This window comes from Tenacibaculum sp. SDUM215027, assembly GCF_050566205.1.
GTDB lineage: Bacteria > Bacteroidota > Bacteroidia > Flavobacteriales > Flavobacteriaceae > Polaribacter.
On record NZ_JBNXUE010000002.1, the window covers coordinates 173,015 to 230,685 of the forward strand.

Here is a 57,671-nt window from a genome sequence, read left to right on the forward strand (position 1 = left end):
ATTCCAATTATCTCGGAACAAGATTTTATTGATATGATTAGTTAATTTTTTTAAAAAAAATTTTAGATTGTTTCAAATAAGATTAAGTAATCTTTTAAATTAATAGAAAAACATGACCAAACAAACTAAAGTAACCGTAGCATCCATCGTGTTTTTATTGGTTGCTATTGCTGATGTGTATGCAGTAATTGTACAAAATAAAACTGTAGAAATGATTTTTAAACCCTTACTAATGACATCACTAGCGGTAGTGTATTTAGCATCTGTAAAAAAGCCTAGTTTTTGGTTGTTATCAGCGTTGTTTTTCTCATTTTGGGGAGATGTTTTTCTATTAGATAAAACAAACTTTTTTGTGTTTGGTTTAGCCTCATTCTTGGTTGCTCATGTTGTTTACATAAAAATAACTACCAATTTCTTGTATAAAGATTCAGCGATAAAAACACTAACATCATCCATTCCTTTTGTATTGTTATTTGTTGGATTGTTAGGTTTAATTTATAATAATTTAGGAGACATGTTGCTCCCTGTATTGGTGTATGGAATAGCTATTTCAACATTTGGAACAGCGGCATTACTAAATTATCGTCAGCAAAAAAACACAGCGAATTCATGGTTGTTATTAGGAGCTATTTTATTTATTACATCTGATAGCCTAATAGCATTAAATAACTTTTATACACCTAAAAGGTTGTTTGATATTGCTATAATCATCTTGTATATTGTTTCTCAATACTTAATTGTTAAAGCAATCATAGCTAAAGAAAAATAATTTTCTAATGGAAAAGCCGAGGTTAACAAGGTTAACTCAAATTGTAACTTTACTACAATCAAAAAGGTTAGTTACAGCTACCGAATTATCAAGAAAGTTTCAAGTAAGTGTTCGTACAATTTACAGAGATATTAGAACGCTTGAAGACTCAGGAATTCCGGTAGTTACCGAAGAAGGAAAAGGGTACTTTTTACAAGAAGGATATCAGTTGCCGCCAATTATGTTTTCAGAAGAAGAAGCCAATGCACTGATAACAGCAGAGCAGTTGATTTTGAAAAACAAAGATACTTCATTAGTTGAAAACTACAGGGAAGCTATAACTAAAATTAAAGCAGTTTTAAGATATTCGCAAAAAGATAAGGTAGATTTACTTTCCCAGAGAATTGTTTTTAGAGCAAATACAGAAAAAGAACAATCAAGTAATTACTTAATTCAAATTCAGTCAGCAATTACAAATTTTCATTTACTAGAGTTAGATTATTTATCACTTGAAAACAACTTTACAAAGAGAACAGTAGAACCTTTTGCTTTATATAGCACCAACGAAAACTGGTTGTTAATAGCGTATTGCCAATTGAGAAGTGAATTTCGGGTATTTAGGTTAGATTGTATTCAGAATATGAGGGTTTTAAATGATGTATTCACTCCTCATGAAATAACCTTGGAAGAATATTTTAAAATATGTCAAGAAAAGTATGGTGTACCCCTGACACAGGGTTGACATAGTGGGGTTTTACTTTTGTTGAAAATTAAAAAACAAAAGATGAGTACAGAACAAAAAAAAACGTTTTACGTAGTAGGAGTTTCAGTAAGAACTACTAACGAGAATCAGCAAGCAGCAAAAGATATCCCTGCTTTATGGCAACGATTTATGTCTGAAAACATAACCGAACAAATCCCGAATAAATCTTCCAATGAAATCTATGCTGTGTATACGGATTATGAATCAGACCATACCAAGCCATATACAACAATCATTGGTTGTAAAGTAAAAGATATAGCTACTGTTCCAGAAGGTATGACGTATAAGAGAATAGAAGCTCCAGACTATAAGAAATATATAGCACAAGGTAATTTAACTGAGGGTGTGGTTTATGATAAATGGCTAGAGATTTGGAAAGAGGATATTAACAGAGCTTATACTTCCGATTATGAAGTATATGGTGCAAAAGCATCGGATTCAACAAATGCTGAAGTAGAAATATTTATAGGAGTAAATTAATTAAAAAAAGGACAGTTCTAAAGCTGTCCTTTTTTGTATTGTAAAGTTATAGTTTGTATCCAACTATCGGGATGTTTTTTCTATAGAAAATCAATAAAATTATTCCTGAGATAAAAGTTACGGTTGCGCTTATAAACAAAGTGCCGCCATCTCCATTATGTTCGATACCTAAAATGGTTAAATGACTCATAATTGCTCCTGCCATTAAACCTATAGTTAACAAAGCACCCAACCAGGTTCTGTTAGGGGTAAATAAAAGTATAGAAGCAATTAGTTCAAAAACACCAGTGCCTATTCGCATGTAAGCTTCATTATTTCCAGCTATTTTAGTAAATAAAGCAATACTTTCTTGAGCTCCAGTAAATTTAAAAAATAACGTTTGAAGCATTATAATCGCAGCTATCAATTTTAAAATTAAAAGAATATATTTTTTCATAATTAACTAAATCTATTGAATTAGACGTTGCATTTTTTAATGCTTACATAAACTAAAAACAATACTTTTGTAGGTATGAAAAAAATAGTACTTGCCCTGTCGGTTTTTGGTTTGTTAGCTTGTAAACAACAAAAAATATCACTTAAGTTTTTAGATGAATATGTGATAAATGATTCTTTAGTTATTAATAATACTGTAATTGGTGGGATTTCAGGGATTGATTTTTACAATAATAATTACTACATGGTAGTTGACGATGCTACTAATCCAAGAATTTTAATAGGTAATATTTCTGTTGAAAATGATTCGATTCAATCTGTAGACTTTGAAAAAGTTATCGTAGTTGATACAACAAGTCAGTTTACTAAAAATCATGTATTAGATTTAGAATCTATTTTTGTTGATAAAGGAACAATTAATTTAACGAGTGAAGGTTCTATTCAATATAAAAAAGACCCAAGTATATTTGAAATACATACAGATGGAAGTTTTAAAAGAGAGGTGAAAATACCTAATTATTTTAAAGCAACATCAGAAGCAAAACCAAAACATAATGGAATTTTTGAAGGCTCTTCAAAAAGTTTTGATGGAAAAGGTTTTTGGGTAGCAATGGAAGCTCCTTTAGAAGTAGATGGGGAAGAACCAACATTTCATGAAACAGAATCACCTGTTAGAATAACGTATTTTGATAACGAATCAAAAAAAGCAACTAAACAGTTTGCCTATCAATTAGAGAAGATTGATAAACCAGCTAAAGGAAAAATAAACTTGAATGGAAGCACTGCTATCTTAGAATATAAGAAAAACCATTTTTTTATAATTGAGAGAGCATATCAAAGTGGTTATGGAAGCCATGGAAATGTCGTTAGAATATTTAAAGCAACTATTGATGAAACTTCAACAAATACTTTGGAAATACAATCTTTAAAAAACGAAAAATATACACTGTTAAAAAAAGAACTATTACTAGATTTTAGTACTGTTGAGAATCAATTAACCGATGGAATTATCGATAATATTGAAGCGATTGCTTTTGGGCCAAAACTAGCAAACGGAAACAAATCGTTAATCTTAGCAGCTGATGATAATTTTCAATTGTATGGAAAGCAGTTAAATCAATTTATATTACTAGAAATTGAAGAGAAATAACATAAATTAGCTATTCGTAATTTTTACAAATGATAAGTACTTTAAAGAAAAAATCTATTCAGAAAGCATACGACAAACTAGTTGTAAAAAAAGAAAACACTCCGCATAAAGAAACCAAAGTTAAAAGCGTGGCTATATTACTAGATAATGAAGCTTTAGTAAATGTAGTTATAGCCAATTTGACAAACAATTTTCCTTTTGAAAAAATAGATATAAGAGTACTAGTTTACAAAGAGTACTCAAAAAAAGAAGAACCCTCTCCTCATTTTTTCACTGAAAAAGACTTAGGTTTTAATGGGAGTTTAAAATCCGACAATTTAAAAAATTTCGTTAAAAACAAATATGACTTACTCATAAACTATACAAAAACGTCAAACTTATTAACGAATGTGGTAACTTTGTTATCACAAGCAGATATTAAAGCTAGTTTTGCAGAAATTGATGACAGATTGTACGATATAGTAGTGTCTGATGATAGTTTTAACGAAGCAGTTTTAAATCAAGAATTAAAAAAATACCTAACGATTTTAAATAAAATATAATGCAAAAGTTTGTAGGAACTGGGGTAGCTTTAGTAACTCCTTTCAATGAAGATTTAAGTGTAGATTTTGAAGCGCTTAAAAAGTTAGTAAATTATAATATTGAAAACGGTACAAACTATTTAGTAATAAATGGAACTACTGGAGAAAGTGCTACAATTACTAAGGAAGAAAAAATTGAAATAATTAAAGTAATTGCTACTGAAAATAAAGGACGTTTACCGTTAGTTTTAGGAGTTGGAAGTAATAATACACAAACAGTTGTTGAAGAATTACAATCTTTAGATCTATCTGAAATAGACGGAATTTTATCCGTTGCTCCTTATTATAGTAAACCAACGCAAGAAGGATTTTATCAGCATTACAAGGCAATTTCTTTAGCGAGTCCTAAACCAATTATTATGTATAATGTTCCTGGTAGGACAGCAAAAAATATGGAACCCGCAACCACGTTACGATTGGCAAGAGATTTTGAAAATATTGTTGCAGTAAAAGAGGCAGGAAATAATCAACAACAATACTATGAGTTGTTAAAAGACAAACCAGAAGACTTTTTAATAATTTCAGGTGATGATGATTTAGCTGTTGGAGTGGCTTTAGCAGGTGGAGCAGGAGTTATTTCAGTAATAGGACAAGCGCTGCCAAAAGAGTTTTCAAAAATGATTCAGTTAGGGTTAGAAGGAAAGGCAAAAGAAGCTTATGAACTTCACTATAAGCTTATGGATGTAGTAGGTCTTATTTTTGAAGAGAATAATCCAGCAGGAATTAAAGCTGTATTACAAAAACTAGGAATCTGTTTAGATGAGGTACGCTTACCGTTGGTAAAAGCATCAGAAGAATTACAAACGAAAATATCAGATTTTATAGATAATCTATAAGCTGTCTAAACAAAAATAAAGAATACAAAAGACTACAATTTCGTTATTGTAGTCTTTTTTTAGCATCTTTGTATAAAGAGTAACTTTTTAAATAGAAAATATGTTATCAGAAGTAATAGAAAAGGCACTAAACGATCAGATAAGAGTAGAAGCAGAGTCTTCACAAGTATATTTAGCAATGGCATGTTGGGCAGAAATTCAAGGGTTTGAAGGGGTAGCACAATTTATGTATGCTCATTCAGATGAAGAGCGTATGCACATGTTAAAATTAGTAAAATTCGTAAACGAACGTGGTGGACATGCACGTATTTCTGACTTAAAAGAACCACCTGCAAAGTTTGGGTCTTTTAAAGATATGTTCCAAACATTGTTTGATCACGAGGTAATGGTATCTAAATCAATAAACGATTTAGTACATATTACACTACAAGAAAAAGACTATGCAACACATAACTTTTTACAATGGTACGTATCTGAACAAATAGAAGAAGAAGCATTAGCTCGTAACATTTTAGATAAAATTAACCTAATTGGAGATGATAAAGGAGGGTTGTATTTATTTGATAATGATGTAAAGCAAATAGTAGCCCAATCTGCTTCGGGAGCACAGGGATAAGATTAACAAACATTTAGGAGTTCTTTGGAAAAAATATAACAGATTTTGTAGTTTCTTGTAAATCTTATTTACGAGATAAAAAATCGTTTTAATAATCCATAATTAATCACTAATTTTGCCAGATGCAAAAAATGAAAAATCTAGCGTATATTGCTGTAATGCTTTTAGTACTTTCTTCATGCGGAGAATATCAAAAAGTATTGAATAAAGGAACTGTAGAAGACCAATACAAAATGGCTGTGAAAATGTACGAAGCTCAAAAGTACAGTAAAGCCTTACGTTTGTTTGAAAAAATAACACCTTCATACAGAGGTAAACCTCAAATGGAGCGTATTCAATTTATGGTTTCTCAATCTAACTTTAATGAGAAAAATTACGGGTTAGCAGGATATTACTTTAATAGATTTACAGGAAATTATCCGAAAAGTTCTAAAAGAGAAGAAGCAGCTTTTTTATCAGCGTTAAGCTATTACAAAGCAGCTCCAAGTTTTAGTTTAGATCCAACCGATACAAACAAAGCGTTAGAGGCCTTTCAGAAATTTATAGATAACTATCCAGATTCAAATAAATTAGAAGAAGCTAACAAGTATCATGCAGAGTTAAGAGCAAAACTTGAAAAGAAGTCTTTTGAAATAGCAAAAACATATTATAAAACTGCAGAATATGACCCTAGAAATTACAAAGCGGCAATCGTTGCCTTTGATAACTTATTAGAAGATTATTTAGGAACGAAGTATAAAGAAGAAGCATTATACTATCGTTTAAAAGCAGCTCATGATTTTGCAATTAAAAGTACGCAACGTAGAAAATCAGAAAGAATTAAAGAAGCAGTTAAAGCGTACGATAAATTAAAAAGGAATTTTCCAGAATCAAAATTCATGGAAGAATCAAACGAAATGCTAGCAGCATTAAACAAAGAACAAGAACAATTAGCTAAAAGTTAAAAAATGGATTATAAAGAAACGAAAGCGCCGTTAAGTACTATAACTTATAACAAAGAAGCTATCGAAGCTCCAACGCATAATATTTATGAAGCTATTTCTATCATAGCAAAGAGAGCTACACAAATTAATTCTGATTTAAAAAAGGAATTAGTTGATAAGTTAGATGAGTTTGCTACTTATAACGATAGTTTAGAAGAAGTTTTTGAAAACAAAGAGCAAATCGAAGTTTCTAAATTTTATGAGCGTTTACCTAAACCACACGCTATTGCTGTAGAAGAGTGGTTAGAAGGCAAGGTATATTATAGAACTCCAGAGATAAAATAATATGTCTGTACTAAGCGGTAAAAAAGTTTTACTTGGTGTTACCGCCGGTATAGCGGCATACAAAACTGCGAACTTAGTTCGCTTATTTATAAAATCGGGCGCAGAAGTCAAAGTAATTATGACTCCTGCGTCTAAAGATTTTATAACACCTCTTACACTTTCCACCTTATCAAAAAATCCAGTTCATTCTACTTTTTATGATAAAGAAGATGAAAATGAATTGTGGAATAATCATGTAGATTTAGGTTTGTGGGCAGATATAATGATAATTGCCCCAGCTACAGCAAATACTTTGTCTAAAATGACCAGTGGTACTTGCGATAACTTATTATTAGCAACCTATTTATCAGCAAAATGCTCTGTGTATTTTGCGCCTGCGATGGATTTAGACATGTATCAACATCCATCAACAAAAAACAGTTTAGAAAGCTTACAAAGTTTTGGGAATATCTTAATCCCTGCTACTTCTGGTGAATTAGCAAGCGGATTGGTTGGTGAAGGTCGTATGGCAGAACCAGAAGATATTGTTGATTTTATAGAAAAAGATATCGTATCTAAATTACCACTGCGAGGGAAAAAGATGCTAATTACAGCAGGGCCAACCTATGAAGCAATAGACCCTGTACGGTTTATTGGAAATCACTCTTCAGGTAAAATGGGATTTGAAATAGCAAGAACAGCAGCTAATTTAGGAGCTGAGGTGTTTTTAGTAGCAGGTCCATCACATCAGCAGGTAAATCATTCATTTATTCATAGAGTAGATGTAAAGTCAGCGCAAGATATGTATGAGGCGTGTCATCAATATTTTGCAGATGTTGATATTGCTGTGTTATCAGCAGCAGTTTCTGACTATCGACCAAAAAATGTAGCTACCCAAAAAATAAAAAAGAAAGAATCAGCGTTAAGTATTGAGTTAGAACCTACTAAAGACATCTTAAAATCTCTAGGAGAAATTAAGAAAAATCAGTTGTTAGTTGGGTTTGCATTAGAAACGAACGATGAGGTACAAAACGCAAAAAGTAAGCTTACACGCAAAAATTTAGATTTTATTGTATTAAATTCGTTACGTGATAAAGGTGCTGGTTTTGCAACCGACACTAATAAAATTACAATTATTGATGCTGATTTTAACGAAAAATCGTTCGATTTAAAATCGAAAAAAGCAGTATCAAAAGATATCGTTAACGAAATAATACAAAAATTAGATGCGTAAGTTTTTCTTTATAGTTTTTCTTCTTTCAGTTACTTTTTCTTCTTATTCACAAGAGTTGAATGCTACTGTAATTATCAATTCAGATAAGATACAGAGTAGTAATAAGCAAGTTTATCAAACGTTACAAAAGGCATTAACGGAGTTTATTAATGATAAACAATGGACAAATAGAAACTTTAAGCAGCAAGAACGAATTAATTGTGCATTTAATATTATTATAAACGAGCAAAACGGAAGTAATTTTTCAGCAAGCTTACAAGTGCAATCAACGAGGCCTGTGTATAATTCAACCTATGCTACACCTGTACTAAATATTAACGATACAAATTTTAACTTTCGTTATAATGAGTTCGATCCGTTAATTTATAATCCAACTGTTTATGAATCGAACTTAATTTCGGCTATTGCTTTTTATGTATATGCAATTTTAGGAGTTGATGCAGATACTTTTGCTTTAAAAGGAGGAGAAAACTATTTGAAACAAGCAGAAAATATTATGTTGTTAGCACAATCTAATGGAGAATCTGGTTGGCAAAACCAAGTAGGAAAACAAAATCGCTTTGCTTTGATAGATAATTTGCTGTCTTCAAAGTTTAGTACTTTACGTAGTATTTATTACAATTATCACCGTAACGGTTTCGATAATTTTGCAGATAACAAGAATTCAGCAAAAGAAGCAATTGAAAAAAGTGTTTTAGATTTAGATAAGCTACACAATATTACTATTGGTAATTATATGATTCGTGTTTTTTTAGATGCCAAAGGAGACGAAATTGTGAATGTGTTTTCTGATGGAACACCTTCAAGAGGCCAATCGCAAATGATAACGGTTTTAAATAAAATTGCTCCTACCTATAAAGACAAGTGGAAGAATCTTCAGTAAAATAAGATTTGTTATAAAGGCCTTAAATGTGACGTTTATAGGTTGTTGAAAAATCAATAGACTTCCTTTGTTTTAGCTTGACTTAATTCATTCAAAATCCTTACTTTTATTCACTCTAAAGAATAGAATTTGCTTACACATTTATCTATACATAATTACGCATTAATCAATCAGTTAACGATTGATTTTACGAACGGTTTATCTATTATTACTGGTGAGACTGGAGCTGGAAAATCCATTTTATTAGGAGCTTTGGGACTAGTAATGGGTAATCGTGCAGATTTATCTTCTTTAAAAGACACTGAAAAAAAGTGTATTATTGAAGCTCAATTTTCTGTTGAAGGATATGCTTTACAGGAGCTGTTTGAAGAGTTGGATGTTGATTACGAAAAAAACACCATCATCCGAAGAGAAATTTTACCTTCCGGAAAATCACGTGCTTTTGTAAACGATACACCAGTTACGTTATCGGTATTAAACGCTTTAAAAACAAAGTTGATTGATATTCATTCGCAACACCAAACGGTGCAATTGTCAGATGTATCTTTTCAATTTTCTGTTATTGATGCCTTAGCAAAAAATCAAGCAAAAATAGCCTCTTACAAGAGGGGGGTACGTACATATAATAACTTACGGAAAGAGTTAAAAAATCTTCAAGAAGAAACTGAAAAATCAAAAGAACAGTACGAATATAACTTACACTTGTTTAATGAATTTGAAGAAACTAATTTACAAGAAGGAGAGCAAGAAGTTTTAGAAGAAAAGTTAGATAAATTAAATAATATTGAAGAAATAAAGCTGAACTTATCAGAAGCTTTAGGAGTTTCAGTAAATGAAGAAATAGGGCTTCAAAATCTATTGAATTCATTAGAAACTAAGCTACAAAAAATCAGTTCGTATTCAAAACAGTACGAAGAGTTATCAAATCGTGTAACAAGTATAAAAATAGAGTTAGACGATATTGTTTCTGAGTTAGAAAGTGCGAATGATGAAGTAGAGTTTAATCCGAATGAAATACAAGAATTAAATGATAGGTTACAGCTAATTTATAATCTTCAAAAGAAACACTCTGTGTCAAGTATAACAGAATTACAGAAAATTCATGAAGAGTTAGCAGAAAAAGTAGCACAAGTTGAAGATGCAGGTGGAGTAGTGGCTCAAAAAGAAGCAGAAATTAAAGATGTATCTAAGAAGTTAGATGAAGTAGCGAAGATGATTACTGCATCGAGAAACAAAGTGATTCCAAAGTTAAAGAAAGAGTTAGAATACCTTTTATCAGAGTTAGGAATGCCAAATGCTCGTTTTACTATTGAATTACTACCGTCAGGAGAATACTTATCAAACGGGAAAGATAATTTACAGTTCTTATTTTCAGCAAATAAAGGAGGTAATTTTGGGGAATTAAAGAAAGTTGCTTCAGGAGGAGAGTTATCTCGAATCATGTTATCTATCAAGAAAATATTATCAGAAAATATACAATTACCAACTATTATTTTTGATGAGATTGATACTGGAGTTTCAGGAGAAGTATCTAATAAAATTGCAAAAATAATGCAAGATATGAGTGCTCATATGCAGGTAATAACCATTACGCATTTACCTCAAATAGCTTCAAAAGGAATACAACACTATAAAGTATTCAAAGGTGAAGAAAAAGGAGTAACAACTTCTAATTTAAAGTTACTGTCAGACGACGAACGTATTAGAGAAATAGCAGAAATGTTAAGTGGAAAAGATGTTTCTGAAAGTGCTTTAACTCACGCAAAAGAATTATTAAATTAAGAGTATATTTGCTTTTAGAACAAACAACGATAGACTAAAATATTTTAAATATGTATAATTTATTAAAAGGAAAAAAAGGAATTATTTTTGGAGCATTAGATGAGAATTCTATTGCATGGAAAGTTGCTGAACGTGCTCACGAAGAAGGAGCAGAATTTGTATTAACCAACGCGCCTATTGCAATGCGTATGGGAGGTATTAAAGACTTAGCAGCGAAGACAGGATCAGAAATTATTCCAGCTGACGCGACTTCTATGGATGACTTAAACAATTTGGTTGAAAAGTCTATGGAAATCTTAGGAGGAAAAATCGATTTCGTTTTACACTCTATTGGTATGTCAGTAAATGTACGTAAAGGGCGTCATTATACAGATTCTAAATACGATTTCACAACTAAAGGATGGGATGTTTCTGCAGTGTCTTTTCATAAAGTAATGAACGTTTTATATAACAAACAAGCCATGAACGAATGGGGTAGTGTTGTTGCATTAACCTATATGGCAGCACAACGTGTATTCCCAGATTATAACGATATGGCTGATAATAAAGCGTATTTAGAAAGCATTGCACGTAGTTTTGGGTACTTCTTTGGAAGAGATCATAAAGTACGTGTAAACACAATTTCTCAATCACCAACTCCAACGACTGCAGGTCAAGGAGTAAAAGGATTTGATGGATTTATTTCGTATGCTGAAAAAATGTCTCCATTAGGAAATGCAACAGCATTAGAGTGCGCAGATTACACGATTTCATTATTCTCAGATTTAACAAAGAAAGTAACATTACAAAACTTATTCCATGATGGAGGTTTCTCTAATATGGGAGTAAGTGATGCAGTAATGGAAAGGTTTACTGAAGAATAAGATCTTTATAGAAATAGAATATAGATAAAAAGCAAATCGTTAGATTTGCTTTTTTTATTGATAGTTACAAATGAGCAACATTTTACACATAGAAAAGGAGCTAGCTCCGTTAAGAAAGCAACTAAAAGAACACGAGTTATACAGTTCGTTAAAGGATATTAGCGATGTGAAAATTTTTATGGAATCACATGTATTTGCTGTGTGGGATTTTATGTCATTATTAAAAGCGTTGCAACGAGAACTTACTTGTGTGAGTTTACCTTGGTTACCTGCTGTAAATACCAAAACGGCACGTTTTATCAATGAAATTGTATTAGGAGAGGAAACCGATGTTAATGAATTAGGAGAACCAAAAAGTCACTTTGAAATGTATATTGATGCGATGCGTCAAGCAGGTGCAAGTATCGATGAAATTTCAAGTTTTATTTCGGGTATTATTGACAGAAAACCAGTTGAGGAGGCAATGCAAAATTGTTCAATTATTGAAGAAGTAAAAGACTTTGTAAACTTTTCTTTTGAAGTAATTAGAACAAGTCAACCACATATTATAGCATCGAGTTTTACTTTTGGAAGAGAAGATGTAATACCAGATATGTTTTTAGAAATTGTAAAAAATACTGAAGAAAAAGAAGGAAGTTCTTACAGTAAACTTATCTATTATTTAAACAGACATATTGAACTAGATGGTGAGGAACACGGACCATTATCGTTACAAATGATAGAAGAATTATGTGGTAATGATCAACAAAAATGGGATGATGTATTGTTTTATGCTAAAGAGTCTTTGCAAAAAAGAATACAACTTTGGGATGGTATAGCTAAACAAATTAAACAAAGATTTTAGGTTTAATGGACTTGAAGTTTTCAGTAATAGTACCCGTTTATAATCGACCACAAGAGGTTGATGAGTTATTGGAGAGCTTAACAAAACAAGGTTTTCAAGAAAATTTTGAGGTATTAATTGTTGAAGATGGTTCTGAAAATTCATCTGAAGAAATTGTAAAAAAGTATACTTCACAACTCAATCTAAACTATTTTTATAAAGAGAATAGTGGGGCAGGAGCAAGTCGTAATTATGGAATGCAAAGAGCCTCAGGAAGCTATTTTATTATTTTAGATTCAGATGTTATTATTCCTTCGAAATATCTTTCCGAAGTAAAAAAAGCATTACACGAAAGTTATACTGATGCTTTTGGAGGTCCAGACGCTGCACATCCTAATTTCACTGCTTTACAAAAAGCCATTAATTATTCGATGACCTCGGTACTAACAACTGGAGGAATTAGAGGGAAAAAGAAATCGGTAGGTAAATTTCAACCTAGAAGTTTTAACCTTGGGTTATCAAAAACTGCTTTTGAAAAAACAAATGGTTTTTCAAAGATGAAAGCCGGAGAAGATATTGATTTAACTTTTCGTTTATGGGAAAATGGTTTTGAAACACAGTTGATAGAAAACGCTTTTGTGTATCATAAACGAAGAAGTACAATTAAGCAGTTTTTTAAGCAAACTTTTGCTTTTGGTACTGCAAGACCTGTATTAAATAAAAAATATCCTGAAACTGCCAAACTAACCTATTGGTTTCCGAGTTTATTTATAATTGGGGTTGATATTGCTATTATCGCAACGTTCTTTGGGTATTGGCAACTGTTAGCTTTTTATGGAGTTTATTTTTTCTTTATTTTTTTAGATTCTTTTATTCAAAATAAAAACCTAAAAGTAGCTTTGTTGAGTATAGTTACGACTATTACTCAGTTTTATGGTTATGGATTAGGTTTCCTCGAATCTAGATTTCTAAAAAAATAAAAGCTCCCAATTTCTTGAGAGCTTTTGTAAGTTATAATTTTATTGAGAATTATTTCTCAGGATTTAAAACACCTAAAATATATCCATTAGTTAAATATTTCTTAGCTACTTTTTGAATATCCTTTTTAGTTAAAGAGTTCACTCTATCTTCAAAAGAAGCTATATCTGAAACATCATTATTTTGATAGTCTATATTTTTAATGGTTCTTAACCAAAAACGATTCTTTTTAAGATCTTCTTTGTAGTCAGCAATCATTCCTTTTTGAGCTTTCATTAAATCTTCTTCAGTAGGCCCATTTTTAACAACCGAAGCAACTTCAGCAACAGAAATGTTTTTTAATTTTTCAACATTTTCAGGCGCACAAGGGTATGAAATCGTAAAGTTATACCAACCATAAGGCATTTTTGAAATACTACCTCGGGTTCTTGAAGAATACACTCCACCTTCTTGTTCACGTAACTTTTCAGTTAATTTAATTCCAACAACTTCACCTAAAATTTTAAAAGCTAAGGCATCTTCTTTGTTGTATTTAGCTTTCCCTTGATATGTTATACGTACATTACTTTTAGGGTCTTTACCTTTAGTAACTGTTTTAGTATGAGAACCAGATAAAGGTCTAAAACCTGACACTTTATATGCCTCATTAGAATTTTTTCCTGGTAATCCAGCAATATATTTAGCTGCATATTCAGCAAGTTTCTTTTCATCAACATTACCAACAAAATAGAAATTAAAATCACCAGCATCAGCAAAACGCTCTTGATACTTTTTATATGCTAAGTTGTAATCAGCCTTTTCATATTTTTCTGGAGAAGGGAAGCCTGTATAGCGAGGATCTTTTCCATAAACAAACTCACTCATTTCTTTTTGGAAAAAGAAATTAGGACTAGCTAATAAGTTACCTAAGAAGCTCTTTTGCTTGTTAACATACGAATTAAAAGCTTTTTCATCTTTGTTTAAAGAAGTGAAGTATAAATGCACCATTTGGAATAACTCTTCTAAGTCTTTAGGAGTTGCTGAACCACTAAAACCCTCACTTAAGCTACTAATGAATGGAGAAACACGAACAATTTTACCAGACATCATTTTTGATAAATCTGTTTTTGAGAAGCCATTAATTCCTGCTTCAGAAAGTCCTCTATTAGCAAATGAGGTTGCTTTTAATTCTTTATCAGAATATAAAGAAGTTCCACCAAAACTAAAGGCATCAAATAACACTTCATCATTTTTAAAATCGGTTTTCTTATAGGTAATTTTAGCTCCGTTACTTAAGGTCATAGTTTTTGTACCTAAACTTTTGTTTTCAGTAACGTTTACTATAGAACCAGGAGTTGGTTGTTTTGTAATTAATGAAGCAGCAACAGCTTTGTCTTCATAAGGCTTTAACTCTTTTGTTTTAACATCGTTTAAAGCGTCGATAACCTGTTGTTCAGTAACTACTTTTTTAGGTCCGGTAATTACAACCACTCTATTGTCGTCGTGTAAATAGTTTTCAATAAGTTTATTGATCTCTTCTAATTTTACTGAAGGGAGTAGCATTTGTTGTGTCTTGAACTCCCATTCAATACTCGGAATTGGCTCTTGCGCTAAGAAGTTGTTTACATACTCGCCAACAATTCTTTTAGACTCTCTTTTGTCTTTGTCTTTAAAAGCTTTTTCCATTCGAGCAGAAATATTCATTTTTGCTCTATCTAACTCACCTTGTTGGAAACCGTATCTTTTAACACGCTCACTCTCATCTAATAAGGCTTGTAACCCTTTTAATTGTCCGTCAGCACTAACACCTGCTCGAGATTGGTATGCTTCTTTACCACGAGCCCAAGTTCCACCGTGGTAACTAAACCCATATACAAAAGGAGGATTTTCACTGTTACGTAACTCATTTAAGCGGTTGTTTATCATTTGGGTAAATAAAGACTTCACGATTGAATTTCTGTAATCTGTAATTGTTACATCTGGTGTAGCTTTGTCGTAATCTTTATACATTAGTTGTACACTAGAAAAAGGTGCTTCTTTATCAGCTTCAATAGCGATAAAAGTCTCTTTGTGATTTTTTAAAGGAGCAACCTCTCTTTTACGAGGGTTTTTAACCGCTTGAACTTTATCAAAGTGCGATTTTATTTTTTCTTCTAAAATATCAACACTTACATCGCCCACAGCTACCACAGCCATTAAATCAGGACGATACCAATCTTTATGAAAACGACGAATACTTTCATGTTTAAAGTTTTCTAAGTTTTCTTTAGTACCAATAGGAAGTCTTTCAGCATACTTAGAACCGTGCATTACCTTTGGTAAATACTTTTCTAACATACGACTATCTGCACCTCTACGAGAACGATATTCTTCTAAAACAACGCCACGTTCTTCATCAATATCTTTTCCTTTTAATAAAGCACCGTGTGCCCAATCTTCAAGAATTTGAAATCCTTTTTCGAGTTTTTCTTTGTCATCACTAGGGATTGGTAAAATATACACAGTTTCATCAAAACCTGTGTAGGCATTTAAGTGAGCTCCAAACTTTACTCCGATAGATTGAAGGTAATCAACCAACTCGTTCTTTTTAAAGTTTTTGGTACCGTTAAAATTCATGTGCTCCATGAAGTGAGCTAACCCTAATTGGTCATCATCTTCTAAAATAGAACCTGCATTTACGACTAATCGTAATTCTACTTTGTTAGCTGGTTTTGGGTTTTGCTTGATGTAGTAGGTCATCCCATTAGATAGTTTACCTATCTTAACCGAAGAATCGGTTGGGATTTTCATAGCACTTACTTTTCCTTTTTTTGACAGCTTTTGTTGTGTTTCTTTTAAAGCTTGACTATACCCTGTAGATATAAAGAAGGCCAGGGATAGTCCTAATAACGTTTTTTTCATAGTATATGAATTTTAATTTGGTATGCAATTTACATTGAATTATTAAAAAACTAAAAAATTAGTTTTTTAAATTGTGTTAAAATAAAAAAGCTCCCAATTTCTTGAGAGCTTTTAAAAGTTAAATAATTTCTTTTATGGTTTCGGGTGGTCGACCAATAACAGCTTTGTTGCCACTAATAACAATTGGTCGTTCTATTAATTTAGGGTTTTTAACCATTGCTTTAACAACTTCAGTATCTGATAGCTCTTTTCCTTTATATTCCTCTTTCCAAACTTTTTCGTTTTTACGTACCAAATCAATTGGAAAGATATTTAAAAAATTAATAATTTTTTTTAATTCTTCTTCAGTAGGAACAGTATCTAGATATTTTACAATCTCAAACTCTTTTCCAGAGTTTTCTAAAATTTCTAAACCTTGTCTTGATTTAGAACAACGTGGATTGTGATATATTTTTATCATTTTATTGTTAGTTTATAGGTTTATTTGTAAAGTTTTTATGTAGGTAAATTGAAAAACAAATTCTTCTAATTCCTAATCTTCTTTTTGTCCCATCATCATTAAATAAGCTTTTAAAAAAGGATTGATATTTCCGTCCATAACAGCATCTACATTTCCTGTTTCGTACGCTGTACGAACATCTTTTACTAATTTATATGGGTGCATTACATAGTTTCGAATTTGGCTTCCCCATTCATTTTTCATTTTATTAGCTTCTATTTCTTCACGAGCAGCTAGTCGTTTTTGTAATTCAATTTCGTATAACTGCGATTTTAACATTTGCATTGCTGTAGCTCTGTTATCGTGCTGAGAACGTGAGTTTGAACATTGAATTTGAATTCCTGTTGGTTTGTGTAACAGTTGAACTTTTGTTTCAACCTTATTTACATTTTGTCCCCCGGCACCACTAGAACGAGCTGTGGTAATTTCAATATCAGCAGGATTTACTTCAATTTCAATAGAATCATCAGCTACAGGGTACACATATACCGAAGCGAAAGAAGTATGGCGTTTAGCATTGCTATCAAAAGGAGAAATACGTACTAAACGATGTACACCATTTTCACCTTTTAACCATCCAAAGGCATAATCACCATCAAATTCTAAAGTAACTGTTTTTATTCCTGCTACGTCTCCTTCCTGATAGTTGAGTGTTTTAATTTTAAAACCTTGTTTTTCTGCCCACATTGTATACATACGAGTTAACATTTCTGCCCAGTCGCAGCTTTCAGTTCCGCCAGCACCTGCGGTAATTTGTATGGTAGCACTTAAACTATCTCCTTCCTCAGAAAGCATGTTTTTAAATTCAATATCTTCTAAAAAAGATGTGGTTTTGTCAAATTGCTCGGCAACTTCATTTTCATCAAGATCACCTTCTTTGTAAAAATCGTAGAGTACAGCTAAATCATCATTTAAAGAAACTACAGTATTATAATCTTCTACCCATTTTTTTTTAAAACGAAGTGATTTCATTACAGATTCAGCTTCTTTTGGGTTATTCCAAAAATTAGGGTTAGCTGTTTTTTCTTCTTCATTCGAAATTTCAATTAACTTCTTGTCAATTTCTAAATATCCTTTTAACTTGCCAATTCGTTCAGCGATATTTTTAAGCTGTTCGTGTGTAATCATAGTGCAAAAATACATTTTAAAAATCGTAGTTAGAAATGGAAATAAACTTAATAAGTGATACCGTAACAAAACCAACCCAAGGAATGTTAGAAGCGATGATGAGTGCTAAGGTGGGTGATGATGTTTTTAAAGCAGATCCGACAGTAAATTTGTTGCAAGAAAAAGTAGCAGCTATGTTTGGAATGGAAGATGCGTTGTTTTTTCCATCGGGAACAATGGCAAATCAAACAGCAATAAAAATTCATACACAACCAGGAGACAGGATGTTTTGTGATAAATGGGCACATGTATACAATTATGAAGGTGGTGGAGCAGCATTTAACGCAGGAGTAACTTCTTGTTTAATAGATGGTGATAGAGGTATGTTTACAGCAGAACAATTGGAGAATTTAGTAGGAGGTAGGAATGATATTCATACTCCCTATAGTAGATTGGTTTGTGTTGAAAATACCACTAATAAAGGAGGTGGTGCTTGTTGGGATTTTGAGGAATTACAGAAAATTCAAAAAGTAGCAAAAGCAAATGATTTAACATATCATCTTGATGGAGCTCGTTTATTTAATGCGCTAGTAGCTAAAAATGAAACTCAGATACAATATGGAGAGTTATTTGATACTATTTCTATTTGTTTGTCAAAAGGGTTGGGAGCTCCAGTAGGTTCTGTTTTGATAGGTAGTAAAGAACATATTGAAAAAGCACTACGCGTACGAAAGCTATTTGGTGGCGGAATGCGACAAGCGGGTTTTTTAGCAGCAGCAGGAATTTATGCCTTAGATAATCAAGTGGAACGTTTAGCAACAGATCATCAAAAAGCAAAAGAAATAGGAGAGGTTTTAAAAAAATGTTCTTATGTAACAAAAGTGGAATCTATAGAAACCAATATTGTTATTTTTTATGTAGATGATTCGATAAATCCAGATGATTTTATGAAAAAAATGGCAGATAAAGGAGTGTTGCTAATTTCCATGGGAGAAGGTAAAATTCGTATAGTAACACATTTAGATTATACGAATGAAATGCATGAAAAGTTGTTGCAAGAATTGAAATCGTTTTAAAAATAAAAAGAGAACTTGATATCAAGTTCTCTTTTTATTTTTAGTTTAACTCATCAATTTTTGCCAGTTCTTTATAATTTTTATTAAGTTTTCTTAGTAAGATACCATATAATAGTTGGTAGAATAACCAATAAAGCCCTGTAAGAATTACTATAAGGAAAATAGAAATAATAATAACAACTAAGTAAAAGGTAAAAGTATGTGCATGCTCTCCATTCAAAAGCATATGGATTATAGTAATAAGAGATACAATAAAAACAAAACTTAAATTAATAAAAACATAAGCTTTAACCGTTTTACGAGTTTTTAAAATTTTGGACATTAAAGTTTTAGTATCATCAGAAGTAGAAATGCTTTTATAATTTTTGTAAAATCGTATTAAAAAATAGATAATAATTAAATAAGAAAGGATCTCAATTTCTAGCATATATGTTCCAATAGGGCTACCTTTTAATTCCTCGTATTCATTAGGGTTAACTCTAAAAAGAAAGTTTATAGAGGCGACAAAAACAAATTCTAAAAGTCCAATAATAAAAATCCATTTTACTATTGATGAAGACTTGGAGTGCGCTATTTTATAGATGTCAACCTTAGAAACTTTGTTAGTCTCCTCTGGTTGATTACCCCATGCTTTTTTATATTTATCTAAATCCATTTATAATTATGGGTTTAATATTTTTTTTAATTTATCTTTTGCTCGGTTCATTTTTACGCGAGCATTTACTTCGCTAATACCTAGAGTTTCAGAGATTTCTTTGTAAGGTTTATCTTCTAGGTATAAAAAAATTAATGCTTTATCAATATCATTTAATTTACGGATAGCACCATACAGAGCTTTTAACTGTACTTCTTCAGTATCATCATATTCTTCTGCTTTAATTTTAAAGGAATAATCTGTAAAATCTTGTGTTTTTATACTTCTTGTCGACTTCCTATATAAAGAAATAGCAGTATTCAATGCTACTCGATACATCCAAGTGCTAAATTTAGCATCTCCTCTAAATTTACTATAGTTTTTCCATAACTGAATTGTGATTTCTTGAAACAAATCGTTATGTGCATTTTGGTTAGTAGTGTAAATCCTACATACCTTATGCACAATGTTTTGATTGGCTTCGAAATCAGTTAAAAATTTATTTTCTAATTCTTTTTTCACTAAGTTCAGTAGAGTTGATATGTTATAAGTAGCTCAAAAATACAAATTGTTACAACTCATCCTAAAAATAATACAATTCAGTTTGTTTTTATTTTAGAAATAGAGTTTCCGATGAATATTTGTGTCATAATTAATCATAAAAAATAAACACAATGAAATTCTTAATACACATTTTTGTTATAGCAGTTTTATTTACAGTTGAAATGGTTTCAGCTCAAAGCAAAACAATCACAGCCACAGTTGTAAATGTTACTTCCGATAAAGGAAAAATAAAATTTGCTTTATATACAAAAGAGAACTTTAGAAAAGAACCATTACAGGCGAAAGAATCAATAATAAAAAAGGGAAAAAGTACTGTGATTTTTGAAAAAGTACCAGATGGAGAGTATGCTATTATTTGTTTTCATGATGTAAATGATAACAATAGAATGGATTTTGAACCTAATGGAATGCCTTTGGAAGATTACGGAGCATCAAACAATAATTTATCACGTTTTGGTCCTCCACAATATGAAGCTGCTAAATTCTTGGTTAAAGATAAAAATGTATCTTTCGATATAAAATTTTAATAGTATAAGATTTACTATTGTCAAGAATAAATAAAAGTAAATACATGAAAACTCCATCAAAAAAAACATTTAAGGGCTTAAAAAATGATATCTGGGTTTGTACAAAGCTTACAATTATTTTCGGAATAGTTTTTACCTTAATAAACAAGGCGTTTACTTTAAAAGAAGCTGGATTAGTGTTTTTGTTTTCTGCAATGTATTCTTTTGTTTTAGGGTTAGGTAATGGAGTTATTAATGGTTATCTAAGTAAAAAATGGAACTGGGTTTCACAAACCAACCAAAGAGTTTGGGCGGGCATTATAGCAACAATAAGCTATACAGTAGTAGCTGTTCTACTAATTCATTATATACAATACTTTGTTATTTATAATAACAACATAGATAACTTTTTTAAAGGACAGTTTTTATGGATGCATTTATTTGCAATTATACTTTCATTAGCCATCGCTGTATTTTTTCATGCGAAAGATTTTATGGTAAACTGGAAGGCATCTGTAAAACAAGAAACTACACAACATGAAATAGTAGCCAAAACAGAAACTGCAAAATTTGAAACTTTAAAAAATCAGATAGATCCACATTTTTTGTTTAATAGTTTAAATGTGTTAACCTCTTTAATTAGTGAAAACCCAAAGCAAGCTGAAAGGTTTACAACAAAACTATCTAAAGTATATAGGTATGTATTAGAACAACGAAATAAAGAGTTGGTTCCAATTCAAGAGGAATTACAATTTGCTAAGACATATATGGAACTATTACAAATGCGTTTTGAAGAAGCAGTACAATTTACAATTCCTGAAGAAGTGAGTAACCCCGAGTTAAAAATAGTTCCGCTATCACTTCAATTATTATTAGAGAATGCAGTGAAACATAATGTAGTTTCATCAACGAAACCTCTAGAGATAAAAATCTTTGAAGAAGGAGGGTTTTTAAAAATTCAAAATAATGTTAATCCAAAAGAAGCTATAGGTAAAAGTACTAAAGTTGGGTTGAGAAATATTGCTGATCGCTACGGTTTAATAACTGATAGAAACGTTCAAATAATTAATAACAATAAAACATTTACAGTGTGTTTACCGCTGTTAATGAATATAAAAAATATAACAATGGATACAAATAATTTAGAAAATAGTAATTACGTAAAAGCAGTAGAGAGGGTAGAAAAACTAAAAGAATTTTATCAAAACTTAGTGTCGTACTGTATAGTTATACCTTTTTTAATATTTATAAACCTTAAAACATATTCAAAATTTCAATGGTTTTGGTTTCCGATGATAGGTTGGGGAATGGGGTTGGTTTTTCATTATTTAGAAGTAAATAATTATAATTTATTTTTAGGAAAAAACTGGGAAGAACGCAAGATTAAAGAATTAATGGATAATGATAAGAAGTACAAATAAGATGGAAGAAGAGTATACACTAAATTACAAATACGCTAAAGCAAAAAAGAAAGTAGAAAAAATTAAAGGGTTTTATATTCATCTCATAGTAACTATATTAATTATACCTGTTTTGATTTTTATAAACCTAAAGTTTGTGCCTAGCTATTATTGGTTTTATTACCCAGTAGCAGGAATGTTAATCAGTGTGTTTTTTCATTGGTTAGGAATTTTTGGGATTGAGAAAATAGGACTAGGAAAAGATTGGGAAGAACGAAAAATTAAAGAATTTTTAGAAAAGAATCATCATGGAAAATAACTACACAGAAGAAAAAAAATATTTAGAAGCCAAAAAGAAAGTAAAGCAAGTAAAAGGGTTTTATGCACATGTTTTGGTAAATATAGTTTCAATAGTCATTATTGTTTTAGTAAACTTGAAATTTTCACCTTATTATCATTGGTTTTGGTTTCCTGTGATTGGGATAGTACTAGTTACTTTTATTCATTGGATGATAGTCTTTGGTGTTGATGTATTAGGTTTTGGAAAAGATTGGGAGGAAAAAGAAATAAACAAATATTTAAACAAAAAGAATTAGTATGGAAAGAGATTATACAGAAGAGCATAAATATTTATTAGCCAAAAAAAGAGTAGAAAAAATAAAAGGGTTTTACTGGCATTTGGCGGCGTATGTAATTGTGAATATATTCATTTCTGTCGTAATCATTATAGGATTGATGAATGAAGATAAATTAACTTTTACTAAAGCAATAAGTAGTTTTGAAGTATATGCTACTTGGATTTTTTGGGGGATTGGAATGTTTTTCCACTGGTTAGGAGTATTTGGAACCAAAACATTTTTTAATAAAGATTGGGAGCAGCGTAAAATACAAGAATACTTAGATGAGCTAAAAAAGAAAGAAAATGGAAATTTTTAATAAGGAAGAACAATACATAAGAGCTCAGAAAAGAGTGGAAGAAATCAAAAAATTCTATAAGCATTTAGTAGTTTATATACTGATAAATTTAGTATTTATTGGAAGAAGAATATACAAGGATATTGTTTATAGAGGTGAATCAATCTTTGATGCTTTTTTAGATCTCCATAATTATCGTTTCTTTTTTTGGTGGGGAGTTATTGTATTTTTACATGGATTTAGTGTTTTTGCAAAAGGAAAGTTGTTTTCAAAAAAATGGGAAGAACGTAAAATTAAAGAATACATGAATGAATAATAAATTACTAAAACAAACTATGAATATTATAATTATAGAAGATGAAAAGCCAGCTGCAAGAAGATTAAGTAGAATGTTGGCTGAGTTAGGTTTAGAAGTCCAGCAAATGCTACACTCGGTAGAAGAATCTATTAATTGGTTTCAAAATAACGAACATCCCGATTTAATATTTTTAGATATTCAACTTTCAGACGGGTTATCATTCGAAATTTTTGAAGAAGTAACTGTAAAATCAGCCATTATTTTTACCACTGCTTATGACGAATATGCATTAAAAGCATTCAAGTTGAATTCAATAGACTATCTATTAAAGCCAATAGACGAAGATGAATTAAAAATAGCAGTAGATAAGTTTAAAGAACATCAACCTTTACAGAGTAATATACAAGTAAATATTAATGATATTCGTAAACTATTAATTAACCCTGTAGACAGAAAATACAAAAAACGATTTACTATAAAAGTGGGGCAGCACTTAAAAATAATTAATACAGAAGATATTGAATGCTTTTATTCGGAAAATAAAGCAACTTATATACATACATCTTCTAATAGAAATTATTTAATAGATAACTCTTTAGAATATTGGCAAGAAGAGTTAGACCCAGAACAGTTTTTTAGAGTAAGTAGAACTTTTATTGTGTATATAAATGCTATAAAAGATATAGTATCTTATACTAACTCACGCCTACAACTAAAATTACAATCTTATGATAATACAGAAATAATTGTAAGCAGAGAGCGAGTAAAAGATTTTAAACACTTTATTGAGTAAGTAATTGTCTAAATTTATCAACTCTTAGTTCAGCTTCAGGATGTAAATTGTTTCCATCTTCAGTAAACCAAGCATGCGTGCTACCTAGGTAATTCATGCCTAGATATTTGGTACTTTCAATAAAAGGCATTTCAAAACCATTTCTAAGGTCATCAGCACCAGAATTACTAATTAGAGCCATGTTTTTACCTCGTAGTTGTCTTCCTAAATCTTTTTTGTAGTGTAATAAATCTGATAAACGATCAAAAAAAGTTTTTAGCGTTGCACTCATAGTATACCAATATACAGGAGTAGCAAAGACTAATGTATCATACTTGTTAATAATTTCTTCCATTAGAGGAATAAAATCATCATCAGCATTACTAAAATCATATTCAAACACACCAATTTTTTTTGTTTTTAAGTCAACAAAATCAAAAGATTCATTGTTGTTGAGGTAGTTAATCACTTTATTAGTGTTTCCTGTACTTTTAGAACTAGCTTGTATAATAATTGTTTTATTCATCTGTTGTTTATTTGGAAGTAAAGCTCAAAAAAATAAATAAAAAAATATTTCAGATTTAATTGTAATAATTGATAATAACCAAGAAAAAATCAATAGAAGAAGTCTATATTTTTGTACTTTTATGCTATAAAAAAAGCGGATGAACACAAATACTTATAAATTTTCTAAAAAAAGGGAGTTAAAAGAGTTTTCTACCCAAGAAGTTGTCGATAATGCTAAGAAAAAATTAAAAAAAGCAAGAAAAAAAATTAGCGACTTGCAAGACACTATGTATGCAGAAGGTAAGTATAGTGTTTTATTGTGTTTACAAGGTATGGATACTGCAGGTAAAGACAGTTTAATCCGCGAAGTTTTTAAAGATGTAAACGCCCGTGGAGTCATGGTACATAGTTTTAAAGTACCAACAGACTTGGAGTTAAAACACGATTTTTTATGGCGTCATTATATAGCATTACCTGCCAAAGGGAAAATAGGTGTTTTTAATAGAACACATTACGAAAATGTTTTGGTAACAAGAGTACATCCAGAATATGTATTTGCTGAAAATATTCCAACAGTAAATAGTCTCGATGATTTAAACGATGCTTTTTATCATAGTAGAATGGAGCGTATTAATCAGTTTGAGAAACATATATCAGAAAATGGAACCATAATATTAAAGTTCTTTTTAAATGTATCAAAAGAAGAACAGAAAAATAGGTTGTTGCGTAGGTTAAACATTCCAGAAAAAAACTGGAAGTTTTCTGCTGGAGATCTTGAAGAACGAAAGTTATGGAAAAAATATCAAGAATGTTATGAAGATATGTTACAGAGAACATCAACAGATTATGCACCTTGGTATGCCGTTCCTGCTGATGATAAACCAACAGCACGTTATATTGTAGCGAAAATTTTAGAAGAAGAATTAGAAAAATATAATTTTAAAGAGCCTACATTACAACAGAAAGTGTTAGAGCAAATAGATGAATTTAAAAAAGAATTAAATAACGAATAAGAGTTGGAAAGTATAAAGTTGGAACGTTTTGAAGAGACACCAACTTATTAAATATTAGAAACTTTCAAACTATATGAAACAATATACATGAAACTAAACTTAACAAAACCAATCGTATTTTTTGATTTAGAAACCACAGGAGTAAACATAGCTAAAGATAGAGTAGTTGAAATATCTATTTTAAAAGTGTTTCCTAATGGTAATAAAGAAAGTAAAACATGGTTGGTAAATCCAGAAATAGAAATACCAAAAGAATCTTCAGAAATTCATGGAATTACTAATGAAAAAGTAGTTACAGAACCAACCTTTAAAGAATTAGCACCACAAATAAATGAGCTAATTGGAGATGCTGATTTAGCTGGGTTTAATTCAAACCGATTTGATATTCCTTTATTAGCAGAAGAACTATTACGATCAGGAATTGATTTTAACATGAATAATCGTAAAGCAGTAGACGTACAAACTATTTTTCATAAAAAAGAGCAAAGAACATTAAGTGCGGGTTACCAATTTTACTGTGGAAAAGAGCTAGTAGGAGCACATGGTGCTGAAGCGGATACAAATGCAACTTATGAAATCTTATTGGCACAGGTTGAAAAATATGAAGATTTAGAAAACTCAGTAGAAGTATTGAGTGAATTTTCAACTCATGGAAAAAGAGCAGATTTTGCAGGATTTATCTTGTTTAATGATGAGGATCAAGAAATCTTTTCTTTTGGAAAGTATAAAGGAAGAACTGTTGAAGAAGTGTTAAAAGAAAACCCAGGATATAATGCTTGGATTCAAAACGCCGATTTTCCGTTGTATACAAAAAAGGTGTTAAAAGAAATAAAGGAACGAATGTCAGCACCAAAAAGCACAATGACAGATGAAGAAAAGCTACAAGCTTTACAACAGAAGTTTAATTTAAGGTAATCTTTAACATTTATTTTTAGTAATTATCTCAGTTGTTCTTTAATTTAGATATTACGAAAACAAACACAATAAAAATGTTTACAGAATATAAAAAACTACCCTTAAACTCTAGAGTTTGGGTGTATCAGTCAAATAGAGAGTTTACACAAGAAGAAATAGAATTTATCAGTGCAAAAGCACTGCTTTTTATTGATAATTGGACACGTCATGGAGACGATTTAAAAGGGTCATTTACTATTAAATATAATCAGTTTTTAGTATTAGCAGTAGATGAGAACTTCAACAATGTTTCTGGTTGTTCAATTGATGCTTCTGTGCGTTTTGTACAGGAATTAGAAAAAGAGCTAGAATTAGATTTAATGAACAAAATGAATGTTTCTTTTAAGGATGGAGATAATATTAATATTGTTAAACTTCCAGAGTTCCAAAATTTTGCCAAAGAACAAAGAATAACTGCAGAAACAGTCGTGTTTAATAACATGGTGAATACTAAAGAGGATTTTGAAACAAAATGGGAAGTACCAGCAAATAAGAGTTGGCATGCACGATTTTTGGTATAACTATTGATTTTTAAAAAAAAGAACATATTAAAACTTTACAGACTCTTGTAAAGTTTATAAAGAAGTAAGATATATGAAGGGAAAAGCATTTACGATACTAACGTTTGTTTTTATACAAATAATTCAAGCTCAACAAGTAGATCCTTTGTTGGCTAAAGATTCTATAGCGCAAAATGTTTGGGTAGATAGTATCATGAAAAACATGTCTGTTGATGAAAGAATAGGACAATTGTTTATGATACAAGCATATTCAAATAAAGATAAAAAGCATGAAAATTTTATTTCAAACATGGTAACGAAATATCATGTAGGGAATATTATTTTTATGCAAGGAACACCAGATAAACAAGTAGTTTTAAATAATAAATATCAAGAATTAGCAAAAGTACCCTTAATGGTTGGTTTTGATGGTGAATGGGGCTTAGATATGCGTTTAAAAAACACGTACCGTTTTCCATGGAACATGACTTTAGGAGCTATTCAAGACACAATTTTACTAGAAGAAGTAGGTAAAAGAATAGGAGAACATTGTAAACGTGTAGGAATTCATATGAATTTCGCTCCAGTAGTAGATGTAAATACTAACGCTAAGAATCCCATTATAGGAAATCGTTCTTTCGGAGAAAGTAAAGAAAATGTTGCTGAAAAAGCGATAGCATTTACCAAAGGAATGCAAGGAGCAGGTGTATTAGCAAATGCAAAACACTTTCCAGGGCATGGAGATACCGAAGCAGATTCACATCACACATTACCAACAATTAACTTTGGTGAACAACGATTAGATTCGATAGAGTTATACCCTTTTAAAAAAATATTTGAAGCTGGAGTAGGTAGTGTAATGACAGCACATTTAAGCATACCAGCTTTAGAAACCAATCCAAAATTACCATCATCATTATCAAAAAATGTAGTAACTAATTTGTTGCAAAATAAGTTAGGTTATAAAGGATTGGTTGTTACAGATGGTTTGAATATGAAAGGAGCTGCAAACTATTCAACACCAGCAGAAATAGATTTGGCAGCAATTTTAGCTGGAAATGATATATTATTGATTCCTCAAGATGTTCCAGGTTCAATAAGTTTGATAAAGAAAGCAATTGTAGACGGAAAGTTATCTGAAGCACGTTTAAATAATTCAGTAAAAAAAATTTTAAAAGCAAAATACTTAGTTGGATTAAATAAGTACAAACCTATTGCTACAGAAAATGTTTCCAAAGATATAAATAGTCCTTATGATGAGGTTTTACATCGTAAATTGATAAAAAACTCTATCACAATCTTAAAAAATAAAGAAGCTATTTTACCGATTAAAAACCTTAAAGAAAAAAAAGTGGCTTATGTTTCTTTAGGGAGTGATAGTGGAGTAGACTTTTATGAAATGCTTAAAAACTATACAAAAGTAGATAAAGTTTCTGATAAGAATTTAAGTGTGTTAATGAAGAAGCTAGAAAAATATAACCTTGTAATTGTAGGGTTTCATAAATCTAATAAGAACCCATGGAAAAGCTACAAGTTTTCTAATAAAGACCTTGTATGGTTGCAAGAAATAGCTAGAAATAATAAAGTTATTTTAGATGTTTTTGCTAGCCCATATAGTTTACTTCAAGTATCTTCTTTTACTAACATAGAAGGATTAGTAATGTCGTATCAAAATAGTAAGTTAGCTCAAGAGCTTTCTGCACAGGCTCTTTTTGGTGCTTTCGATTTAAAAGGGAAATTACCAGTATCTATAAAAAATGAGTTTAAAGCAGGTAATGGATTGTCTATAGACGGATTGGATGTATTGCAATATACAATTCCAGAAGAAGCAGGAGTCTCATCGGAAAAACTTTCAATTATAGATAAAAGAATTGATACAATTTTACAAGAGAAGATGTCTCCAGGAGGACAAATCTTAGTAGCTAAAGATGGAAAAGTAATTTACAATAAAAGCTTTGGTTATCATACTTTAGCAAAAAAACACTCTGTTAAGAACTCAGATATTTATGATTTAGCTTCTTTAACTAAAATTTTAGCTTCATTACCTATGATAATGAAAGCTGAAGAAGAGAGGAAAATTAGCCTATTCTCAAATTTAGGAGATGTGTTACCGAGGTATAGTAAGTCGAATAAAGACACTTTATTACTTAAAGAAGTATTATCTCATTATGGGCGATTACGTTCTTGGATTCCATTTTACTTACATACTAAAGACAGTATAACAGGGAAGAACTCTACAAAATTTTATAGAAAAAAACGTACACCAAAGTTTAGTGTAAAAGTTGCGAACAATTTATATCTAGCTAAAGAGTACAAAGATTCAATTTATAAACAGATAGTAGATTCAGAACAACGAAAAAGAATAGGTTATAAGTATAGTGATTTAGGGTACTATATTTTTAAAGAAATTATAGAAAAAAAATATAAAGAACCTTTAAATAAGCTAGTAGATGAGCAATTTTATCAATCTATTGGAGCAAATAGAATGACTTATTTACCTTTAAATAAATTTACAAAAGATGAAATTGTTCCTACTGAAAGAGATAACTATTACAGACATCAGTTAGTGCATGGTTATGTTCATGACATGGGGGCAGCAATGCTTGGAGGAGTAGGAGGACATGCAGGCTTATTTGCAAATGCTAATGATGTAGCTAAAATTATGCAAATGTTTTTACAAGACGGTTCTTACGGAGGAAAGAAGTATTTAGAACCTGAAACAGTGCATAAGTTTAATAAACGCTATTATGAAAATAAAAGAGTACGTAGAGGTTTAGGTTTTGATAAACCACAATTAAACCCTAAAGTGAAGGCTACTTGTGGTTGTGTGTCAGATGTAAGTTTTGGACATAGTGGCTTTACAGGAACTTATACTTGGGCAGACCCAGCAACAGGCGTTGTGTATGTGTTTTTATCAAACAGGATTTATCCAACAATGAGGAATTATGGTTTAGTTAAAAGTAATATACGTACCAAAATTCAACAAGATATTCAAGATGCTATTTTGATGGTGGAGTAGGTGATAGTTTAGTATATAAAAGAATAAGAAAAAGAGAAGCTAAAAAGTATAATAAAGCTAATTTCCAACCAAAAAATAAACTTATAATCCAGCTTTGGATGCAATAAAAGAAAGGAAACAAAATAGCATTTACACCGAATCTAAAAGTATCAATAAACTCTATTTCATCCACTTTTTTACTTAAAATTTTCCAAACTGAATACGGAACTAAGCTATTTAAAATAATTAATAAAAAGAGAGGAAGAGCGTAGTTTATACTGCGTTTTTTTTGTGTAAGCGTTTTTTTATCTCGTATAAGAGTGTTTATTAGATTGACTTTGGTGAAATCAACTTGAGCGTTATTTAAGTTAGATAAAGTAGTTTTATAGTCTTCATTTTGTTCTATATGAACACTTAAATCTTTTAATTGATTTGAAACAAGCTCCTTTATGTCCTTTACTGATTGATTTATATTTTGTTCATCATAATAATCATTAGCTAGAATAGGAGAACCGAAATGTATAGCAGTTTTAGAAGGATAGTTAGATACATTTTGATATGTAATTCCTACGGGAACAATATTAATTTTAGTGTCAGGGAAACTATCTAAAGTTTTAAAAATAATTCTTGTAAACCCTTTACTTAAAGGTCTAACAGCTCTGTCTTTTTTATGAGTTCCTTCAGGAAAGATTAGTAAGGTTTTTTTGTTTTTTAAAAGTAACTGACATTTGTTAAAAATTTCTTCATTTTTACTAAGTTGTTGTACACCGTCTCTAATACGGTATATAGGCATCATTCCAAGTAAATTAAAAAACTTAGCTATTGTAGGGTTGTTAAATACAGCGGCACGCACTAAAAAGTTTGTTCTTCTTTTTATATGGGTGGCTATAAGCAAAGGATCAATTAATCCGTTAGGATGATTAGCTGTGAAAATTACAGCTTCTTTTTTGGGGATTTGTTCACTCCCAACAACTGTTATTTTTTTAGAGTAAAAGAATAAGCCAGTTTTTACAAAAAGTTTAAAAAAGTAGTATATCAGTGTCTTCATTTATTATTTATTTCTTCCCCAGTAAGTAGCTAACATCATGCCTGAAAAAATATCCCAAACTCCCCAAAAAGCAGCAAGAAGAGCCATTCCTCCTAAGCCATCAAAAAAGCTAAAAATAAGAAGTAATCCTAAACCACCGTTTTGGATTCCAGTTTCCATAGAAATAGTTTTACAGTCCTTTTTGTTTAACTTAAAAGATTTAGCTGTTACATAACCTATCACAAACGCATAAATGTTATGAAATATTACCAGAAACAATACTAAATGTATGTAGTTTTTAAAAATGTCCGCATTGTCATATAGGGCTATTACAATTAATAAAAGAAAAAAGAAAATAGAAAAAGGACGTAAAAGCTTATTTATTTTTTTAGCCATTTCATGATGATAGTGATTTACGAACATTCCTAATACTATTGGAATTCCTAAAATGAGAAGTACTAGTTTAAAAAGTTCAAAAGGGTTTAAAGAAACACTTTTAAGAATTTCGTTTGTAGGTTCATATAAACTTCCCCATAATTGCAAATTTAAAGGAGTCATTATTAAACAAATTAGAGTTGAAAAAGCTGTTAAACTTACTGATAGCGCAGCATTACCTTTTGCCATTTTACTAAAAAAGTTAGAAACATTTCCTCCTGGACAAGCAGCAATCATCATCATGCCTAAAGCAAAACTAGGGTAAGGATTAATGATATTAATAAGAATAAAGGTTAAAAGAGGAAGTAAAATAAACTGAGATAAAAGTCCAACAAATAATATTTTAGGTTTTTTAATAAGCCTTTTAAAGTCATCTATTTTAATGTCTAGTGCAATACCAAACATAATTATAGCAAGGGCAATGTTAAGCATCCACAAAGCCTCAGTATCAAAATTAATTTTGATATTGTCAATTTGTAAAGTATTAATGTTTAAAAGCATACTCTATTATATTAGCTCCCATTTGTAGAGCTTTTAGCCTAGTTTCTTTAGGGTTGTTGTGTACAGCAGTATCCTCCCATCCATCACTTAAATCACTTTCGTAATCATAAAAGACAATAAGTCTTCCTTCGTGAAATAGGCCAAATCCTTGAGGTGGTTTTTTATCGTGTTCGTGAATTTTTGGTAATCCTTTAGGAAAGGAAAATGTTTGATGATAAATAGGGTGGTTGTTTGGTATTTCTTGAAGCTGTAGTTCAGGAAAAACTTTTTTTAATTCTCTTCGTATGTATTTATCAAGCCCATAGTTATCAGAGATATGTAAAAAACCTCCAGAAATAAGATAGTTTCTTAGTACTGATACTTCATTATCTGTAAATAAAATATTACCGTGCCCAGTAATAAAAACTAAAGGGAAATTAAGAATGGTTTCATCGTCAAGGGTAATGCTTTGTATGTCTTTATCAATTAGTGTTTTTGTGTTTAGGTTAGTGAACTTTACAAGATTTGGTAGTGCAGTTGGGTTAGCATACCAATCACCGCCACCTTTATATTGTATAATTGCTATTTCTTGAGAAAAACTATTAAGGTATAGAAGAAAGAAAAAAAACAGGGTGAGATTTTTCATTAATTGATTTGAATTTAAAAGCAATATAGTAAAACAACAATAAAAAACACCAACAAATTTGTTGGTGTTTTTTTCCCCTAAAAAATAAATTAAGCTTTTATTCTGAAAATTCCCCAATTTTTTCAAAAAGCGTTTTTATTTATATGATAAATGTATTGTAAGCTTTTATATACGAAGTTCTATTACATCCAGAAGGGTGATTTGAAACCAACTTTTTATAAAAAGTATGGTTAATAAAGAATATATATAAGTTATGTTTGACTAGTGAAAAATAAAAAACACCAATATTAATATTGGTGTTTTTAAGCTATAGCTTTTCCTTTTTCGTATTGAGAATAAGCACTCCCAATAATTTTTTTAGAAATCTTAATTATAAATTGAAAACCCCTTCAACTATCTTCAATTACTAATTTTTTAATTTCACCTAGTAAATATAGTTTAGAATAAGAAGGTAAGAGTTCGAAAACATCCATTTTGGATGTTTTCGAACTGTCTTTTTATAAAATGAAAGTAAATTTTAATTTAAAACAGCTAATGATAAGCTTTTAAATTCAACTGGTGTGTGCCCAGTATGTTTTTTGAAAACGGTATAGAATGTAGATTTAGAATTAAAACCAGACTCTAAGCCTATAGAAGTTATTGTATAATTAGTATAATCTGGATCTAACAAAAGAGTTTTAGCTAAATCAATTCTCATTTCGTTTAAATAATCAGTAAAAGATTTTCTAGCAATACTATTTATAATAAGAGAAAGTTTACTAGAGCTTAGTTCTGTGTCTTTCGATAAGTCCTGTAATGTATATTTATTTAATAAATATTTCTTTTTAGATCTAATGAATTTATCTATTTCTACAAATTGTTCTTTTTGCTTTTCAACTTGATTTTCAGAGAAGTTTTTCTCAGTATTTAAGTTAATTGTATCAACACTAAAATCACCATTTAGATCAATTAGAAGAGATTCTCTAATTCTTTCACGTTCTTTTAATACACGAATTTGTTTTAACCCTTGGTAACCTAACCAATAAATTAAGATTGTGGTATAGACTCTTAACGGGTAGTAAGAGAATAAAAAACCAGTAAAGTTCATTCTTACCTTTATAATTAAAGCTAAAATCCAAAGAGCATATCCAACTGAAGTTAGTATGAAAAAGGTATAAATCCATCTAAGATTATCAAATGATAGAATTTTAGGAAACAGTTTTTCTTTTTTATATAAAATGTAAAATGAATAAATAAAAATACTTAGTGAAGTTACTAAACTAAATATTTCTTCTATAGAAGTATATCGTTCGTAAATAAAATTTAAATATTCTCTAGAAGCTGAATCACTATAATAAAGAACAAAACTAATTTGACTTGTGACTAGGATTAAAAAAAGTGGAATAATCACTTTTAATATTTTGTATGATCTCTCAGCAATATTTAAATAATGAATTAAAAACATATATAAAAAAGGCATTGCTAAAAAGTGCCAAGGTACTTGTACATAGTCTAAAGCAAATTTATGTTGAAGTAATTCTCTTTCTAAAGCCCAAGATTGAGCATTATTTAAAGAAATAGCTAATATCAAAAGATTTAGATATATCATACTTTTTTCTCGTCCATTCTTAGAACAGAAAAGTATAATACTAAAAGCGAAACCGTGAACGGCACTAATTAACAAAAAGAGATTAAAAAAATCTGCTGTAGTCAAAATAAAAACCTTTAAGAGTAGCTAAATATACAAAAAATGAATTACTGGTGTAAATAGGCTATACTCTGTACTACATTTAAGCCAGCCGTTTCAGTTCTGAGCCTGTTAGCACCTAAAGAAATAGGAATAAATTTTTTGTTTAAAGATTGTTGGATTTCATCGAGTGAAAAATCTCCTTCAGGACCAATAAGAATTGTGTATTTAGATTTTGGAGAGGCAATGTTTTTTAAAAACTTTTTTTCAGTGTGTTCTTCACAGTGGGCAATGTAAACTTCTTCTGAGAAATCATTATTTATAAAATCAGAAAAACTTATAAGGTCGTTTAGTTTAGGTAATGTAAATTGTAACGATTGTTTCATAGCAGATTGTACAATCCTCTGTAAACGATCAGTTTTTAAAACTTTTCTTTCTGAATTTTTACAAATAATAGGTGTTATTTCATCAATACCAATTTCTGTAGCTTTTTCTAAAAACCATTCTAAACGATCATTGTTTTTGGTAGGGGCTATAACAACATGTAAGTAATAATCTCTTGTACGAGGTTTTTCTTCAGATTTAATAATCTTAGCAATACACTTTTTGTCGTTTCCTATAATTATTTCAGCAAAAAAAAGAATCCCATTTCCATTAGTAATGTGTAAAATGTCTCCTTCTTTTTTTCGTAATACACGAATTATATGACGACTTTCATCTTTGTTGAAAGTAATTTCTTTTGAAGTAGCTAATAAATCTGAATTATAAAAAAGTTGCATTATAAATCGAGTTTGTATGTTCTTCTTCTTTTGTGAATCTTAGGGTCAAAATCTTTCCAAATCTGATGAATTGCTTGGTTTTCTTCAAGTTCTGGCGTTCTAATACAATTTTGAATTCCTCTAGCCGAAAATATAGGGTGGAACTGTTCAAATATAATAGCTGTTACTCCTTTGTTTTGATATTCAGGATCAACACCAATTAAATAAAAAGTAACATCTTTTGAGTTCTTTCTTGCATTTAACAAGTGAAGAAGTCCAAAAGGGAAAAGTTTTCCTTTTGCTTTTTGCAAAGCTTTAGAAAAAGAAGGCATTACAATTGCAAAAGCTACTAGTTTATGGTTTTCATCAACAACAAACTTTATATATTCAGGGTTTATAAAATTTATGTATTTCTTTTTAAAATAAGCTATTTGAGCATTTGAAATAGGTACAAAAGTTGATAGTTTTGAGTAAGTTTTACTAAATAAGTCAAACATTTCATCAACATAGGGCATAACCTTATCTGTAGACGTAAAGTTCAAAGGAGTTAAGTTATATCTTCTTTGAATAATATTGCTTGCCTTTCTATATTTTTTAATATCAACATTACTAAAAGAGAATATACTTTCAATATATTCTTTTTCTTTTGTAAAGCCTAATTGCTCTAGGTGTTTAGCGTAGTATGAGTGATTGTACCAGGTAATCATAGTACCAATATAATCAAACCCTTCAGTAAGGACTCCTGTTTTATCTAAGTTGTTAAAACCAACAGGTCCCTCTATGTATTCTAAGTTATTCTCGCGTCCTATTTCTGCAACTTTATTTAATAAGGCCTTAGAAACTTCTATATCATCAATAATATCAAACCAACCAAAGCGTATTTTTTTTATGTGTTGTTTCTCTATTTCGTAAGAATTGATAATAGCTACAATTCTACCAACTATTTCATTGTCTTTTAAGGCTAAGAAAAAGCGAGCATTGGCATATTCAAAAACAGGGTTTTTATTTTTGTCAAAACTTTCTATTTCATCCTTAATAATAGGAGGAACCCAATACTTATTATTTTTATAAAGAGAAAAAGGAAACTTAACAAATTGTTTCATTCCCTTTTTGGTTGTTATTTCTTTAATTTGAATCATTTTGCAAATTTAAGGACTTTTAATTATCCTCCTTTTCTTTTTCCTTTTCTTTCTCTTGTTGCTCTTCTTTTTTGATTTCTTCTTCTAACTTTTTTATCTCTTTTTCAAGTTTTAAACGCTCCTTTTCTTTACGCTTGGCTTCTTTTTCTTCCTCTTTTTTAATCTTCTTTTCAAGCTTTAAGCGTTCTTTTTCTTTACGTTTAGCTTCTTTTTCGGCGTTCTTTTTAGCTTTTTTAGCAGCCTTTCTTTCTTCTTTAGCTGTTTTCTTCTTTTGCTTTTTGTCTTCTTTAACAATTATGTCAACTAAAGACCCTTGACGTTCTCTTTTAGGTTTTTCATTTAAAAGCTCACCATCGTTAGATTCTGTATCCAGATCAACTTTTCGTTTTTCCTTTTTAGAGAATAATTTACCTGCTTTACTAAACATTCGACCAAAGAAGTTTCTGTCCTCATCATATTTAACAGGCTTTTCTTTTTCAATTTTGTTTCCAAATTCATCTATTTCAACAAAATCGTCTTTATGTCTATTAATTCTATATGATACACCTAAAGAACTATATATTCCTATTTCATCTTGTTGTAAGTTAGCTCTTAATGATGCGTTAAATTGTAAGTTTTCACTAAAAAGGTAGGCTGCACCAGTCCCTAGATTAGTCTTTTTCTCATGTTCTTCAAAAATACCTTGTATTTCAGCAAAACCAGACCAGTAGTCATTAAAGTTGTAAGTACCAGTTACAATGTAAGAAAGTTGAGAAAAGTCAGTACCAATATAATCGTAATGAAGATTGGTAACAACGTTTAATTTGTCAGAAAATTCATTTTGAAGTAAAATACCAACTTTAGGACTAAAACCACCTCTTTCGTGATAATCAGTTAAAAAACTTCCAATATTCATACCTGCTGAAATACCAATGTGTGGTATCCATCTCTTCCAGTCGAAAGAGTGTCTAGCTTTCCAGCTTCTTATTTCTTTACTTTTATCATCATATTTAGGAGCATAAATCATGTATTTTGCACCTAAACTAAATTGACTAAGCCCTGTTTTATTATATGATGATTCAAAAATATTTTTAAAAGCTATTTTATCTCTTTGTAAAGAAGTGTTTAAATTAAATTCTAGTTTTTCAGCAAAAAAACTAGTTCTAAAAAACAGGTTTAAACCTAAAGCTTCAGGATTACTAAAGGTAGGTGTAGCATTCATTTTTCTATAAAAAACACTTGTTTCAAATTGATAAACCCCCGAACCAACACTGTAGGGACTCTCAGAAAAACCTGGTCTATTTGAATTTATAACAGGTGTATATTGCGCGTTAGCAGTTAAAATAGAACAAAAAACAAAAAGGATAAGAAGTTTCTTAATCATATATAATAAATCCAAATTTTCAGGTTGTACAAACATACGTAAAAATACAATTACCTATATAATATAAGTTTTGTAAACTCTTAACGCTTCCTTTTGCTTCAAATTGTTATTTTTGATTGATTTTTTTATTTTAAGAAAAAAGATGACATATTTAAATGAAGCTGGACCCGTGAATTTTTTAAAAACCATATTAATTATTCTGTTAGTTTATTACGTTATAAAGTTTTTAGCAAAACTTTTTGCACCATACCTAATAAAAAAAGCAGTAGACAAAGTACAAAAGAAAGCAGAACAGCAGTATAGAAACCAACAACAAGCATCTGATGTTGAAGTAGGGAAAACTGTTATTGATAAAAAGCCAAATAATTCGAAAGAAAGTAATAATTCTGTTGGCGAGTACGTTGACTATGAAGAAATAGACTAACCATGAACTTAAAGAAATATTTACCGTTTGCAATAGCAATTATTGTTTTTGCAATAACATCTGTATTGTATTTTAATCCGGTTTTAAGCGGAAAACAAATTAAACAAAGTGACATTACCCAATTTATAGGAATGTCAAAAGATGTAAAAGAGTATAGAACTGAAAAAGGAGAAGAGCCTTATTGGTTAGATAATGCTTTTAGTGGAATGCCTGCATATCAAGTAAGTGCTTATTATCCTAATGATTTTGTGCGTTATATTGATAAAGCAATTCGTTTTTTACCTAGACCTGCAGATTATCTTTTTTTATACTTTTTAAGTTTTTTCTTACTGTTAACAGCTTTAAAAGTAGACTGGAAACTTGCTGTTTTAGGTAGTTTGTCCTTTGGTTTTTCTACCTATTTGATAATTATTTTTGGAGCAGGTCATAATGCTAAAGCACATGCTATTGGTTATATGCCCATGGTTATAGCAGGAGTTATTTATATTTTCAGAAAACGTTATCTATTAGGTTTTGCTCTAACAGCTTTGGCAATGGCTTTAGAAATTTATTCTAATCATCCGCAAATGACTTATTATTTAGGGTTTTGTTTGTTGGTTTTGGCTATTGTTGAGTTTATAGAAGCTTTCAAATCGAGAACATTACCAGTATTTTTTAAACAAGCAGCTATTTTAGTAGCAGCAATGTTAATTGGTATTGGAGCTAACTCTACTAGGTTGTTAGCTATGAAAGAATATGCTGATTATAGTACACGAGGTAAATCGGAGTTAACAATTACTACTGAAGGGATGCCTAAAGAAAAATCTTCTGGATTAGATAAGGAATATATAACTGAATATAGTTATGGAATTGCTGAAACATTTAACTTGATGATTCCTCGTTTTATGGGTGGAGGAACAGTTGAAGAATTAGGGGAGAATTCTAATTTTTATCAAGTTTTAGAACAAAATGCAGGTAAAAGTGTAGCGAAAGATTATTCTAGTCAAGTTTTAACTTATTGGGGAAAGCAACCCATTGTTGAAGCACCAGCTTATATTGGTGTAATTGTTTTTTTCTTGTTCTTTTTAGGGATTTTCTTAGTGAAAGGGCGATTAAAGTATTGGTTGGTTGCAGCTACTATTTTTTCCATAGTATTAAGTTGGGGTAAAAATTTCTCTATAATAACGAACTTATTTATCGACTATATTCCGCTGTATAATAAGTTCAGAGCAGTTTCTTCAATACAAGTAATTGCAGAACTGTGTATTCCGTTGTTAGGAGTTCTAGCATTAAAAGAATTTTTCTCTTCTGAGAATTCTTCCGAAGAAAAAGAAGATGCAGTAAAGAAAGCTTTTTATATTGTAGGAGGTATTTCTTTACTATTCTTACTGTTTGGATCTAGTTTGTTTGCTTTTGAAGGATTACGTGATGGACGATATCAACAACTTCCAGAATTAATAGATGCTTTAATTTCTGATAGAAAATCAATGTTGTTTAATGATAGTTTACGTTCTCTTTTTCTTGTTTTAGCTGTTGCAGGAATGTTATGGTTTTATTTAAAAGGAAAACTGAAGCAAGTACCTGTGTTAATTGTATTGGGAGGCTTAATAATTTTTGATTTAGTATCAATAGATACCAATTATGTTAATAAAGAAGATTTTACTACAGCAAGAAGAGTGCAAAAACCATTTACAACAACAAAGGCTGATACAGAAATTTTAAAGGATACTGGAAATTATCGAGTTGTTGTTTTTAGTATAACCAAAACACCAGAAGGAAAAAAATTATATTATCAAACATCTATGCAGGATGGTAGAACTTCTTATTTCCATAACTCGATAGGAGGGTACCATGCAGCAAAAATGAAACGTTATCAAGAGTTGTTTGATTATCAAATAGCTAAAAATAACATGGAAGTACTAAATATGTTAAACACTAAGTATTTCATTATTGATGACGAGCAGTTTAAAGAAAATCCTGAGGCGAACGGAAATACATGGTTTGTAAACTCTCTAAAAGAAGTTAATTCAGCTAATGAAGAAATTATAGCATTAGATAGCTTGAAAACCAAAACAGAAGCGGTTATAAACTCAAAGGAGTTTAAAGTAGGCGTTGATGCGTTTGAAAAAGATTCAACAGCTACTATTTCTTTAGTAAAGAAAGATCTTACTGAATTGGTGTATGAATCAAATACAAGCTCAAATCAATTTGCTGTATTTTCAGAAATCTATTATAAAGATGGATGGAATGCTTATATTGATGGAAAGAGTGTACCATACTACAGAGTAAACTATGTTTTAAGAGGACTAAATGTTCCTGTAGGTAAACACACCATAACGTTTAAATATGAGCCTACTGTAATAAAAACAGGAAGTCTGCTGTCTATGCTCTGTTATGCTTTATTACTGATAATATCTATTGGTTGGCTTATGATAAAAAAGAGAAGAGACTAATTTTCAATATCTTTTAGAAATATAGAAGGAGTTACACCAATATGTTTTTTAAATGCTCTTGTAAAAGCAGAAGCATTGGTGTAACCTATTTCTTCTGCAATAGCTTGTATAGAGTATTTTCTGAAGTTTTTGTCTGTTTTTAACTTTTCTACTACGTAGTTAATTTTAAGCTTTGTACAGTACTGTTTAAAAGATTCATTGTGATGTTTGTTAAAAACGAACGAGATATAAGTGGTATTGGTATCTAGTTTTTCAGCAATGTAATTAATTGAAAATTCAGGTTTTAAAAAATCTAAGTTATTAGTTACGTTTTTAAATTCGTTAAGAATTTTAGTTTCTAAGACTTCATCAATGTTATATTCTTTCTTTTCTGTTTCTACAGGTTTGTTTTCGTTCAATATTAAAATAAGCTCTTTTTTCTTTTCTTTTTCTTTTTTTAAAAGGTAAAAAGTGATAATAATGAAAGTTAATAACAACGCAATAAAAGAGATAATTAGCTTTCGTTGTTTGTTAGTTTCTCTTTGTTGGATAGTGCTGTTAAGTTTTTGAGCTTTATTAAAGTTGTTGTTATAGAATAAGTTAAATGTTTTTTCTTTGTTGTCTTTGGTTAAATTAAATTGTTCTAAAGTAAGTTTAGAATATTTATAAGCACTATCTAATTTGTTTAACTGGTTGTACTCGTTAGAAAGGATGTCATATAAAGTAATTAGCTTACTAGGTTCACATTTCTCATATTTTTTTAAGAATTTGTTTGAGTAGTAAATAGCAGAATCTGAATTGTTTAAGTTGTGAAAAGAGATAGCTTTTTGAAAATATTCTCTATGAAGGTATGGGGATCCGTTACTTATCTTTTTGTAATTGTTAATTAAATCTATAGCTTTAGAAAATTCTTTTCGAGCCATTAAAATTTCAGTCTTTCTGAAATTATAAATAATCTCAGAGTCTTTATGTTGAGGATTGAATAGTTGGGCAATTTTATATGCTTTGTCAAAATAGTAATCAGCAGAGTCTAAATAAACTTTATTTGGTTGCTTACTGTTTATAGACATGTATGTATTTCCTAAACAATTAAACGAATTAGCTTTCCACTGGAGAAAAAAGCTATTATTTTGAACATTTTTTAGAATAGGGGTTTTGGATTCAGAAATAATATTTAATAATATGTTTTTAGACTTTTCTTGCATGTTAAGCTTGTTTTTTATCACAGCTTTACTAAGAGCAAGGCCAAGTTTATTTCTAATCCATTTTTGATCTTTTATAGGATGGTTCAATACTTCATATTCATATTTTATAAGTACGGAATAGGCTTCTTCATACTTTTCTTGATTCTTTTTAATCCAAAAAAGTCTATTAAGAGCAGCAATTTTTCTATCAATAAGACAAGTTAAATCTTTTGTTTTTAATAGGGAATCTACTTGTTTTATTACAGCAATAGATGTTTTTTCTGCCTTATCATATTTTTTTAACCTATAAAAGCCATAAGCTCTGCCAGTAGAAGCTTCCAGTTTTTTACAGATATTATTTGATTTTTCTAATTTATCACAATAAAAAAATAAGCTATCATTATTAATGTTTTTATGAAAATTAATTTTATTATGATTTATAGAGTCTAAATACTTTGTTTGAGATACAGTTTTTGTAGAGAAAAAAAAGGTAATAAGTAGTATAGCTATAAATCTGGTCATTTTAATATAAAAAATCAATCAAATAAAGAAAAGTCTTTTTCTAAAACACATAGGCAATAACTTCAAATATACACTATTTTAATGATGCTTTTTTAATAGGTGAAAGAATAATATGTTTGTTATAGGTGAAATGTACTAATAACTAAGTACGAGTTGCTATGGAAAATTAATTAGTTAAAAGCGAAGGGGCAATCTTTCGCTTTTGTTTTTATATAGAATGTTTACTTAATTCTATTTTAAGGCTTTGTTGTTTGGAATGATAAAATAGTAATACATTTGTTGTTAAAATAATGTTCATGTATTCTAAATTACCTCAAAAAAGATATAAATATACACTTGAGTTTTTGCAAAAACATCTTCCAGCTCCAGCGACTGTACTAGATTTAGGAGTTCGTAATCCTTTTTCTGAAATAATGGAAGAAAACGGATATACAGTTTATAATACGAATGGTGAAGATCTAGATTTATTACCTCAAATAGTTAAAAATTACAAAGTAGATGCAGTAACAGCTTTTGAAATTTTTGAGCATTTATTAGCGCCATTTAACGTGTTAAGAGAAATTGAAGCACCAAAAATAATAACTACTATCCCTTTGAAGTTATGGTTTACAAATGCATACAGAAGTAAAACAGATATGTGGGATAGGCATTATCATGAGTTTGAAGACTGGCAATACGATTGGTTATTAGAAAAATCAGGATGGAATATTGTTGATACTAAAAAATGGACTAGTCCAATTAACAAGTTAGGAGTTAGGCCTATTCTGAGAAAGTATACACCTAGATATTATGCTGTATATGCAGAAAAAGAGAATGTGAAATGAGAATAGGAATGATTTTAGATAAAACATTTCCTCCTGATCCTAGAGTACAAAATGAGGCTATAGAGCTAATAAAAGAAGGGCATGAGGTTTTTTTGTTTTGTTTAACCTATACAAATGAACCATCAGAAGAGTTTGTGAATGAGATAAAGGTAAAGAGATACAAGTCAAATAAGGTAGAGTATAAGTTATCTGCTTTGGCTTATACTGTGCCGTTATACTCTCTTCTAATGAAAAAAAAGATAGCCCATTTTCTTAATAAATATGCTGTAGAAACTATTCATGTACATGATATGGTTGTTGCTAAGGCTGTTATGTTAGCCAATAAAAAAATGCAATTACCAGTTGTATTAGATTTACACGAGAACAGACCTGAGATAATGAAGTTTTATCCTCATTTAAAAAAGTTCCCACAAAGTTTTTTAATATCAACTAACAAATGGAAGCAGAAAGAAGAAGAGTTTATTAAAAAAGCTAGTAAAGTAATAGTTGTTACTAAAGAAGCAAAAGAAGAACTATTAAGAAGAACTAAAATAGCATCAAAAAATGTTGTTATAGTTCCTAATACTGTTAGAGAATCTTTTTTTGAATCATTAAATGAATTTAAAGAATACACAGTAAAAAATAATTTTAATTTACTGTACATAGGTGATACAGGTGAAAGGAGAGGGTTAGCAACAGTAATAAAAAGTTTACCTATTTTAAAAAAGGATATAAAAAATATCAAACTAATAATAGTAGGAAGCGTTAATGAAGACTTAAAAATATTGACAGAAGATTTAAACGTAGAGCAGTATGTAAGTTTTGAAGGATGGCAAAATGAAATAACATTTCCCAATTATATAAAAAGCAGTGATATTTGTTTATCTCCACTACATAGAAACATACATCATGATACTACACATGCAAATAAGTTGTTTCAATATATGAGCTTAGGGAAACCTTTGTTAGTTAGTGATGCTACAGCCCAAAAAAATATAATTGAAAAAGTAGATGCAGGGTTGGTACACGAAGAAAAAAATATAGAAGACTTTACAAGGAAAGTTTTAACCTTATACAAAGAAGAACAATTGAGAGAGAGGTTGGGTAAAAATGGAGAAGCTTTTGTTCGAAATGAGTTTACGTGGGACAAAACTTCAAAAGAGTTGATAAACTTGTACAATAATTTATAATTTGAAAGTATTAATAATTACATATTATTGGGTGCCAGCAGGAGGTTCAGGGATACAAAGATGGTTGAAGTTTGTAAAATATTTACGAGACTTTAATATTGAACCAATAGTTTATACTGTTAACGAGGCTAAATATCCAATTATAGATGACTCACTAAAAAACGATGTTCCAAATAACTTAGAAGTATTAAAGAGCCCAATATGGGAACCCAACGATTTATTATCAATTTTCAAGAAAAAGGAAACGAAGACAAGTGCTGGTTTTTTAGCCCCTAATCCGAGTTTTATTGGTAAGGTAATGCAATATGTTCGAGCTAATTACTTTATTCCTGATGCACGAAAATTTTGGGTAAAACCTTCGGTAAAGAAACTTAAAAAATATTTAAAAGAAAATGCTATTGATGCCATTATAACCACTGGTCCACCACATAGTTTACATTTAATAGGATTACAACTTAAAAAAGAACTAGGGGTGAAGTGGATAGCAGATTTTAGAGATCCTTGGACAGATATTGATTATTTTCATCAATTACCTTTAACTGAAAAATCCAAAGCCAAGCACCATCAATTAGAGCAAGAAGTACTAAGGTATGCTGATGTAAGTTTGGTGGTAGGGGAGACTATGAAAAAGAATTATCAAAAATTTTCAAAGAATATTCACGTTATAACTAATGGATTTGATTATGGGTTAAATAATAAAATGAATGTTATTCTTGATAAAAAATTTTCAATAACACATATAGGTTTGATGAATGCTGATAGAAACCCTGAGGTTTTATGGAGAGCGTTGTTAGAATTATGTGAAGAAGATAAAGAGTTTACAGAAGATTTAGAAATTAAACTTATAGGAAAAGTAGCAGAGGAAGTTGAAAAATCTTTGGAAGTACACCAGTTTAAAAATATTACAAAAATTGCTTATGTTCCGCACAAAGAAGTACAACAGCATCAAAAAACTTCGCAAGTTTTGTTGTTAGCTGTAAACAAAGTACCAAGTGCTAAAGGAATTATAACAGGTAAAATTTTTGAATATTTACAAGCAAAACGCCCTATCTTAGCAGTAGGTCCAGAAGATGGTGATTTAGCAGAAATACTTGCTAAAACTAAATCAGGAGCTATTGTTGATTTTGATGATGTAGTAAGAATGAAAAAAGAAATTAAACTTCTTTATAATCAATATAAGAAAGGAGCTTTAGAAGTTAATTCTGAAAACATAGAGCAATATCATCGAAAAAAGCTAACAGAAAAATTATCCATCATATTAAAACAAGTCGTTAATTCTTGAAAAAAGTAGTAACTATATTAGGTGCACGTCCCCAATTTGTAAAGGGAGCCGTGTTAAGTAGAGTGATTCAAAAACACAATGAAGTAGAAGAAATAATAGTGCATACAGGGCAACATTTTGATGCTAATATGAGCGCTGTTTTTTTTGAAGAAATGCAAATCCCCAAGCCTAAGTATAATTTAAATATTAATGGGTTAAATCATGGAGCGATGACGGGGCAAATGCTAGAGAAAATTGAAGAGATTTTACTAGTAGAAAAGCCGGATGTGGTCGTTGTGTATGGAGATACAAATTCGACGTTGGCAGGTACTTTGGCCGCCAAAAAACTTCATATAAAAGTAGTACATGTTGAAGCTGGATTACGTTCGTTCAATATGCAAATGCCAGAAGAAATAAACCGTATTTTGACAGATAGGATAGCAAACTTATTAAGTTGTCCAACAGAAATAGCAGTATCAAATTTAAAAAATGAAGGATTTGATAGCTTTGATACTTTGATAGAAAAACATGGTGATATAATGAAAGATGCTGTGGAGTTTTATAGTAAGGTGTCAGAGGAGAAATCAACTATTATAAAAGATTTAGGTTTGGTAAAAAATGAATTTGTATTAGCAACAATTCATCGCCAAGAAAACACTGATGATAAAGAGAAATTAACTAATATTTTTGAAGCTCTTGAAAAAATTAATGTTTCAAAAAAAGTAGTATTACCATTACATCCAAGGACAAAAAAAATGCTTGATGAGTACAAGTTAAAGCCTAATATAACTTTTATTGAGCCTGTAGGTTATTTTTCTATGTTAGAACTGTTAAAGAATTGTGCTCTTATCGTGACTGACAGTGGAGGATTGCAAAAAGAGGCTTTCTTTAATAAGAAATTTTGCGTGATAGCAAGAGAAGAAACAGAATGGAAAGAATTAGTGGATAACGGTTATGCTACTATAACAGGGGCTAATTCAGAAAAAATAGAAACTCATTTTCAACAGTTCTTAACCCTGTCAAAAGACTTTAAAGAGTCATTGTATGGAGATAATGTAGGAGAAAAAATATATAAATCAATACTAAAATTAATAAAAAAATAAATTGGGAATTGTATTTAAACAATCGTTCAGAAACACTCTAATAATCTATTTAGGTTTTTTAATTGGAGGTATTAATACTTTGGTGTTATACACACGATTTTTAGGAGATGAGTATTATGGATTAGCAACTTATGTTTTTTCAGCATCAAACTTAATTATGCCTATAACAGCCTTTGGAGTTCACTTTACGATTATCAAGTTTTTTTCTGGATATACTTCAAAAGTAGAAAAAGATAAATTTTTAAGCTCTATAATTTTTTTACCATTATTTATAGCGATTCCAATAGGATATTTTTGGAACTTCTTTCATAACTGGATTATGAATTATGTAGTAGCAAGTGGTTCTAATGAAAATTTAATAATTGAAGACTACACAATTTATATTTATATAATAGCGGTAGCTTGTGCTTATTTTGAAGTGTTTTACTCATGGGCAAGAGTGCAAATGCAATCGGTTTTTGGTAATGTTTTAAAAGAGCTATATAACAGAGTAGCAGTAATGGTTTTACTCTTGGCAGTGTATTTTCATTTGATTACCAAAGAAGAGTTTTTAATATATATGTCAGTAGCATATATATTAAGAGTACTGTTAATGGTGATATATGCTTTTCGTTTATATACACCAAAATTCACATTTAGCTTACCAAATAACTTTAAAGAAGTTTTACGATATACTTTTTATATCATTCTAGCCGGTAGTGCGGGAGCCATTATCCTAGATATAGATAAGGTAATGATACCAGGTAAAGAAGGCTTTGCTACAGCGGCATATTATACTGTAGCTGTGTTTATTGGATCGTTTATAGAAGCACCAAGTAGGGCAATGGGACAAATTTTACAACCATTAACTTCTAAGGCTATTAATGAAAATAATCCGAAGGAAACAGAAAATTTATATAAAAAGAGCTCTATTAACTTATTATTGATTGGAGGATTATTTTTTGTACTAGTGAATTGTAATGTAGAAGAATTATTTAGGTTAATGCCTAATGAAAATTATGGAGCAGGAGGAGTGTTAGTAGTATTACTAATTTCCTCTGCAAAACTGTTTTTAATGTTATTAGGAAGCAATGGCGCTATTATTAGTAACTCTAAGTTTTATCGCATAACCCTACCAGTAGGTTTAGGAATGGCTTTCTCGGTATATTTTTTAAACATTTACTTTTTTAATGATTTAGAAATGGGAACAAAGGGGTTAGCACTAGCAACACTTATCACAGTTTTGGTGTTTAATACTTTTAAACTGTGGTTTGTAAAAGAAAAGTTTAACATGACGCCTTTTACTAATAAAACACTTTTAATGATTGTTATCATTTTAATTATGTTTTTAGGATTCTATTTTTGGAATTTTTCAATACCTAAGTTTTATCTTTTTGACTTTCCAATTCACCCAATTGTAAACATTATTTTAAAAAGTGTATTAATTATAGCAATTTATGTTTTTGTAGTAGTAAAATTATCTATTTCTGAACAGATAAATAATTTAGTTAGAAGGTATATAAAATAAAAAGACCTGAACCACACAAAGGGAACAAGTCTTTTCTTAATAATAAGGGGGAATGAAACATTAAAAGGGGGAAATGCTTCGGCGACAAATATATATAAAATAAGCAAACTACCTCTTAATTTATGTTAAAAGATTATAGGTTATTTAATTTTTTCTTAATTCTGCTAAGTTGTACAGGAGAGATATTTAGATAAGAAGCAATATGTCGTTGTGTAATTAAATTATCTACATTAGGTATTTTTTCTTTTAAGGCTAGATATCTTTCTGTTGAAGTAAGTGTAGAAATATTTAAGAGTAAGTTTTCGGCTTTTAAATAGGCTCTCTCTAATGTCTTTATATAGAACAAACTAAACTCTTTGTGTTTTAACGTAAGTTCTATAAGTTTATTAAAGTCTCCTTTATAACCTGTTACTTTTGTTAAAGCTTGATAATTAACATCAGATGGTATTTTCTGCATCATAGCAGAACTAGAACCAGATATGTCTCCAGAAATAAAAAAAGCTCTAGTTGTTTCAGTTCCTTTTTCATTTAATAAATAAGACCGCATAATTCCTGTTTTGATTATAAAAAAATCATTAGGATATTCATCTTTTTTTGTGAAAATTTCATTGGGTTCTAGCTCTATAAAAGTAACTATACCTTCAAAAATAGAAATTAAATGATCAGGTAAATCAATAAAGAGGTGAACAAAGTTTTTTATATCATCATTCATAATTAACAAGTTATATGATAATAGTGAGGGTAATTTACTAAGTTAATAAAAAAACTTAAACTATATGAAGTAAAAAACAGACCTAACTTTAAGGGGAAATTAGGTCTGAAATATTTTAGGGGTTTGTAACTTGTTAATTACATTGACAAATGTAGAATAGTTTTATAGGATGACCATTAACATATGTTAATAAATAGAATTCTTTCTAATTCTACTAAGCTGAACTGGAGTAATATTAAGGTATGAGGCTATATGGTATTGATTAATAAGGTTGTCAATATTTGGGTAATTTTCTTGTAGTTTTTTATACCTCTGAGTAGCATCTAACATCTGTAATTCTAAAATTTTAGACACTTCTCTAATGTATATACTTTGTAGTATTTTGTAATGAAAAATTGAAATTTCATGGTACTCTAAGGAGAGGTTGTAAAAATTTTGATAGTTGCACTCTAAAACTTCACAATCAGTCAAACATTCATAAACTAATTCTGAAGGTTCATTTTTTATCAAAGCACTTAAGTTACCTGATGTAATTACTGGAGTGTAAAGAGTTTTTGTGTGTTCTTTACCTTTAACCCCAATGTTATAAGATCTTATAATGCCTTTTTTTAAGATATATATGTTTGTGGGTTTTTGACCTAAAGAAACTAATTCATAGCCTTTAGAGAACTTTTTAATAGTTAAAATATTAAAAAGTTTATTCAAAGCACCTTCAGATAAAGGGTGGAAATTCTGGGAAAAATCTCTAAAAAACTCCATAGATAAAATAATGAAAGAATGAAATAATTAGAGGGGACTATCTCAAATTTACATTAATTTTTTCTAAAAAGCTAATAGTGTTAGCTCCTTCCATAAAAAGTAAATCCAAAATAGATAAATTAGGTATAAACCCGTATTTGTCATCAAACATTTGAATATAAGAATCCATTTCTATTTCAATTCCTTTTTTAGCAATAGCTAAAGATCTAAAATCGGTACTTTCAGAGTTTATTTCATAGCTGGTTGTTTTAGTGAATTGTTGCTTAATTTGTAGAGCATCAGTTACAAATAAATGAGTATCAATATTTAAATCTTGTAAGAATTTATACTTTTTGTTGAAAATAGTAAGTAAATCATCTTCAAAAAATTCAAAAAAAGGAGAGGAGCGATAAGCTGACTGTAATGACTTAAAATGTTGCTGTTGCCACGGAAAATCATTTTCAACTAAAGTATCTTTCGTTTTTTTTCTACCTCCTTTTGTTTTATTTTTTACAGGAATATTTAAGGCAAGTTTACCATTAGCACCATAAATATAACAACGGTTACGGTAGGTTTGCTTTTGATAATTGTCTTCAACTTCAAAAGTAATAGAATCCGATTGATAGATTGCTGCATATTGCGAAATAGGAGCAAAGTACGTTGGGATAAAAAGTGACATTAGGCTTTCTTCTTTTTACTTTTTCTAAAGCTATACACAATATAGCCTCCAATTGATAATAAAACTAACCAAAGATAAGAAACTGGTTTACCACTACCGCCAACAGTTGTAAACATTCTGTCCCAACGAATAGAGTTTAGTTTAGCTATAAAACTAGGTGCATTGGCATCCCAACTTAACCAAATCATAACAGGTTTACCAACTACATGATCAAAAGGCACGTATCCCCAATTTCTAGCATCTAATGATCGTTGACGATTGTCTCCCATCATCCAGTAATAATCTTGCTTAAAAGTATATTCTTTTGCCTTTTTACCATTGATGTAGATATGATTTCCAAAGATTGTTAAGTTGTTATTCTCATATCTACGAATAATCTGCTCGTAAAACGGAATGGTTGCAGCATTTAACTCAACAGTTACTCCTTCTTTTGGAATGTATATAGGTCCAAAATTATCAGTAGACCAAGCATATCTTGGGTCGTGAGGAAAAACAGATTTATCATAAGTCCCTTTTGGAGTTAAGTGTTTTTCAATGTTTTTTACAATTGGGTTTTTAGCTATTAAAGCAGCCTCTTCATCAGTTAAGTTCAATACATATTTATCACCTTGCATTCCCCATTCTCTGATGTTGTATCTCTTTACTGCGCCTTCACTAAACTTTTCACCGTTAGTGTCTACAATATGTAGCCATTGTGGTTTTGCTCTATCAGGTAATACAGTTCTCTTTCCATTAATAAATACATAACCATCACGCACTTCTAAGGTATCACCAGGGGTACCTACTGCACGTTTTACGTAGTTTGTACGTTTATCAATTGGTTTATAGGTAAATTTCCCAGAGTTATCTCCCCACATCGTAGCAAGAGAATCTGAAGGCCAACTAAAAACAACAATATCATTTCGTTTAATTTTTTGAAAGCCAGGAACACGCATGTAAGGTAAAGATAGCTTGTTTAGTAAACCATCTTTATTTTTATCGTCAGATAAAAATGATTTTGTACCTAACACAGGAATAGTATCATGTGCCATAGGTGCTGCGATTGTAGTCATAGGAACACGTGCACCGTAATGAAATTTACTTACAAACAAGTAATCACCAACCAATAAGGTTTTTTCTAAAGAAGATGTAGGAATGGTATATGGTTGCATAAAGTAAGTATGCACTAAAGTAGCAGCAATAATAGCAAAAGCAATAGAACTTACCCATTCACCCAAAGGAGACCTAGGTTTTAAACTTCTGTTTTCTATATGCTCTGCCTTCGTAAAATAGTTAATATAATAGATGTATAGCCCTAAGGTTAGAATTGCTAAAATAGTATCAGGTCTTTTATTAAAACCAAAGCTTCTACAAGTTTCAACCCAAATTATAGGAAACATTAATAGGTTTACTATAGGAATGAATAATAAAATTACCCACCATTTTGGACGATTTATTATTTGCATTAATACTATAGCATTATATACAGGTACTGCTGCTTCCCAAGCTTTTCTACCAGCTCTAGTATATAACTTCCAAGTACCTAAAAAATGAATAACTTGTATGAATAAAAAGAATAAAAACCATTCAGTAAATGTCATAATCTATATGTTTTGTATTTCCTTTTAAGGAATAAAATTCAATATTATTTGTGTGTTTTTAGAGTTTTTTGTTACGCTATTAACCTAAGTTTAACACATCTCTCATCGTAAAAACACCTGTCTTGTCTTTCTTCAACCATTCAGCAGCAATAACAGCTCCTAAAGCAAATCCTTGACGGTTATGAGCAGTATGCTTAATATCAATAGTATCTACTTCAGAATTATAAGTTACAGTATGAGTACCAGGAACATCTGGAGTTCTAATAGCTGTTATAGAAATATTGTCTTCTGATGTTTTCTGATCTAATTCCCAAGCTTTTTTATTTGTGCCTTCAATAACACCTTCTGCTAAGGTAATTGCGGTACCACTTGGAGCATCTAGCTTTTTAGTATGATGAATCTCTTCAATAGAAACATTATATTGCTCTAGAGTACTCATCATTTTAGCAAGTTGCTTGTTTAGCTCAAAGAAAACATTAACACCTAAACTAAAGTTAGAGGCGTAGATAAAAGCACCTTTCTTTTCATTACATAAATCAACAATATCGTTGTATTTATCTAACCAACCTGTGGTTCCTGAAATAACAGGAACATTATTGTTAATACAAGTACTAATATTGTTGTATGCTGAAGAAGGAATACTGAAGTCAATCGCAACATCAGCTTTGGTAATGTCGTATGCTTCTTTCCCTGAGGTTTTTATAATAATTTCATGTCCTCTTTGTAAAGCAATTTTTTCAATTTCTTTACCCATTCTACCATAACCAAGTAAGGCTATTTTCATCTTAAAAAGAATATTTAAATGTTAAACCAACTTTCGGTGCTTCAATAAATAAAGGATCGGGAGTTATTACTGGTTTTATAGATAAACTGTCATCTGTGTCAAACTGTAGTAAGTGTGCGTTAACACTAGCTTCAACAATTTGTAAAACGTATAAAAGCACACCAGTTAATAACGATAAATCTCTATTTTTACGTAAGGTTTTTTGAGCGCTTTCTAAACCAGCTGTAGAGATAAGAACAGTTCCATCATCTCTGGTAAATTCATCTTTCAATCCTTGTTTACGAAGCTTAAAAGCCGTTCTATATCGATCGTATTGATTACTGTTGTCAAAATAAAAATAAGCACTAGCACCCATTGCTCCCCATACTATAGGAGCTTTCCAATACTTACCATTATAAATTTGTCCCCCTCCAGGAAAAATAGCTGAATAAAATGCTGCTTTAGAAGGCGATAAAGGGTTGTATTTGTCGCTAGTTAATTGAAGCTGTTTTGCCCTAACGGCAATAGAATCTTTTTGAGCAAAGGTGTTTTGAAACAAAAAAAGACTAAAAAAAGCGAATATGATTATACGTACGTTCAATTACTTTAATAAGTTTTTAATACGATTAAAATCTTCTTCTGAATGAAAAGGAATAGAAATTTTACCTTTTCCACGATTATTTACAGAAACATCAATCTTATGACCAAAATAATCACTGATATCTTTAACGCTTTCAGAAATATAATTAGGTAAAGTTTTCTTTTTTACTGCTTTAGCAACTTTACCAGCTTTTAGATTTTTTACTAGTTCTTCAGTTTGACGTACTGATAGTTTATCACGAACAATTTTCTCATAAATGTTTAATTGATCAGAATTACTATCAACGTTAATCAAAGCACGACCGTGTCCCATTGAAATAAATCCGTCACGCATTCCTGTTTGAATAATTGGGTCTAATTTCAATAAACGTAAATAGTTGGTAACAGTAGAACGCTTTTTACCTACACGAGTACTCAATTCTTCTTGTGTAAGTTGAATTTCATCAATTAAACGTTGATAAGAAAGTGCAACTTCAATCGGGTCTAAATTTTTACGTTGGATGTTTTCAACCAACGCCATTTCTAACATTTCCTGATCGTTAGCCAAACGAATATATGCAGGAACAGTTTTGTTACCAATAAGTTTAGAAGCTCTAAAACGACGTTCTCCAGAAACTAATTGAAATTTATCACTAGAAAGTTTACGGACAGTAATAGGCTGAATAACACCTAATTCTTTAATAGAACTAGCTAATTCGCGCAACGCTTCTTCATCAAAATAAGTTCTAGGTTGATACGGGTTTACATCTATCGAATTTATATCGATTTCAAGAATGTTTCCTACTAACTTATCTGCATTTTTGTCTTCTGCTGAATTTACTTCTGCAGTTTCTTTTAACAATGCTGATAAACCTCTACCTAAAGCTTGTTTTTTTGTTGCTTTTGCCATTTACAGTAATTATGCGTTTTTAGTTAAAATTTCGTTCGCCAAATTTAAGTAATTTACGGCACCTTTACTCGTTGCATCGTATGAAATTATACTTTCTCCATAACTTGGTGCTTCACTTAAACGGATATTTCTGTGTACGATTGTTTCAAAAACCATAGAACTGAAGTGTTTACGTACTTCGTCTACAACTTGGTTTGATAAACGTAAACGAGAATCGAACATGGTTAATAATAAACCTTCAATTTCTAATTCTTGATTGTGTATTTTCTGAACACTTTTAATAGTGTTTAATAGTTTTCCTAAACCCTCTAAAGCAAAGTATTCACATTGAATAGGTATAACAACAGAGTCTGCCGCTACAAGCGAGTTTAAGGTTATTAAACCTAAAGATGGAGCACAATCAATTAAAATAAAATCGTAATCATCTTTAATATCTTCTAACGCTTTTTTTAACATGTATTCGCGTTGTTGCTTGTCAACTAATTCAATTTCAATAGCAACTAAATCTATATGAGCAGGGATTAAGTCAACGTTTGGAGAATCAGTTTTTAAAATAGTGTCCTTTGCAGGGATTGTGTGTTCTAAAACCTGATATGTTCCAATTTCTATACTTTCAACGTCTAAACCTAAACCAGAAGTAGCATTTGCTTGGGGGTCAGCATCAATTAATAATACTTTTTTTTCTAAAACACCTAAAGCCGCAGCTAAGTTTACAGATGTAGTAGTTTTACCTACGCCACCTTTTTGATTTGCAATTGCAATAATTCTACCCATTATAATTTATAAAGTTTGAAAGAGGTAAATTTACAATTATTTATCATTTTTGAAAGAGAAAGACGTTAATAAAATTACAAAAGCCACAGAGTTTTGATTCTGTGGCTTTTGTAATTTTGTATGTTGTGATTTTTTTATCCGTTTAACATCACAGGCATAACAAGCATAGTTACTAGTTCACCTTCTTCAGTTCCGTCAATTGGAGTTAAAATTCCAGCTCTATTTGGTAAACTCATTTCAATTAAAACATCGTTAGAGTTTAAGTTGTTTAACATTTCGCTTAAAAAACGAGAGTTAAACCCAATTTGCATATCATCTCCTTGATAATCACAGTTTAATCGCTCATCAGCTTTGTTAGAGTAATCTAAATCTTCTGCAGAAATATTCAACTCAGTCCCCGCCATTTTTAAACGAATTTGGTGTGTCGTTTTACTAGAGAAAATAGACACACGACGAACAGAGTTTAAGAAAGAAGCTCTATCTACTGTTAATTTATTTGGATTCTCTTTTGGTATAACAGCTTCATAATTAGGGTATTTACCGTCAATTAGTCGGCAAATTAATACTACGTTGTCAAAAGTAAACTTAGCATTGGTATCGTTATACTCAATAGTTACGTTATTTTCTGAACCTCCTAAAATACCCTTTAATAGGTTTAAAGGTTTTTTAGGCATGATAAACTCAGCTGACTTATCAGCAGTAATATCAGTACGGGTATATTTTACTAATTTATGAGCATCTGTAGCTACAAAAGTCAATTCTTTTGAGTTGAACTGAAAAAATACACCACTCATTACTGGACGTAAGTCATCGTTACCTGCAGCAAAAATAGTTTTAGATATCGCTGTAGCTAGAATGTTTGATGGAATTTCCGTACTACTTGGAGAAGGTAATTCTACAGCTTTAGGGAATTCGTCACCACTAAAATACGCCATGTCGTACTTTCCTTGCTCAGAAATAATTTCGATAGTATTGTCTCCTTCAACCTTAAAAGTAAGTGGCTGCTCAGGAAATGTTTTTAAAGTATCTAATAATAAACGAGCATTAATAGCAATCGCTCCAGTATCAGTACTTTCTACTTCAATAACTGATGACATAGTGGTCTCAAGGTCAGAAGCAGATATTTTTAATTCATTTTCAGATAGTTCAAATAAAAAGTTATCTAAAATTGGTAACGTGTTATTGCTATTTATAACTCCTCCTAAAACTTGTAGTTGTTTTAATAACTGTGAGCTAGATACGATAAATTTCATTTAGTAATTTTTCTATTTATTAGACTTACAAATATATCTTAATTTGATGATTTTAAAAATTATTTTTTTAAAGAGCACAATAAGCCTAATTAAATTGATAATTTAATTGTATTGTACCGTAAAAATTTCCTTTAGGAACACGTGAGCTTTTGAGTTTTTTAGTGTGATAATTGATGGCGTATCCAAAATTAAAACGATTACTAGTAAAACGAATTCCAAACTCTGTTGTAAACTTAAAAGGCTCTATTTCAAATGTAACTGGACTACCACCGTTTAAAAAACTTCCTTCAATAGTTGCGTCATAAGCAACATAGTGTAGCATTGGTTTTAGGTATAAAAAGACTTCAGCTTTATTCTCGAAGTTTGTATTCTGATTGTTTAAGTTTCCATGAAAAGCAATAGAATTTATAATACTTTCTATAGGTTTGAAACCAATACGAGTGTATAGACCGGTTGATAAATCAGTGTAAACAGTACCTAATCTGGCAGAGTTTGCCCAGTTAAGATCAAAAACATTGTCTTTAGCTATTTTTTTTATATAATCAACCTTTAAGTTAAGAGCAAATGCATCTTTTATCTGGTAATCCCACCCTGAGGCTTCGTTAAAACCATACATTTTATGAATAACATCTTGTAATTCTTTACTTAATGAAGAAGAACCAATAACTCCTATTTGTATAGACGTTTTTAAAATAGATTCATTTGAGTAAAACCTGTTTATACCAAAACTACCAAACAAATAACCAGCAAAAGGACGATCGTGCTCTTCAACGGTTTCTACTACAGCTTTATAAGGAGTGTACATATGGTGTCCTAATTGAATTTCATATGTTTTTTTTTCAATATTTTCAATTTGTTTTCTGCTTAAGAAACGATATGTTAAAAAGCCTCCATTAGTATAATAACGGTCTTGATAAGTAGAGGTGTATAAATCATTGTCATTTATAAAACTAAACTCTTTAGTGTATTTACGTTGTGAGAATGTATGAAGAGAAAATAAGATAAATAAAAGTAGTATATTTTTTTTCATAGCTGTAAATATCGTATTATTTTAGCACAACCTTGGTTAAATTATTAACAAGAATAACTAAATAAACTTATGAAAGAAAAACCTGAATTAACAATTGAAGACTTTGAAAGTGTTTCGACAAGTGAAGAATTGTTGGCTATTATTGAAAAAAAAGGAATTTCTATTACTAAGGTTAAAGTAAAGCTAGATTATGAAGAAGAATTGAGGAAGTTACAAATAGAATTAGTAAAACTTCAGCAGTGGATAGCAAAAAATAATAAGCGAGTTGCTGTAATCTTTGAAGGAAGAGATGCTGCAGGAAAAGGAGGGAGTATTCGACGTTTTATGGAGCATATGAATCCACGTTCTACTCGTTTAGTAGCTTTAAATAAGCCAACAGAAGTAGAAAAAGGGCAATGGTATTTTCAACGGTATATTAAAGAGCTTCCTAATCCAGGAGAAATTGTGTTTTTTGATCGTAGTTGGTATAATAGAGCAGTGGTTGAACCTGTGATGGGGTTTTGTAACGACGATCAGTACAAAAATTTTTTAGTTCAGGTGCCAGAATTTGAGCACATGCTATATGAAGATGGTGTTGTGGTTATAAAGTTTTGGTTGTCAATTTCAAAAGATGAGCAATTACGACGTTTCAATTCTCGAAATAACAATCCTTTAAAACGTTGGAAGTTCAGTCCTGTGGATAAAAGAGGTCA

The 57,671-nt window shown here is 30.3% G+C and carries 61 protein-coding genes (2 of these 61 running past the window's edge); 36 read left to right on the forward strand and 25 right to left on the reverse strand.

All coding sequences use genetic code 11. From position 1 onward, the window contains the following. From ligA to ACQYZ7_RS06950, 4 genes are all read left to right on the forward strand, one after another. Positions 1-45 carry the end of an NAD-dependent DNA ligase LigA gene (gene ligA, locus ACQYZ7_RS06935; protein ID WP_430729043.1) on the forward strand. 1,953 nt of this gene lie to the left of the window's left edge, so 45 of the gene's 1,998 nt are visible here — the last part of the coding sequence; its start codon lies beyond the left edge, outside the window; it ends in the stop codon at positions 43-45. Positions 46-112: 67 nt separating this feature from the next. Further along, positions 113-769: a lysoplasmalogenase gene (locus tag ACQYZ7_RS06940; RefSeq protein WP_430729044.1), complete on the forward strand. Its 657-nt coding sequence runs from the start codon at positions 113-115 to the stop codon at positions 767-769. A gap of 7 nt (positions 770-776) precedes the next feature. Further along, positions 777-1,490, forward strand: coding sequence for a helix-turn-helix transcriptional regulator (locus tag ACQYZ7_RS06945; RefSeq protein WP_430729045.1), 714 nt, complete (start codon positions 777-779; stop codon positions 1,488-1,490). 42 nt (positions 1,491-1,532) lie between these two features. Next, entirely contained in the window at positions 1,533-1,991 is a 459-nt protein-coding gene (locus ACQYZ7_RS06950) for a GyrI-like domain-containing protein (protein WP_430729046.1), read from the forward strand. A 46-nt stretch (positions 1,992-2,037) separates the two neighbouring features. On the opposite strand, the gene ACQYZ7_RS06955 is transcribed toward ACQYZ7_RS06950, so the two are convergent. Then, entirely contained in the window at positions 2,038-2,427 is a 390-nt protein-coding gene (locus ACQYZ7_RS06955) for a DoxX family membrane protein (protein ID WP_430729047.1), read from the reverse strand. A gap of 75 nt (positions 2,428-2,502) precedes the next feature. On the opposite strand from ACQYZ7_RS06955, the gene ACQYZ7_RS06960 reads away from it, so the two are divergent. The 12 genes from ACQYZ7_RS06960 (at position 2,503) to ACQYZ7_RS07015 (ending at position 13,421) form a co-directional block, all read left to right on the forward strand. Then, a complete protein-coding gene (locus ACQYZ7_RS06960) occupies positions 2,503-3,576 on the forward strand; it encodes an esterase-like activity of phytase family protein (RefSeq protein WP_430729048.1) in 1,074 nt (357 codons plus the stop codon). Between the two features lie 29 nt (positions 3,577-3,605). After that, the gene (locus ACQYZ7_RS06965) at positions 3,606-4,118 is read left to right on the forward strand and encodes a DUF6913 domain-containing protein (RefSeq protein ID WP_430729049.1); all 513 of its coding nucleotides are present in this window, start codon (positions 3,606-3,608) and stop codon (positions 4,116-4,118) included. Next, positions 4,118-4,993 carry a 4-hydroxy-tetrahydrodipicolinate synthase gene (dapA, locus tag ACQYZ7_RS06970; protein WP_430729050.1) on the forward strand — a complete coding sequence of 292 codons (876 nt, stop codon included), beginning with the start codon at positions 4,118-4,120 and terminating at the stop codon, positions 4,991-4,993. Before ACQYZ7_RS06965 ends, dapA begins: the two co-directional genes overlap by 1 nt. Before the next feature lie 100 nt (positions 4,994-5,093). After that, positions 5,094-5,609, forward strand: coding sequence for a ferritin (locus tag ACQYZ7_RS06975; protein ID WP_430729051.1), 516 nt, complete (start codon positions 5,094-5,096; stop codon positions 5,607-5,609). 131 nt (positions 5,610-5,740) lie between these two features. Beyond that, positions 5,741-6,553, forward strand: a complete 813-nt coding sequence (locus ACQYZ7_RS06980) for an outer membrane protein assembly factor BamD (RefSeq protein ID WP_430729052.1) — start codon at positions 5,741-5,743, stop codon at positions 6,551-6,553. 3 nt (positions 6,554-6,556) lie between these two features. Further along, positions 6,557-6,877 (forward strand): DNA-directed RNA polymerase subunit omega, encoded by a 321-nt coding sequence (locus tag ACQYZ7_RS06985; protein WP_430729053.1) that lies wholly within the window; start codon positions 6,557-6,559, stop codon positions 6,875-6,877. Between the two features lies 1 nt (position 6,878). Next, a complete protein-coding gene (gene coaBC, locus ACQYZ7_RS06990) occupies positions 6,879-8,090 on the forward strand; it encodes a bifunctional phosphopantothenoylcysteine decarboxylase/phosphopantothenate--cysteine ligase CoaBC (RefSeq protein ID WP_430729054.1) in 1,212 nt (403 codons plus the stop codon). Beyond that, on the forward strand, positions 8,083-8,973 hold the full coding sequence (locus ACQYZ7_RS06995) for a DUF4835 family protein (protein ID WP_430729055.1): 891 nt from the start codon (positions 8,083-8,085) through the stop codon (positions 8,971-8,973). The genes coaBC and ACQYZ7_RS06995 overlap by 8 nt, the downstream gene beginning before the upstream one ends. A gap of 129 nt (positions 8,974-9,102) precedes the next feature. Continuing rightward, positions 9,103-10,755 (forward strand): DNA repair protein RecN, encoded by a 1,653-nt coding sequence (recN, locus tag ACQYZ7_RS07000; RefSeq protein ID WP_430729056.1) that lies wholly within the window; start codon positions 9,103-9,105, stop codon positions 10,753-10,755. 50 nt (positions 10,756-10,805) lie between these two features. Further along, positions 10,806-11,618: an enoyl-ACP reductase FabI gene (locus tag ACQYZ7_RS07005; protein WP_303508846.1), complete on the forward strand. Its 813-nt coding sequence runs from the start codon at positions 10,806-10,808 to the stop codon at positions 11,616-11,618. A 70-nt stretch (positions 11,619-11,688) separates the two neighbouring features. Further along, on the forward strand, positions 11,689-12,462 hold the full coding sequence (locus ACQYZ7_RS07010; protein ID WP_430729057.1) for a DUF3050 domain-containing protein: 774 nt from the start codon (positions 11,689-11,691) through the stop codon (positions 12,460-12,462). Between the two features lie 5 nt (positions 12,463-12,467). Continuing rightward, positions 12,468-13,421, forward strand: a complete 954-nt coding sequence (locus tag ACQYZ7_RS07015) for a glycosyltransferase (RefSeq protein ID WP_430729058.1) — start codon at positions 12,468-12,470, stop codon at positions 13,419-13,421. Between the two features lie 49 nt (positions 13,422-13,470). Here the strand turns inward: ACQYZ7_RS07015 and ACQYZ7_RS07020 are convergent, their stop codons facing one another. The 3 genes from ACQYZ7_RS07020 to prfB form a co-directional block, all read right to left on the reverse strand. Then, the gene (locus tag ACQYZ7_RS07020) at positions 13,471-16,299 is read right to left on the reverse strand and encodes a M16 family metallopeptidase (protein WP_430729059.1); all 2,829 of its coding nucleotides are present in this window, start codon (positions 16,297-16,299) and stop codon (positions 13,471-13,473) included. A 118-nt stretch (positions 16,300-16,417) separates the two neighbouring features. After that, positions 16,418-16,759 (reverse strand): arsenate reductase (glutaredoxin), encoded by a 342-nt coding sequence (gene arsC, locus ACQYZ7_RS07025; RefSeq protein WP_430729060.1) that lies wholly within the window; start codon positions 16,757-16,759, stop codon positions 16,418-16,420. A gap of 72 nt (positions 16,760-16,831) precedes the next feature. Next, positions 16,832-17,926: a peptide chain release factor 2 gene (prfB, locus tag ACQYZ7_RS07030; RefSeq protein ID WP_430729061.1), complete on the reverse strand. Its 1,095-nt coding sequence runs from the start codon at positions 17,924-17,926 to the stop codon at positions 16,832-16,834. Positions 17,927-17,961: 35 nt separating this feature from the next. On the opposite strand from prfB, the gene ACQYZ7_RS07035 reads away from it, so the two are divergent. Next, positions 17,962-18,981 carry a threonine aldolase family protein gene (locus tag ACQYZ7_RS07035; RefSeq protein ID WP_430729062.1) on the forward strand — a complete coding sequence of 340 codons (1,020 nt, stop codon included), beginning with the start codon at positions 17,962-17,964 and terminating at the stop codon, positions 18,979-18,981. A 40-nt stretch (positions 18,982-19,021) separates the two neighbouring features. Here ACQYZ7_RS07035 and ACQYZ7_RS07040 read toward each other — a convergent pair whose 3' ends face one another. Together ACQYZ7_RS07040 and ACQYZ7_RS07045 are read right to left on the reverse strand one after the other, a co-directional pair. Next, positions 19,022-19,636: a hypothetical protein gene (locus tag ACQYZ7_RS07040; RefSeq protein ID WP_430729063.1), complete on the reverse strand. Its 615-nt coding sequence runs from the start codon at positions 19,634-19,636 to the stop codon at positions 19,022-19,024. A gap of 6 nt (positions 19,637-19,642) precedes the next feature. Then, on the reverse strand, positions 19,643-20,137 hold the full coding sequence (locus ACQYZ7_RS07045; RefSeq protein ID WP_430729064.1) for an RNA polymerase sigma factor: 495 nt from the start codon (positions 20,135-20,137) through the stop codon (positions 19,643-19,645). Positions 20,138-20,289: 152 nt separating this feature from the next. On the opposite strand from ACQYZ7_RS07045, the gene ACQYZ7_RS07050 reads away from it, so the two are divergent. The 7 genes from ACQYZ7_RS07050 to ACQYZ7_RS07080 are packed head-to-tail and all read left to right on the forward strand — an operon-like array spanning position 20,290 to position 24,091. Beyond that, on the forward strand, positions 20,290-20,706 hold the full coding sequence (locus ACQYZ7_RS07050) for a DUF2141 domain-containing protein (RefSeq protein WP_430729065.1): 417 nt from the start codon (positions 20,290-20,292) through the stop codon (positions 20,704-20,706). Positions 20,707-20,750: 44 nt separating this feature from the next. Continuing rightward, positions 20,751-22,106 carry a 2TM domain-containing protein gene (locus tag ACQYZ7_RS07055; protein ID WP_430729066.1) on the forward strand — a complete coding sequence of 452 codons (1,356 nt, stop codon included), beginning with the start codon at positions 20,751-20,753 and terminating at the stop codon, positions 22,104-22,106. Continuing rightward, complete coding sequence (locus tag ACQYZ7_RS07060) at positions 22,087-22,404, forward strand: 2TM domain-containing protein (RefSeq protein ID WP_430729067.1); 318 nt, start codon at positions 22,087-22,089, stop codon at positions 22,402-22,404. Before ACQYZ7_RS07055 ends, ACQYZ7_RS07060 begins: the two co-directional genes overlap by 20 nt. Beyond that, positions 22,394-22,681, forward strand: coding sequence for a 2TM domain-containing protein (locus ACQYZ7_RS07065; RefSeq protein ID WP_430729068.1), 288 nt, complete (start codon positions 22,394-22,396; stop codon positions 22,679-22,681). Before ACQYZ7_RS07060 ends, ACQYZ7_RS07065 begins: the two co-directional genes overlap by 11 nt. Before the next feature lies 1 nt (position 22,682). Further along, positions 22,683-23,021: a 2TM domain-containing protein gene (locus ACQYZ7_RS07070; RefSeq protein ID WP_430729069.1), complete on the forward strand. Its 339-nt coding sequence runs from the start codon at positions 22,683-22,685 to the stop codon at positions 23,019-23,021. Continuing rightward, positions 23,008-23,316 carry a 2TM domain-containing protein gene (locus ACQYZ7_RS07075; protein ID WP_430729070.1) on the forward strand — a complete coding sequence of 103 codons (309 nt, stop codon included), beginning with the start codon at positions 23,008-23,010 and terminating at the stop codon, positions 23,314-23,316. Before ACQYZ7_RS07070 ends, ACQYZ7_RS07075 begins: the two co-directional genes overlap by 14 nt. Before the next feature lie 19 nt (positions 23,317-23,335). After that, entirely contained in the window at positions 23,336-24,091 is a 756-nt protein-coding gene (locus tag ACQYZ7_RS07080; RefSeq protein ID WP_430729270.1) for a LytR/AlgR family response regulator transcription factor, read from the forward strand. Here the strand turns inward: ACQYZ7_RS07080 and ACQYZ7_RS07085 are convergent. Next, a complete protein-coding gene (locus ACQYZ7_RS07085) occupies positions 24,081-24,596 on the reverse strand; it encodes a flavodoxin family protein (protein ID WP_430729071.1) in 516 nt (171 codons plus the stop codon). The two genes, ACQYZ7_RS07080 and ACQYZ7_RS07085, sit on opposite strands and share 11 nt — an antisense overlap. A gap of 139 nt (positions 24,597-24,735) precedes the next feature. On the opposite strand from ACQYZ7_RS07085, the gene ACQYZ7_RS07090 reads away from it, so the two are divergent. From ACQYZ7_RS07090 to ACQYZ7_RS07105, 4 genes are all read left to right on the forward strand, one after another. Next, positions 24,736-25,590, forward strand: a complete 855-nt coding sequence (locus ACQYZ7_RS07090) for a PPK2 family polyphosphate kinase (protein WP_430729072.1) — start codon at positions 24,736-24,738, stop codon at positions 25,588-25,590. 87 nt (positions 25,591-25,677) lie between these two features. Beyond that, positions 25,678-26,505, forward strand: a complete 828-nt coding sequence (locus tag ACQYZ7_RS07095) for an exonuclease domain-containing protein (protein ID WP_430729073.1) — start codon at positions 25,678-25,680, stop codon at positions 26,503-26,505. Between the two features lie 74 nt (positions 26,506-26,579). Further along, on the forward strand, positions 26,580-27,065 hold the full coding sequence (locus tag ACQYZ7_RS07100) for an ABC transporter ATPase (RefSeq protein WP_430729074.1): 486 nt from the start codon (positions 26,580-26,582) through the stop codon (positions 27,063-27,065). A 73-nt stretch (positions 27,066-27,138) separates the two neighbouring features. Further along, positions 27,139-30,063 (forward strand): glycoside hydrolase family 3 N-terminal domain-containing protein, encoded by a 2,925-nt coding sequence (locus tag ACQYZ7_RS07105; protein ID WP_430729075.1) that lies wholly within the window; start codon positions 27,139-27,141, stop codon positions 30,061-30,063. Here ACQYZ7_RS07105 and ACQYZ7_RS07110 read toward each other — a convergent pair. The 7 genes from ACQYZ7_RS07110 to ACQYZ7_RS07140 form a co-directional block, all read right to left on the reverse strand. Continuing rightward, positions 30,044-31,090: a lysophospholipid acyltransferase family protein gene (locus ACQYZ7_RS07110; RefSeq protein ID WP_430729076.1), complete on the reverse strand. Its 1,047-nt coding sequence runs from the start codon at positions 31,088-31,090 to the stop codon at positions 30,044-30,046. The genes ACQYZ7_RS07105 and ACQYZ7_RS07110 overlap by 20 nt on opposite strands. Before the next feature lie 3 nt (positions 31,091-31,093). Then, positions 31,094-32,005, reverse strand: a complete 912-nt coding sequence (locus ACQYZ7_RS07115; RefSeq protein ID WP_430729077.1) for a bile acid:sodium symporter family protein — start codon at positions 32,003-32,005, stop codon at positions 31,094-31,096. Next, entirely contained in the window at positions 31,989-32,630 is a 642-nt protein-coding gene (locus ACQYZ7_RS07120; RefSeq protein ID WP_430729078.1) for a DUF4159 domain-containing protein, read from the reverse strand. Before ACQYZ7_RS07120 ends, ACQYZ7_RS07115 begins: the two co-directional genes overlap by 17 nt. Positions 32,631-33,147: 517 nt before the next feature. After that, the gene (locus ACQYZ7_RS07125) at positions 33,148-34,218 is read right to left on the reverse strand and encodes a helix-turn-helix domain-containing protein (protein WP_430729079.1); all 1,071 of its coding nucleotides are present in this window, start codon (positions 34,216-34,218) and stop codon (positions 33,148-33,150) included. 146 nt (positions 34,219-34,364) lie between these two features. Continuing rightward, positions 34,365-35,075, reverse strand: coding sequence for a 16S rRNA (uracil(1498)-N(3))-methyltransferase (locus tag ACQYZ7_RS07130; RefSeq protein WP_430729080.1), 711 nt, complete (start codon positions 35,073-35,075; stop codon positions 34,365-34,367). Next, a complete protein-coding gene (locus ACQYZ7_RS07135) occupies positions 35,075-36,193 on the reverse strand; it encodes a GTP cyclohydrolase (RefSeq protein ID WP_430729081.1) in 1,119 nt (372 codons plus the stop codon). Before ACQYZ7_RS07135 ends, ACQYZ7_RS07130 begins: the two co-directional genes overlap by 1 nt. Positions 36,194-36,212: 19 nt before the next feature. Then, a complete protein-coding gene (locus tag ACQYZ7_RS07140; protein WP_430729082.1) occupies positions 36,213-37,556 on the reverse strand; it encodes a transporter in 1,344 nt (447 codons plus the stop codon). A 142-nt stretch (positions 37,557-37,698) separates the two neighbouring features. On the opposite strand from ACQYZ7_RS07140, the gene ACQYZ7_RS07145 reads away from it, so the two are divergent. Both ACQYZ7_RS07145 and ACQYZ7_RS07150 read left to right on the forward strand, forming a co-directional pair. Further along, positions 37,699-37,980: a DUF4834 family protein gene (locus ACQYZ7_RS07145; protein ID WP_303508915.1), complete on the forward strand. Its 282-nt coding sequence runs from the start codon at positions 37,699-37,701 to the stop codon at positions 37,978-37,980. A 2-nt stretch (positions 37,981-37,982) separates the two neighbouring features. After that, positions 37,983-40,412 carry a YfhO family protein gene (locus ACQYZ7_RS07150; protein ID WP_430729083.1) on the forward strand — a complete coding sequence of 810 codons (2,430 nt, stop codon included), beginning with the start codon at positions 37,983-37,985 and terminating at the stop codon, positions 40,410-40,412. Here the strand turns inward: ACQYZ7_RS07150 and ACQYZ7_RS07155 are convergent. Next, positions 40,409-42,097, reverse strand: a complete 1,689-nt coding sequence (locus ACQYZ7_RS07155; RefSeq protein WP_430729084.1) for a helix-turn-helix domain-containing protein — start codon at positions 42,095-42,097, stop codon at positions 40,409-40,411. The two genes, ACQYZ7_RS07150 and ACQYZ7_RS07155, sit on opposite strands and share 4 nt — an antisense overlap. Positions 42,098-42,393: 296 nt before the next feature. Here ACQYZ7_RS07155 and ACQYZ7_RS07160 point away from each other — a divergent pair, with 296 nt between their 5' ends. The 5 genes from ACQYZ7_RS07160 to ACQYZ7_RS07180 are packed head-to-tail and all read left to right on the forward strand — an operon-like array spanning position 42,394 to position 47,961. Continuing rightward, a complete protein-coding gene (locus ACQYZ7_RS07160; protein WP_430729085.1) occupies positions 42,394-42,921 on the forward strand; it encodes a methyltransferase in 528 nt (175 codons plus the stop codon). Further along, the gene (locus ACQYZ7_RS07165; RefSeq protein WP_430729086.1) at positions 42,918-44,090 is read left to right on the forward strand and encodes a glycosyltransferase family 4 protein; all 1,173 of its coding nucleotides are present in this window, start codon (positions 42,918-42,920) and stop codon (positions 44,088-44,090) included. The genes ACQYZ7_RS07160 and ACQYZ7_RS07165 overlap by 4 nt, the downstream gene beginning before the upstream one ends. 1 nt (position 44,091) lies before the next feature. Next, complete coding sequence (locus ACQYZ7_RS07170; RefSeq protein WP_430729087.1) at positions 44,092-45,372, forward strand: glycosyltransferase family 4 protein; 1,281 nt, start codon at positions 44,092-44,094, stop codon at positions 45,370-45,372. Beyond that, the gene (gene wecB, locus ACQYZ7_RS07175; protein WP_430729088.1) at positions 45,369-46,454 is read left to right on the forward strand and encodes a non-hydrolyzing UDP-N-acetylglucosamine 2-epimerase; all 1,086 of its coding nucleotides are present in this window, start codon (positions 45,369-45,371) and stop codon (positions 46,452-46,454) included. The genes ACQYZ7_RS07170 and wecB overlap by 4 nt, the downstream gene beginning before the upstream one ends. Position 46,455: 1 nt before the next feature. Further along, positions 46,456-47,961: a lipopolysaccharide biosynthesis protein gene (locus tag ACQYZ7_RS07180; RefSeq protein WP_430729089.1), complete on the forward strand. Its 1,506-nt coding sequence runs from the start codon at positions 46,456-46,458 to the stop codon at positions 47,959-47,961. A 133-nt stretch (positions 47,962-48,094) separates the two neighbouring features. On the opposite strand, the gene ACQYZ7_RS07185 is transcribed toward ACQYZ7_RS07180, so the two are convergent. From ACQYZ7_RS07185 to ACQYZ7_RS07230, 10 genes are all read right to left on the reverse strand, one after another. Then, positions 48,095-48,673 carry a Crp/Fnr family transcriptional regulator gene (locus ACQYZ7_RS07185; protein WP_430729090.1) on the reverse strand — a complete coding sequence of 193 codons (579 nt, stop codon included), beginning with the start codon at positions 48,671-48,673 and terminating at the stop codon, positions 48,095-48,097. A gap of 186 nt (positions 48,674-48,859) precedes the next feature. After that, entirely contained in the window at positions 48,860-49,432 is a 573-nt protein-coding gene (locus tag ACQYZ7_RS07190; RefSeq protein WP_430729091.1) for a Crp/Fnr family transcriptional regulator, read from the reverse strand. Between the two features lie 37 nt (positions 49,433-49,469). Beyond that, a complete protein-coding gene (locus ACQYZ7_RS07195) occupies positions 49,470-50,090 on the reverse strand; it encodes a WbqC family protein (RefSeq protein ID WP_430729092.1) in 621 nt (206 codons plus the stop codon). Then, complete coding sequence (gene lepB, locus ACQYZ7_RS07200) at positions 50,090-51,670, reverse strand: signal peptidase I (RefSeq protein WP_430729093.1); 1,581 nt, start codon at positions 51,668-51,670, stop codon at positions 50,090-50,092. Before lepB ends, ACQYZ7_RS07195 begins: the two co-directional genes overlap by 1 nt. Positions 51,671-51,749: 79 nt before the next feature. Further along, on the reverse strand, positions 51,750-52,454 hold the full coding sequence (gene dapB, locus ACQYZ7_RS07205) for a 4-hydroxy-tetrahydrodipicolinate reductase (protein ID WP_430729094.1): 705 nt from the start codon (positions 52,452-52,454) through the stop codon (positions 51,750-51,752). Between the two features lies 1 nt (position 52,455). Continuing rightward, positions 52,456-53,034, reverse strand: a complete 579-nt coding sequence (locus tag ACQYZ7_RS07210; RefSeq protein WP_430729095.1) for a DUF5683 domain-containing protein — start codon at positions 53,032-53,034, stop codon at positions 52,456-52,458. After that, a complete protein-coding gene (locus ACQYZ7_RS07215; protein ID WP_430729096.1) occupies positions 53,035-53,922 on the reverse strand; it encodes a ParB/RepB/Spo0J family partition protein in 888 nt (295 codons plus the stop codon). A 9-nt stretch (positions 53,923-53,931) separates the two neighbouring features. Continuing rightward, a complete protein-coding gene (locus ACQYZ7_RS07220) occupies positions 53,932-54,696 on the reverse strand; it encodes a ParA family protein (protein WP_430729097.1) in 765 nt (254 codons plus the stop codon). 134 nt (positions 54,697-54,830) lie between these two features. After that, entirely contained in the window at positions 54,831-55,949 is a 1,119-nt protein-coding gene (dnaN, locus tag ACQYZ7_RS07225; protein ID WP_115900742.1) for a DNA polymerase III subunit beta, read from the reverse strand. Positions 55,950-56,034: 85 nt separating this feature from the next. Continuing rightward, positions 56,035-56,979, reverse strand: coding sequence for a lipid A deacylase LpxR family protein (locus ACQYZ7_RS07230; protein ID WP_430729098.1), 945 nt, complete (start codon positions 56,977-56,979; stop codon positions 56,035-56,037). 69 nt (positions 56,980-57,048) lie between these two features. On the opposite strand from ACQYZ7_RS07230, the gene ppk2 reads away from it, so the two are divergent. After that, positions 57,049-57,671: the 5' portion of a polyphosphate kinase 2 gene (gene ppk2 / locus ACQYZ7_RS07235; RefSeq protein WP_430729099.1), read on the forward strand. The gene runs 235 nt beyond the window's last position; 623 of the gene's 858 nt are visible here — the first part of the coding sequence; its start codon is at positions 57,049-57,051; the stop codon falls past the right edge of the window.

Excerpts from the sequence above, each read along its gene's own strand:
- ACQYZ7_RS06940 (WP_430729044.1), top strand. The coding sequence starts at position 113 with ATGACCAAACAAACTAAAGTAACCGTAGCATCCATCGTGTTTTTATTG.
- ACQYZ7_RS06945 (WP_430729045.1), top strand. The coding sequence starts at position 777 with ATGGAAAAGCCGAGGTTAACAAGGTTAACTCAAATTGTAACTTTACTA.
- ACQYZ7_RS06950 (WP_430729046.1), top strand. The coding sequence starts at position 1,533 with ATGAGTACAGAACAAAAAAAAACGTTTTACGTAGTAGGAGTTTCAGTA.
- ACQYZ7_RS06955 (WP_430729047.1), bottom strand. The coding sequence starts at position 2,427 with ATGAAAAAATATATTCTTTTAATTTTAAAATTGATAGCTGCGATTATA.
- ACQYZ7_RS06960 (WP_430729048.1), top strand. The coding sequence starts at position 2,503 with ATGAAAAAAATAGTACTTGCCCTGTCGGTTTTTGGTTTGTTAGCTTGT.
- ACQYZ7_RS06965 (WP_430729049.1), top strand. The coding sequence starts at position 3,606 with ATGATAAGTACTTTAAAGAAAAAATCTATTCAGAAAGCATACGACAAA.
- dapA (WP_430729050.1), top strand. The coding sequence starts at position 4,118 with ATGCAAAAGTTTGTAGGAACTGGGGTAGCTTTAGTAACTCCTTTCAAT.
- ACQYZ7_RS06975 (WP_430729051.1), top strand. The coding sequence starts at position 5,094 with ATGTTATCAGAAGTAATAGAAAAGGCACTAAACGATCAGATAAGAGTA.
- ACQYZ7_RS06980 (WP_430729052.1), top strand. The coding sequence starts at position 5,741 with ATGAAAAATCTAGCGTATATTGCTGTAATGCTTTTAGTACTTTCTTCA.
- ACQYZ7_RS06985 (WP_430729053.1), top strand. The coding sequence starts at position 6,557 with ATGGATTATAAAGAAACGAAAGCGCCGTTAAGTACTATAACTTATAAC.
- coaBC (WP_430729054.1), top strand. The coding sequence starts at position 6,879 with ATGTCTGTACTAAGCGGTAAAAAAGTTTTACTTGGTGTTACCGCCGGT.
- ACQYZ7_RS06995 (WP_430729055.1), top strand. The coding sequence starts at position 8,083 with ATGCGTAAGTTTTTCTTTATAGTTTTTCTTCTTTCAGTTACTTTTTCT.
- ACQYZ7_RS07005 (WP_303508846.1), top strand. The coding sequence starts at position 10,806 with ATGTATAATTTATTAAAAGGAAAAAAAGGAATTATTTTTGGAGCATTA.
- ACQYZ7_RS07010 (WP_430729057.1), top strand. The coding sequence starts at position 11,689 with ATGAGCAACATTTTACACATAGAAAAGGAGCTAGCTCCGTTAAGAAAG.
- ACQYZ7_RS07015 (WP_430729058.1), top strand. The coding sequence starts at position 12,468 with ATGGACTTGAAGTTTTCAGTAATAGTACCCGTTTATAATCGACCACAA.
- ACQYZ7_RS07020 (WP_430729059.1), bottom strand. The coding sequence starts at position 16,299 with ATGAAAAAAACGTTATTAGGACTATCCCTGGCCTTCTTTATATCTACA.
- arsC (WP_430729060.1), bottom strand. The coding sequence starts at position 16,759 with ATGATAAAAATATATCACAATCCACGTTGTTCTAAATCAAGACAAGGT.
- prfB (WP_430729061.1), bottom strand. The coding sequence starts at position 17,926 with ATGATTACACACGAACAGCTTAAAAATATCGCTGAACGAATTGGCAAG.
- ACQYZ7_RS07035 (WP_430729062.1), top strand. The coding sequence starts at position 17,962 with ATGGAAATAAACTTAATAAGTGATACCGTAACAAAACCAACCCAAGGA.
- ACQYZ7_RS07040 (WP_430729063.1), bottom strand. The coding sequence starts at position 19,636 with ATGGATTTAGATAAATATAAAAAAGCATGGGGTAATCAACCAGAGGAG.
- ACQYZ7_RS07050 (WP_430729065.1), top strand. The coding sequence starts at position 20,290 with ATGAAATTCTTAATACACATTTTTGTTATAGCAGTTTTATTTACAGTT.
- ACQYZ7_RS07055 (WP_430729066.1), top strand. The coding sequence starts at position 20,751 with ATGAAAACTCCATCAAAAAAAACATTTAAGGGCTTAAAAAATGATATC.
- ACQYZ7_RS07060 (WP_430729067.1), top strand. The coding sequence starts at position 22,087 with ATGATAAGAAGTACAAATAAGATGGAAGAAGAGTATACACTAAATTAC.
- ACQYZ7_RS07065 (WP_430729068.1), top strand. The coding sequence starts at position 22,394 with ATGGAAAATAACTACACAGAAGAAAAAAAATATTTAGAAGCCAAAAAG.
- ACQYZ7_RS07070 (WP_430729069.1), top strand. The coding sequence starts at position 22,683 with ATGGAAAGAGATTATACAGAAGAGCATAAATATTTATTAGCCAAAAAA.
- ACQYZ7_RS07075 (WP_430729070.1), top strand. The coding sequence starts at position 23,008 with ATGGAAATTTTTAATAAGGAAGAACAATACATAAGAGCTCAGAAAAGA.
- ACQYZ7_RS07080 (WP_430729270.1), top strand. The coding sequence starts at position 23,336 with ATGAATATTATAATTATAGAAGATGAAAAGCCAGCTGCAAGAAGATTA.
- ACQYZ7_RS07085 (WP_430729071.1), bottom strand. The coding sequence starts at position 24,596 with ATGAATAAAACAATTATTATACAAGCTAGTTCTAAAAGTACAGGAAAC.
- ACQYZ7_RS07090 (WP_430729072.1), top strand. The coding sequence starts at position 24,736 with ATGAACACAAATACTTATAAATTTTCTAAAAAAAGGGAGTTAAAAGAG.
- ACQYZ7_RS07095 (WP_430729073.1), top strand. The coding sequence starts at position 25,678 with ATGAAACTAAACTTAACAAAACCAATCGTATTTTTTGATTTAGAAACC.
- ACQYZ7_RS07100 (WP_430729074.1), top strand. The coding sequence starts at position 26,580 with ATGTTTACAGAATATAAAAAACTACCCTTAAACTCTAGAGTTTGGGTG.
- ACQYZ7_RS07105 (WP_430729075.1), top strand. The coding sequence starts at position 27,139 with ATGAAGGGAAAAGCATTTACGATACTAACGTTTGTTTTTATACAAATA.
- ACQYZ7_RS07110 (WP_430729076.1), bottom strand. The coding sequence starts at position 31,090 with ATGAAGACACTGATATACTACTTTTTTAAACTTTTTGTAAAAACTGGC.
- ACQYZ7_RS07115 (WP_430729077.1), bottom strand. The coding sequence starts at position 32,005 with ATGCTTTTAAACATTAATACTTTACAAATTGACAATATCAAAATTAAT.
- ACQYZ7_RS07120 (WP_430729078.1), bottom strand. The coding sequence starts at position 32,630 with ATGAAAAATCTCACCCTGTTTTTTTTCTTTCTTCTATACCTTAATAGT.
- ACQYZ7_RS07125 (WP_430729079.1), bottom strand. The coding sequence starts at position 34,218 with ATGATATATCTAAATCTTTTGATATTAGCTATTTCTTTAAATAATGCT.
- ACQYZ7_RS07130 (WP_430729080.1), bottom strand. The coding sequence starts at position 35,075 with ATGCAACTTTTTTATAATTCAGATTTATTAGCTACTTCAAAAGAAATT.
- ACQYZ7_RS07135 (WP_430729081.1), bottom strand. The coding sequence starts at position 36,193 with ATGATTCAAATTAAAGAAATAACAACCAAAAAGGGAATGAAACAATTT.
- ACQYZ7_RS07140 (WP_430729082.1), bottom strand. The coding sequence starts at position 37,556 with ATGATTAAGAAACTTCTTATCCTTTTTGTTTTTTGTTCTATTTTAACT.
- ACQYZ7_RS07145 (WP_303508915.1), top strand. The coding sequence starts at position 37,699 with ATGACATATTTAAATGAAGCTGGACCCGTGAATTTTTTAAAAACCATA.
- ACQYZ7_RS07150 (WP_430729083.1), top strand. The coding sequence starts at position 37,983 with ATGAACTTAAAGAAATATTTACCGTTTGCAATAGCAATTATTGTTTTT.
- ACQYZ7_RS07155 (WP_430729084.1), bottom strand. The coding sequence starts at position 42,097 with ATGACCAGATTTATAGCTATACTACTTATTACCTTTTTTTTCTCTACA.
- ACQYZ7_RS07160 (WP_430729085.1), top strand. The coding sequence starts at position 42,394 with ATGTATTCTAAATTACCTCAAAAAAGATATAAATATACACTTGAGTTT.
- ACQYZ7_RS07165 (WP_430729086.1), top strand. The coding sequence starts at position 42,918 with ATGAGAATAGGAATGATTTTAGATAAAACATTTCCTCCTGATCCTAGA.
- ACQYZ7_RS07185 (WP_430729090.1), bottom strand. The coding sequence starts at position 48,673 with ATGAATGATGATATAAAAAACTTTGTTCACCTCTTTATTGATTTACCT.
- ACQYZ7_RS07190 (WP_430729091.1), bottom strand. The coding sequence starts at position 49,432 with ATGGAGTTTTTTAGAGATTTTTCCCAGAATTTCCACCCTTTATCTGAA.
- ACQYZ7_RS07195 (WP_430729092.1), bottom strand. The coding sequence starts at position 50,090 with ATGTCACTTTTTATCCCAACGTACTTTGCTCCTATTTCGCAATATGCA.
- lepB (WP_430729093.1), bottom strand. The coding sequence starts at position 51,670 with ATGACATTTACTGAATGGTTTTTATTCTTTTTATTCATACAAGTTATT.
- dapB (WP_430729094.1), bottom strand. The coding sequence starts at position 52,454 with ATGAAAATAGCCTTACTTGGTTATGGTAGAATGGGTAAAGAAATTGAA.
- ACQYZ7_RS07215 (WP_430729096.1), bottom strand. The coding sequence starts at position 53,922 with ATGGCAAAAGCAACAAAAAAACAAGCTTTAGGTAGAGGTTTATCAGCA.
- ACQYZ7_RS07220 (WP_430729097.1), bottom strand. The coding sequence starts at position 54,696 with ATGGGTAGAATTATTGCAATTGCAAATCAAAAAGGTGGCGTAGGTAAA.
- dnaN (WP_115900742.1), bottom strand. The coding sequence starts at position 55,949 with ATGAAATTTATCGTATCTAGCTCACAGTTATTAAAACAACTACAAGTT.
- ACQYZ7_RS07230 (WP_430729098.1), bottom strand. The coding sequence starts at position 56,979 with ATGAAAAAAAATATACTACTTTTATTTATCTTATTTTCTCTTCATACA.